At 64.3% G+C, this 57,311-nt stretch carries 53 protein-coding genes (2 of these 53 running past the window's edge); 26 read left to right on the top strand and 27 right to left on the bottom strand.

The window, feature by feature from the left end; genetic code table 11:
* The 7 genes from YUA_RS0125270 to YUA_RS0125240 all read right to left on the bottom strand — a co-directional run.
* A protein-coding gene (locus tag YUA_RS0125270; RefSeq protein ID WP_027533197.1) for a thioredoxin family protein crosses the window boundary here: on the bottom strand, positions 1-212 show its 5' end (the start). It extends 355 nt beyond the left edge of the window; only the first 212 of its 567 coding nucleotides appear in the window; the start codon lies at positions 210-212; the stop codon falls past the left edge of the window.
* A 30-nt stretch (positions 213-242) separates the two neighbouring features.
* Positions 243-941, bottom strand: a complete 699-nt coding sequence (locus YUA_RS0125265; protein ID WP_027533196.1) for a cytochrome c biogenesis CcdA family protein — start codon at positions 939-941, stop codon at positions 243-245.
* A gap of 318 nt (positions 942-1,259) precedes the next feature.
* A complete protein-coding gene (locus YUA_RS0125260; RefSeq protein ID WP_027533195.1) occupies positions 1,260-1,871 on the bottom strand; it encodes a sigma-70 family RNA polymerase sigma factor in 612 nt (203 codons plus the stop codon).
* A gap of 292 nt (positions 1,872-2,163) precedes the next feature.
* Positions 2,164-2,901: a response regulator gene (locus YUA_RS0125255; RefSeq protein WP_027533194.1), complete on the bottom strand. Its 738-nt coding sequence runs from the start codon at positions 2,899-2,901 to the stop codon at positions 2,164-2,166.
* Between the two features lie 35 nt (positions 2,902-2,936).
* A complete protein-coding gene (locus tag YUA_RS0125250) occupies positions 2,937-4,682 on the bottom strand; it encodes a DUF3369 domain-containing protein (RefSeq protein WP_027533193.1) in 1,746 nt (581 codons plus the stop codon).
* Complete coding sequence (locus YUA_RS0125245) at positions 4,652-6,730, bottom strand: sensor histidine kinase (RefSeq protein ID WP_027533192.1); 2,079 nt, start codon at positions 6,728-6,730, stop codon at positions 4,652-4,654. The genes YUA_RS0125250 and YUA_RS0125245 overlap by 31 nt, the downstream gene beginning before the upstream one ends.
* 6 nt (positions 6,731-6,736) lie before the next feature.
* Positions 6,737-7,732 carry a TRAP transporter substrate-binding protein gene (locus tag YUA_RS0125240; RefSeq protein WP_027533191.1) on the bottom strand — a complete coding sequence of 332 codons (996 nt, stop codon included), beginning with the start codon at positions 7,730-7,732 and terminating at the stop codon, positions 6,737-6,739.
* A 312-nt stretch (positions 7,733-8,044) separates the two neighbouring features.
* Between YUA_RS0125240 and ugpB the strand changes: the two genes are divergently transcribed.
* The 10 genes from ugpB to YUA_RS0125190 all read left to right on the top strand — a co-directional run bounded on the left by ugpB (position 8,045) and on the right by YUA_RS0125190 (position 19,372).
* Complete coding sequence (gene ugpB, locus YUA_RS0125235) at positions 8,045-9,349, top strand: sn-glycerol-3-phosphate ABC transporter substrate-binding protein UgpB (protein ID WP_198029504.1); 1,305 nt, start codon at positions 8,045-8,047, stop codon at positions 9,347-9,349.
* A 221-nt stretch (positions 9,350-9,570) separates the two neighbouring features.
* Positions 9,571-10,524: a phosphotransferase gene (locus YUA_RS0125230; RefSeq protein WP_027533189.1), complete on the top strand. Its 954-nt coding sequence runs from the start codon at positions 9,571-9,573 to the stop codon at positions 10,522-10,524.
* A gap of 398 nt (positions 10,525-10,922) precedes the next feature.
* Positions 10,923-12,545 carry an ABC transporter substrate-binding protein gene (locus tag YUA_RS0125225; protein WP_027533188.1) on the top strand — a complete coding sequence of 541 codons (1,623 nt, stop codon included), beginning with the start codon at positions 10,923-10,925 and terminating at the stop codon, positions 12,543-12,545.
* 206 nt (positions 12,546-12,751) lie between these two features.
* Positions 12,752-13,765: an ABC transporter permease gene (locus YUA_RS0125220; protein WP_027533187.1), complete on the top strand. Its 1,014-nt coding sequence runs from the start codon at positions 12,752-12,754 to the stop codon at positions 13,763-13,765.
* Between the two features lie 3 nt (positions 13,766-13,768).
* Positions 13,769-14,668, top strand: a complete 900-nt coding sequence (locus YUA_RS0125215) for an ABC transporter permease (protein ID WP_027533186.1) — start codon at positions 13,769-13,771, stop codon at positions 14,666-14,668.
* A 250-nt stretch (positions 14,669-14,918) separates the two neighbouring features.
* Positions 14,919-16,643 (top strand): ABC transporter ATP-binding protein, encoded by a 1,725-nt coding sequence (locus tag YUA_RS0125210; protein WP_027533185.1) that lies wholly within the window; start codon positions 14,919-14,921, stop codon positions 16,641-16,643.
* A gap of 26 nt (positions 16,644-16,669) precedes the next feature.
* Positions 16,670-16,849, top strand: a complete 180-nt coding sequence (locus YUA_RS0125205) for a DUF4089 domain-containing protein (RefSeq protein WP_027533184.1) — start codon at positions 16,670-16,672, stop codon at positions 16,847-16,849.
* 7 nt (positions 16,850-16,856) lie between these two features.
* The gene (locus YUA_RS0125200; RefSeq protein ID WP_027533183.1) at positions 16,857-18,251 is read left to right on the top strand and encodes an AtzE family amidohydrolase; all 1,395 of its coding nucleotides are present in this window, start codon (positions 16,857-16,859) and stop codon (positions 18,249-18,251) included.
* A 1-nt stretch (position 18,252) separates the two neighbouring features.
* Positions 18,253-18,645, top strand: coding sequence for an oxalurate catabolism protein HpxZ (gene hpxZ / locus YUA_RS0125195; protein WP_027533182.1), 393 nt, complete (start codon positions 18,253-18,255; stop codon positions 18,643-18,645).
* Positions 18,646-18,649: 4 nt separating this feature from the next.
* The gene (locus tag YUA_RS0125190) at positions 18,650-19,372 is read left to right on the top strand and encodes a GntR family transcriptional regulator (protein WP_027533181.1); all 723 of its coding nucleotides are present in this window, start codon (positions 18,650-18,652) and stop codon (positions 19,370-19,372) included.
* A gap of 172 nt (positions 19,373-19,544) precedes the next feature.
* On the opposite strand, the gene atzF is transcribed toward YUA_RS0125190, so the two are convergent.
* Both atzF and YUA_RS0125180 read right to left on the bottom strand, forming a co-directional pair.
* A complete protein-coding gene (gene atzF, locus YUA_RS0125185; protein WP_027533180.1) occupies positions 19,545-21,365 on the bottom strand; it encodes an allophanate hydrolase in 1,821 nt (606 codons plus the stop codon).
* A gap of 193 nt (positions 21,366-21,558) precedes the next feature.
* Positions 21,559-22,053, bottom strand: coding sequence for a MarR family winged helix-turn-helix transcriptional regulator (locus tag YUA_RS0125180; RefSeq protein WP_027533179.1), 495 nt, complete (start codon positions 22,051-22,053; stop codon positions 21,559-21,561).
* Between the two features lie 149 nt (positions 22,054-22,202).
* Between YUA_RS0125180 and YUA_RS0125175 the strand changes: the two genes are divergently transcribed.
* Positions 22,203-24,053, top strand: a complete 1,851-nt coding sequence (locus YUA_RS0125175; protein ID WP_027533178.1) for a feruloyl-CoA synthase — start codon at positions 22,203-22,205, stop codon at positions 24,051-24,053.
* A 380-nt stretch (positions 24,054-24,433) separates the two neighbouring features.
* Here YUA_RS0125175 and YUA_RS0125170 read toward each other — a convergent pair whose 3' ends face one another.
* Positions 24,434-24,937, bottom strand: coding sequence for a MarR family winged helix-turn-helix transcriptional regulator (locus tag YUA_RS0125170; RefSeq protein ID WP_027533177.1), 504 nt, complete (start codon positions 24,935-24,937; stop codon positions 24,434-24,436).
* A gap of 83 nt (positions 24,938-25,020) precedes the next feature.
* On the opposite strand from YUA_RS0125170, the gene YUA_RS0125165 reads away from it, so the two are divergent.
* Positions 25,021-26,229 (top strand): cytochrome P450, encoded by a 1,209-nt coding sequence (locus YUA_RS0125165; protein ID WP_027533176.1) that lies wholly within the window; start codon positions 25,021-25,023, stop codon positions 26,227-26,229.
* A gap of 259 nt (positions 26,230-26,488) precedes the next feature.
* Here the strand turns inward: YUA_RS0125165 and YUA_RS0125160 are convergent, their stop codons facing one another.
* The gene (locus YUA_RS0125160; protein WP_027533175.1) at positions 26,489-27,751 is read right to left on the bottom strand and encodes an NAD(P)/FAD-dependent oxidoreductase; all 1,263 of its coding nucleotides are present in this window, start codon (positions 27,749-27,751) and stop codon (positions 26,489-26,491) included.
* A 299-nt stretch (positions 27,752-28,050) separates the two neighbouring features.
* Here YUA_RS0125160 and YUA_RS0125155 point away from each other — a divergent pair, with 299 nt between their 5' ends.
* Positions 28,051-29,223, top strand: a complete 1,173-nt coding sequence (locus YUA_RS0125155; protein ID WP_027533174.1) for an ABC transporter substrate-binding protein — start codon at positions 28,051-28,053, stop codon at positions 29,221-29,223.
* A gap of 180 nt (positions 29,224-29,403) precedes the next feature.
* Here YUA_RS0125155 and YUA_RS0125150 read toward each other — a convergent pair whose 3' ends face one another.
* The 10 genes from YUA_RS0125150 to YUA_RS48675 all read right to left on the bottom strand — a co-directional run bounded on the left by YUA_RS0125150 (position 29,404) and on the right by YUA_RS48675 (position 39,372).
* Entirely contained in the window at positions 29,404-31,275 is a 1,872-nt protein-coding gene (locus YUA_RS0125150) for a bifunctional sugar phosphate isomerase/epimerase/4-hydroxyphenylpyruvate dioxygenase family protein (RefSeq protein WP_027533173.1), read from the bottom strand.
* Complete coding sequence (locus tag YUA_RS0125145; protein WP_027533172.1) at positions 31,272-32,330, bottom strand: Gfo/Idh/MocA family protein; 1,059 nt, start codon at positions 32,328-32,330, stop codon at positions 31,272-31,274. The genes YUA_RS0125150 and YUA_RS0125145 overlap by 4 nt, the downstream gene beginning before the upstream one ends.
* Positions 32,327-33,061, bottom strand: coding sequence for an ABC transporter ATP-binding protein (locus tag YUA_RS0125140; RefSeq protein WP_027533171.1), 735 nt, complete (start codon positions 33,059-33,061; stop codon positions 32,327-32,329). Before YUA_RS0125140 ends, YUA_RS0125145 begins: the two co-directional genes overlap by 4 nt.
* Positions 33,062-33,073: 12 nt before the next feature.
* Positions 33,074-33,817, bottom strand: a complete 744-nt coding sequence (locus tag YUA_RS0125135) for an ABC transporter ATP-binding protein (protein ID WP_027533170.1) — start codon at positions 33,815-33,817, stop codon at positions 33,074-33,076.
* Positions 33,814-34,812: a branched-chain amino acid ABC transporter permease gene (locus tag YUA_RS0125130; protein ID WP_027533169.1), complete on the bottom strand. Its 999-nt coding sequence runs from the start codon at positions 34,810-34,812 to the stop codon at positions 33,814-33,816. The genes YUA_RS0125135 and YUA_RS0125130 overlap by 4 nt, the downstream gene beginning before the upstream one ends.
* On the bottom strand, positions 34,809-35,684 hold the full coding sequence (locus YUA_RS0125125) for a branched-chain amino acid ABC transporter permease (RefSeq protein ID WP_027533168.1): 876 nt from the start codon (positions 35,682-35,684) through the stop codon (positions 34,809-34,811). The genes YUA_RS0125130 and YUA_RS0125125 overlap by 4 nt, the downstream gene beginning before the upstream one ends.
* Positions 35,685-35,850: 166 nt before the next feature.
* Entirely contained in the window at positions 35,851-36,981 is a 1,131-nt protein-coding gene (locus YUA_RS0125120; protein WP_027533167.1) for an ABC transporter substrate-binding protein, read from the bottom strand.
* A 55-nt stretch (positions 36,982-37,036) separates the two neighbouring features.
* Complete coding sequence (locus tag YUA_RS0125115) at positions 37,037-37,912, bottom strand: shikimate dehydrogenase (RefSeq protein WP_027533166.1); 876 nt, start codon at positions 37,910-37,912, stop codon at positions 37,037-37,039.
* Between the two features lie 136 nt (positions 37,913-38,048).
* A complete protein-coding gene (locus YUA_RS0125110) occupies positions 38,049-38,987 on the bottom strand; it encodes a LysR family transcriptional regulator (protein WP_027533165.1) in 939 nt (312 codons plus the stop codon).
* A gap of 208 nt (positions 38,988-39,195) precedes the next feature.
* Positions 39,196-39,372: a hypothetical protein gene (locus tag YUA_RS48675; RefSeq protein WP_084292852.1), complete on the bottom strand. Its 177-nt coding sequence runs from the start codon at positions 39,370-39,372 to the stop codon at positions 39,196-39,198.
* Positions 39,373-39,538: 166 nt separating this feature from the next.
* Here YUA_RS48675 and YUA_RS0125100 point away from each other — a divergent pair, with 166 nt between their 5' ends.
* The 7 genes from YUA_RS0125100 (at position 39,539) to YUA_RS0125070 (ending at position 44,864) form a co-directional block, all read left to right on the top strand.
* Positions 39,539-40,267, top strand: coding sequence for a LuxR family transcriptional regulator (locus YUA_RS0125100; protein ID WP_027533164.1), 729 nt, complete (start codon positions 39,539-39,541; stop codon positions 40,265-40,267).
* 85 nt (positions 40,268-40,352) lie between these two features.
* On the top strand, positions 40,353-41,012 hold the full coding sequence (locus YUA_RS0125095) for an acyl-homoserine-lactone synthase (protein WP_027533163.1): 660 nt from the start codon (positions 40,353-40,355) through the stop codon (positions 41,010-41,012).
* A gap of 1 nt (position 41,013) precedes the next feature.
* Positions 41,014-41,232, top strand: coding sequence for a hypothetical protein (locus YUA_RS0125090; RefSeq protein WP_027533162.1), 219 nt, complete (start codon positions 41,014-41,016; stop codon positions 41,230-41,232).
* Positions 41,233-41,539: 307 nt separating this feature from the next.
* On the top strand, positions 41,540-42,457 hold the full coding sequence (locus YUA_RS0125085) for a branched-chain amino acid ABC transporter permease (RefSeq protein WP_027533161.1): 918 nt from the start codon (positions 41,540-41,542) through the stop codon (positions 42,455-42,457).
* A complete protein-coding gene (locus YUA_RS0125080) occupies positions 42,454-43,398 on the top strand; it encodes a branched-chain amino acid ABC transporter permease (protein ID WP_027533160.1) in 945 nt (314 codons plus the stop codon). Before YUA_RS0125085 ends, YUA_RS0125080 begins: the two co-directional genes overlap by 4 nt.
* Positions 43,391-44,158 (top strand): ABC transporter ATP-binding protein, encoded by a 768-nt coding sequence (locus tag YUA_RS0125075; protein WP_027533159.1) that lies wholly within the window; start codon positions 43,391-43,393, stop codon positions 44,156-44,158. The genes YUA_RS0125080 and YUA_RS0125075 overlap by 8 nt, the downstream gene beginning before the upstream one ends.
* Entirely contained in the window at positions 44,151-44,864 is a 714-nt protein-coding gene (locus tag YUA_RS0125070; RefSeq protein WP_027533158.1) for an ABC transporter ATP-binding protein, read from the top strand. The genes YUA_RS0125075 and YUA_RS0125070 overlap by 8 nt, the downstream gene beginning before the upstream one ends.
* A 190-nt stretch (positions 44,865-45,054) precedes the next feature.
* On the opposite strand, the gene YUA_RS0125065 is transcribed toward YUA_RS0125070, so the two are convergent.
* The 3 genes from YUA_RS0125065 to YUA_RS0125050 form a co-directional block, all read right to left on the bottom strand.
* Entirely contained in the window at positions 45,055-45,399 is a 345-nt protein-coding gene (locus tag YUA_RS0125065; RefSeq protein WP_027533157.1) for a hypothetical protein, read from the bottom strand.
* Between the two features lie 291 nt (positions 45,400-45,690).
* A complete protein-coding gene (locus tag YUA_RS0125055; RefSeq protein ID WP_027533156.1) occupies positions 45,691-47,127 on the bottom strand; it encodes a glutamine synthetase family protein in 1,437 nt (478 codons plus the stop codon).
* Positions 47,128-47,257: 130 nt separating this feature from the next.
* Complete coding sequence (locus YUA_RS0125050; protein WP_027533155.1) at positions 47,258-48,616, bottom strand: aromatic ring-hydroxylating dioxygenase subunit alpha; 1,359 nt, start codon at positions 48,614-48,616, stop codon at positions 47,258-47,260.
* Positions 48,617-48,730: 114 nt separating this feature from the next.
* On the opposite strand from YUA_RS0125050, the gene YUA_RS0125045 reads away from it, so the two are divergent.
* Both YUA_RS0125045 and YUA_RS0125040 read left to right on the top strand, forming a co-directional pair.
* The gene (locus YUA_RS0125045; RefSeq protein ID WP_027533154.1) at positions 48,731-49,516 is read left to right on the top strand and encodes an IclR family transcriptional regulator C-terminal domain-containing protein; all 786 of its coding nucleotides are present in this window, start codon (positions 48,731-48,733) and stop codon (positions 49,514-49,516) included.
* A gap of 77 nt (positions 49,517-49,593) precedes the next feature.
* Positions 49,594-49,926: a PRC-barrel domain-containing protein gene (locus tag YUA_RS0125040; protein WP_027533153.1), complete on the top strand. Its 333-nt coding sequence runs from the start codon at positions 49,594-49,596 to the stop codon at positions 49,924-49,926.
* 13 nt (positions 49,927-49,939) lie between these two features.
* On the opposite strand, the gene YUA_RS0125035 is transcribed toward YUA_RS0125040, so the two are convergent.
* From YUA_RS0125035 to YUA_RS0125025, 3 genes are all read right to left on the bottom strand, one after another.
* Positions 49,940-50,374, bottom strand: coding sequence for a VOC family protein (locus YUA_RS0125035; protein WP_027533152.1), 435 nt, complete (start codon positions 50,372-50,374; stop codon positions 49,940-49,942).
* Between the two features lie 170 nt (positions 50,375-50,544).
* Positions 50,545-51,432: an AraC family transcriptional regulator gene (locus tag YUA_RS0125030; protein ID WP_245285255.1), complete on the bottom strand. Its 888-nt coding sequence runs from the start codon at positions 51,430-51,432 to the stop codon at positions 50,545-50,547.
* A gap of 54 nt (positions 51,433-51,486) precedes the next feature.
* Positions 51,487-52,395, bottom strand: coding sequence for a helix-turn-helix transcriptional regulator (locus tag YUA_RS0125025; protein WP_027533150.1), 909 nt, complete (start codon positions 52,393-52,395; stop codon positions 51,487-51,489).
* A gap of 122 nt (positions 52,396-52,517) precedes the next feature.
* Here YUA_RS0125025 and YUA_RS0125020 point away from each other — a divergent pair, with 122 nt between their 5' ends.
* From YUA_RS0125020 to boxB, 4 genes are all read left to right on the top strand, one after another.
* Entirely contained in the window at positions 52,518-54,059 is a 1,542-nt protein-coding gene (locus YUA_RS0125020; protein WP_027533149.1) for a benzoate-CoA ligase family protein, read from the top strand.
* Positions 54,060-54,136: 77 nt separating this feature from the next.
* Positions 54,137-54,952: an alpha/beta fold hydrolase gene (locus YUA_RS0125015; RefSeq protein ID WP_027533148.1), complete on the top strand. Its 816-nt coding sequence runs from the start codon at positions 54,137-54,139 to the stop codon at positions 54,950-54,952.
* A gap of 125 nt (positions 54,953-55,077) precedes the next feature.
* Positions 55,078-56,766, top strand: coding sequence for a 2,3-epoxybenzoyl-CoA dihydrolase (boxC, locus tag YUA_RS0125010; protein WP_027533147.1), 1,689 nt, complete (start codon positions 55,078-55,080; stop codon positions 56,764-56,766).
* Positions 56,767-56,912: 146 nt separating this feature from the next.
* On the top strand, positions 56,913-57,311 hold the beginning of the coding sequence (gene boxB / locus YUA_RS0125005; RefSeq protein WP_027533146.1) for a benzoyl-CoA 2,3-epoxidase subunit BoxB. 1,053 nt of this gene lie beyond the right edge of the window; only the first 399 of its 1,452 coding nucleotides appear in the window; its start codon is at positions 56,913-56,915; its stop codon lies off the right edge, out of view.

Raw genomic sequence — 57,311 nt, 5'->3', positions numbered from 1 at the left:
ACGACCTTGCCGCGCAAATCGGCGATGTTGAGCGGCTTCGAGTTGAACCAGTTGCTGATGCCGGCGAAGTCCGGCGCGGTCGCTGCTTGGCTCGCGGCTGCGACCTTGACCGGCGCCGCGGGCGTGGCCTCGTCGCAGATGCCGGGGATGACGGCACCGGTGACGGCGAAGCCGATCAATGCGGCGGCCACAGTGAGCAGTTTGAAAGTCATGGAAGCGTCCTCCGTTGAGATGTGAAGCGATCACAGGCCGATCTGGCCGGTGGGGTAGAAGCCGGTGAGCCACGCCACGATCAGCGTGTCGTATTGGAAGTAGGCGGCGAGCGCGAAGGCGATCACGACCACGCCAAAGCCCTGCTGCAGGCGCGGCGAGATGCGGGCGAGGCTTCGCACCCGCGTGGTCGCGGCCTGTCCGCCATAGGCGATCGCCAGCATCGGGATCGCAGCACCGATCGCGTAAGCAATCAGCAGTGTGCCGGCCCAGGCCAGGTTCTTCGAGGTCGCGACCAGCGTCAGGATCGAGCCGAGCACGGGTCCGGCACAGGGCGTCCAGACCAGGCCCAGCGTGGTGCCGAGCACGAGACCGCCAAGCGCGCCATCGCGCTGTGCTCCGCCGGCAGCGCCCAGATTGAGCCAGCCGTTGAGGCGGATCGACAGCCATTCGAACGGCGCCGGCCACAGCATCAACAGGCCAAAGCCGAGCAGCAGGATCGCCGCCGCCTCGCGCAGCGCATTCGGATCGAAATCGAACAGCCGCGTCAGCGCGCCGAGTAGCAGCGCGACCGCAGAGAAGGAGATGACGAAGCCGAGCGCGATCATCGCGGGACGCAAATGCGAAGAGCGCCCTATCGAGGCACCGAGCAGGATCGGCAACATCGGCAGCGTGCAAGGTGCTGCGATGGTGAGGATGCCGGCGAGGACAGCAAAGAGAAGTTCGAGCATGGGGCACTCGTGATGGAGGTCACGAGGGCAGTTCGGGAGGGAGGCGCCGGTCGTTACGCGGTGTCACGCGCTCGTGACAGGGGGGCGGGCAGGGACCCGCAGCTTCGCCCTCCCCAAATACAAAACGACCCGGAGGGGGGCATCCCGTCCGGGTCGTTGGAGGTCTTGGGAGGTTAACGAAACCGCATGCAACCTTTATATGGACGAAGTTTTTCCGCTCGATGTTGTGGTTTGTTTCATTTGTTTCGTCGGCGGTAACGCTTTCGTGTCCCGGGATCGGGTCGGAAATCCGGCCCTATCTCATTGAAATCCTTGGCTTTACGCGGCGAAACGATCGACGCCACAACCCTTAAGCAGATCGGCGAGCTGCTTGCGGGCGTAGAACATCCGGGTCTTCACCGTGCTCTGGGGGATGCCGATGATCTGCCCGACCTCCTCCACCGACTTCTCATGGTAGTAGACCAGGGTGATGATCTCGCGATGCGCGGGTGACAGTTTTTGCACGCAGGCGCGCAGGATGGCGCTGGTGTCGCTGCGGTCGAGCGAGGTCTCCGGCGTGTCGCGACCGTCCGGGATCTGGCGCACGTCTTCCTGGTCGATATCCTCGAACCGGCGCTGGCGCATCGCGGTCAGCGCCTTGAAGCGGGCGATCGACAGGAGCCAGGTCGAGACCTGCGAGCGGCCCTGGAACTGGCCGGCGGTCCGCCAGACATCAAGGAACACCTGGCTGACAAGGTCTTCCGCGGTGGTGGCGTCACGCACGATGCGCAGGATGAAGCGGTAGACCCGCACATTATGACGGCAATAGAGGATGTGCATGGACGTCCGATTGCCGTCGGCAATGCTTTCCAAAAGCATGTCGTCCGAAGTCGCCTGAGCGGCAATGATGCTCTGACTGGCCTGGGCGTTGATGGCGATGACGTTCGGCATTGACTTAGCTCCCCGTAGCGCCGCAACCGAGCGGCGTTTCCTTGGACCAAAGTGTTAATGAGCCAACGTTTCGGGACGTCTGCACGAAAAGCGGAAAATGGTTTCGTGCGCCGCAAAATTGTTTCTTCGGGCAAATCGTGACGGAACATTCGGGACAAAAAATCGTGGAATTTCAATGGTTGGAGAATACGGTATTGCGAAATTGGACTGGGAGGAACGAATTTTGGGGGCTTGCGTTCGGTGTCCCTGTCGTCCTGGCGAAAGCCAGGACGACAGGGAGGGGCCGCCGGTCCTACGCCTTCTCGCCCGCGGGCGAGAACAGATAGCCGCCGCCGCGAATGGTACGGATCACGGCGGGCTTTGTGGGATCGGGCTCGATCTTGCGGCGGATGCGCATGATGCGGAGGTCGACAGCGCGGTCGAAGGCTTCGGCGTCGCGCGCATTGGCCAGCTCCAGCAGGCGCTCCCGCGACAGCACGCGCTTCGGATTGGCCGCGAACACTTTGAGCAGCCCGAACTCGGACGCGGTCAGCGGATACTCGTTGCCTTCGTCGTCACGCAGAGCCTGGGCTTCGAGATCGAGCCATTTGGTGCCGAAGCGCACCAGCTGGTCCTTGTCGGATTTCTTAGGCGCCGCGTCAGCGCTAGCGGCCTTCACCGGCGCGCTCCGCCGCAGCACCGAGCGGATGCGGGCCATCAGCTCGCGCAACTCGCAGGGCTTTGCGACGTAATCGTCGGCGCCGAGCTCGAGGCCGACGACGCGGTCGATCGGGCTCGCGGTCGCCGTGAGCATGATGACAGGAACGTTGATGCGGCTCTTGAGGTCGCGGATGATCGAGAGACCGTCTTCCTCGGGCATGTTGAGGTCGAGCACGACGAGGTCGGGCATGCTGCCGTCGATCGCAGTGCGCAAGGACTTGCCGCCGTCGCACAGCGTCACGGTGAAGCCGTGCATCTTGAGGTAATCGCCGACCATCTCGCGGGCCGGGGCCTCGTCGTCGACGATCATGATGTGCTGGCTTTGTGTCATGTCACTTCGGAATCTTGCAGATCTCGGTGCTCAAATCATGGCATCTCGGTTGCGGGCAGGGTGATGGTGAAGGTCGAGCCCTTGCCCGGGCCGTCGCTCTCGGCGGTTACCTCGCCGCCATGCATGTCGATAATTCGCTTGACGATCGATAGCCCAAGCCCCGTCGAGCTCTCACCGGCGGTCGGTTTTGCGGATAGCCGCTGGAACCGGCCGAACAGGCGGCCGAGATCCTCCGGCGACAGGCCGGCACCCTCGTCGCTGACGCGGATGATGGTGTCGTGGCCCTCATGGCTGACCGCAACGGTGATCTTGCCGGCGATCGGCGAATATTTGATGGCGTTGCTGATGAGGTTGTCGATCGCCTCGCGGATGCGGTCGGTGTCGCACATGGTGACGATGTTGGCCGGTGCGGTGACGTGGATGGCCTGCTGCTTGTTGACGGCGAGCGGCTGGTTGGCCTCGGCGACCTCCTTCACCAGCGCTGCGACGTCGACCGGCTCGCGGCGGATGGTGATGTCGAAGGCATCCGCCATCGCGTCCGAGATCAGATGGTCGACCATCGTGGTCAGGCGTTTGGTGGCGTCGCGGATGTGATCGACCTGGGCGACCACGCCGTTCGACGAGGCGCCGGTCGAGATCAGCTCCTTCAGCATCTCGGTGCGGCCAAGGATGACGCCGAGCGGATTCTTCAGATCGTGCGCGACGGTGCCCAGAATCTCGTTCTTGAAGCCGTTGGCGCGCTGCAGCCGCAGCCACTGCGCCGACAGCCGCCGGTTGGCCTGCATCAGCGCGCGGGTGCGCTGGGCGACGCGGTCTTCCAGCTGCGTGTTGGCGTCCTGGAGCTGCTGGTAGAGGATGACGTTGTCGAACGCGATCGAGAGCCGGCTGGAGAAGATCTCGACCAGCGAGCGGTCGGTCTCCGACAGATCGCGCTCGGATTGGAGCAGCACCACGACCTCGCGGCCAGATCCGGTGCGCAAATAGATCACGCTGCGGTGGTCGGCGAATTCGTTCTTGCGGCGCTGGAAAGCGTCCTCCACCAGCTGGCGCAGATCAGGGTCGAGCGCCTTCGACGAGGTCGTGCCGATGAAGCGGCTGTAGCAGCCGCTGCCCGCGAGCACCGAGAGCTCGGGATCGACGCCGCCATTGTCGCGCAGAACCAGTATACCGGCGCAGTCGACATTGAGCAGCGAGGCGAGCTGGGTCAGCACACCCTCGGCGAGCCGCTGCATCGATTTGAAGTCGTACAGCGTCGAGGCGGCATCGATGATGATCTCGAGCCCGCGCCGCGTCTGCACCATGCGCTCGAGTTGCTGGTAGGAGCGCAGCGCCGCGGTCAGCGAGGTGAACAGCTTGTCGGCGGTGAGCTCGGTCTTGGCCTTATAGTCGTTGATGTCGTACTGCACGATCACGCGCCGCTCCGGCGCCTGGCCGGGCTGGCCGGTGCGCAGGATGATTCGCACGGTCTCGTTCTTGAGCTCATTGCGGATGTATTCGACCAGGTCGAGGCCGGCGACGTCGGTCTCCATGATGACGTCGAGCAGCACGGCGGCGATGTCGTTGTGCGCCGCCATCAGCTTGCGACCTTCCGCCGCGGAATGGGCGGAGAGGATTTCCAGCCCCTGGCCGTTCAGGCTGTAATCGGACAGCGCGAAGCGGGTGCCGTCATGCACGGCCGGATCGTCGTCGATGACGGCGATCTTCCATTTACGGGCGTCCATATCCTCCGACGCGGTACCGGTATCGTCGATCAGGTGGAGGACATCGTCCTGTTCGGCCATTGCGAAGTCCCGTCACTTTCTGTGCTTTGCGCGCCGCCCTTGGCGATCCGCGGCATGATAATCCGAAAAGTAGTGCCTTGTCCCAGCTTGGATTCCAGCATCATCCGCCCGCCGAGCTGCTGGGTGACGAGGTTATAGACGATGTGAAGCCCGAGTCCCGTGCCACCTTCATTGCGCCGGGTGGTAAAGAATGGGTCAAAGGCCTGGCGCTGCACGTCCGGGGTCATGCCGGCCCCGTCATCGGCGAAGATGATCTCGATATCGTCGGTGCCGCGCGGCCGCGCCGAGATCGTGATGGTGCCGGCGCGGCCGTCGGCGAAGGCGTGGTTGGCGGCGTTGAGGAACAGATTGGTCAGGATCTGGCCGTAGGAGCCGGGATAGCCATCGAGCAGCAGCCGCTCGGGCACGTCGACCTGGAGCGTGATCGGCGAGCGCTTCAGCACCGGGCGCAGGCTGGCGATGATCTGGTCGGTGGCCTCGCTCAATGAGAATTGCCGCCGCTCGACATGGGAGCGGTCGACCGCGACCTGCTTGAACGACTGGATCAGCTCGCCGGCGCGGGTGAGGTTGGCGACCAGCTGCTGCGAGGCGTCGCGTGAGGACTGCACGAATTCCTCCAGCTGCGAGCGGCGCAGGCCGCCGTCGCCCTTGAGCTGGGCCTCGAAGATCTCGCTGCGCCGGGCAAAGCTCGACGCAACGGTCAGGCTGATGCCGATGGGATTGTTGACCTCATGCGCGACGCCGGCGACGAGGCCGCCGAGCGCTGCGAGCCGTTCGGCGTCGATCAGGTTTTGCTGCGCGGCGTTGAGCTCGAGCAGCGCGCTCTCGGCCCTTTCCTTCGACGCGCGCAGCTCGTCCTCGGTCTCGCGCTTCGCGATCGCGTTCTCGCGGAACACCTCCACCGCGCGCGCCATCGCGCCGACCTCGTCGCGTGCCTTGGTGCCCTGCACCTCGCGGCCGAGATCGCCGAGCGTGATCGCGCGCATCGCCGCCATGATCTGCTGCAGCGGCAGCCGGATCGACAGCGCGATCAGCACGCCGGCGGTGAGGATGATGCCGAGGAAGATTACCGCGATCGAGAGCACACGGCGAGAAATGTTGGCCAGCGTGCGGTCAAACGTCTCCTGCGCCTTCTGCTCGCGCTGGCGCATTTTTGTCGAGAGGTCGTCGATGGCGCCGATCGCCTCGGCCTGGCTGGCGTCGATGGTGTTGCGCAAGAGTTCGGTGCGGTTGGTCAGCTGATCGGAGAGTTTTGCAAAGCCCTCGCGCAGCGCCATGGTGCGGGCGCCGAGCTTTTGCAGCGCCATGCGCTGGAGGTCGTTGTCGGCGAGATCGATCATGACCGGAATGGTCTTCTCGATCGTCTCGGTGTTGCGGCGCACATCGTCGGCGGCACCCGGCGACGGCGACAGATAATAGGAATTGGCCGCGACCAGCATCGCGGTGAAGGCCTCGCGCGACTTGCCGAGCGAGGGCCAGATCAGCGCGTCGCGATGGCCGGTGGCGCCCTCGATGATGGAGTACAGGCCCGCCATGTCCTTGGCCGGGCCCTGCACCTGCTCTTCATAGGTCCTGGCGATGGTCGCCTGCACGCTGCGCAGTTCGCCAAAGCCGTTGAGGAAGCGGTCGGTGGTGCGCTCCAGCTCCTCGACCGAGCCCGACAGCATCGGGTCCTTGGCGGCGCGGTCGGTCAGCGTGCCCAGCACGGCCTCGCGCAGCAGCAGTATTTCGGCGAACAGGTCCGGGCTCGGCTGGTTGATGTAGCGGTGGATCAGGTTCTGCAGCCGCCCGGTCTCGCTTTCGAGCAGCGCCAGGATCCGGTCGGATTCGCGCACCTGGCGCACGTCGTCCCAGGCCGAGGCCAGCACCTGCGCGCCGTTCCAGATCATCGCCACCAGCACGATCACCACGGCCGAGTTCAGCGCCGCGATCGACAGGATGCGCCAGCGGATCGGCACCGCCCGCAGCACACCGACGAGGCGCGCGCGCAGCCGCCCGATCGGGCCGGGCGGCTTGTCTACGTGCTCGCTGTGTCCAAGTGCAGCCAACCCGGCTCACTCCACCTTGCGAATGCGTTCGATCAGCGCGGCGGCGGCAGGATCTCGCGCCGCCTTGGCGTAGATCGGGGCCATCGCGTCCTCGAACGGCTTGCGATCGATGTCCTTGATCACGGTGATGCCGGCGGCCTGCGCTTTAAGCTGCGACTGCTCCTCGAGGTCGCGCCACTTCTCGCGCATGAACTGGCTGGAGCGCACCGCGGCCTCCCTGAAGATGATCTGGTCGTCGGCCGACAGGCTGCGCCAGGCCTTGAGCGAGATCACCAGCACCTCCGGGCTCATCGTGTGCTCGGTGAGGGTGTAATGGCCGGCATATTTGTAATGGTCTGTCGTCACGAAGGATGGCCAGTTGTTTTCCGCGCCGTCGATCAGATGGGTCGCGAGCCCCGTGAGCACCTGCCCATAGGGCAGCTCGACCGGCTCGGCGCCGAGCGAGCGGATCATCTCGCTCATCAACTCCGATTGCTGCACCCGGATCCGCAATCCCCTGAGATCCGCGATGCTCTTCACCGGGCGGACCGCATTGTAGATCGAACGTGCCCCGGAATCGTAGAAGGCGAGCCCGACGAAGCCGTAGGGCTCGAAGCTGCCGAGGATCTCGTTGCCGATCGGGCCGTCCAACACCTTCTGCATGTGTTCGATGGACCGGAACAGGAACGGCATCGCGAGCACGTTCATCGCCGGCACGAAATTGCCGATCAGGGCCACGTTGGTCCGGTTGAGGTCGATCGCGCCAGCGCGGGTCTGCTCGATCGTCTCCTTCTCCTCGCCGAGCTGGCGGGAGTGAAACACCTTGATCTCGTGGCGTCCGCCGGTGCGCTCCGCGATCAGGGCGCTCATGTAGCGCAGCGCCTGCACGGTCGGGTAATCCTCGGTCTGGGTGTCGGCGGCGCGGAATTCGCGCGCAGCGGCGCTCGTCGCGCAAATGGCGAATAGAAGCGCGACGAAGATCACCCCGGCCCGCGAGAGTTCGGCACGGCTCAACACTGGCACACTCAGCCCCTCAGTGGTGGAGTCTATGGCGGGAGCAAAAGGTTCAATGCAATCTAAAGCGTTTTCAAGCGAAGTGGATACCGGTCGCTTAAGAAAACGCGTTAAGTTAAGAACCAGAGCCCCGTTCCGATCGGAACGGGGCTCTAGCAGATGGTCAAGGGAAGGCCATCCCGCCGGGGCCCCCGGCCGATTGTGCGGCGCGGCCTGACTTCATTCCCGGTTGAAACCGATGGTCGCGCGCCTTAAGCAGGGTGCGGTCGCCTTTTGCCGCTTGATCCGGGAAGAGCCATCGTGACTTCAGCATCGCGCTTTTTGCAGGTCGCCGCCGCCACCCTGGCTCTCGCATGGAGCTGCGAGGCGCGCGCCACAACCGACATCGCGCTGTGGCACGCTATGTCGGGTGAGCTCGGCAAGCAGCTCGAAAAGCTCACCTCCGACTTCAACGCCTCGCAGTCGGACTACCGCATCGTGCCGAGCTACAAGGGCAGCTACACCGAGACGGTGACGGCCGCGATCTTCGCCTTCCGCTCGCGCAGCCAGCCCGCGATCGTCCAGGTCAACGAGGTCGCCACGGCGACCATGACCGCGGCCAAGGGCGCGATCTATCCGGTCTACAGTATGATGCGCGACATGGGCGAGCCGTTCTCGCTCAACGACTATCTTCCGGCGGTCTCCGGCTATTACACCGATGCGAGCGGCAATCTGTTGTCGTTCCCGTTCAACTCGTCGACGCCGATCCTCTATTACAACAAGACCATGTTCCGCGATGCCGGCCTCGATCCGGAGAAGCCGCCGAAGACCTGGCCCGAGCTCGGTGCCGCTGCAAAACGGCTGCGCGAGCGCGGTGCCGTCTGCGGCTTCACCACGTCGTGGCCGTCGTGGATTCATGTCGAGAATTTATCGGCTTTCCATAATCTGCCACTCGCGACCCGCGCCAATGGCTTTGCCGGCCTGGATGCCGAGCTGACCATCAACAATCCGGTCGTGGTCAAGCACGTCGCCCAACTCGCCGAGTGGCAAAAGACAAAACTGTTCGACTATAGCGGCCGCGGCCAGTCGGCCGAGCCGCGCTTCCAGAACGGCGAATGCGGCATCTTCCTCGGCTCCTCGGCGACGCGCGCCGACATCAAGGCCAATTCGAAGTTCGAGATCGGCTACGGCATGATGCCGTATTGGCCCGACGTGAAGGGCGCGCCGCAGAATTCCATCATCGGCGGCGCCACGCTGTGGGTGCTGCGCGACCGGCCGCGCGAGGAATACAAGGGCGTGGCGCGGTTCTTCGCCTATCTGTCGCAGCCCGGCGTGCAGGCCGCCTGGCACCAGAACACCGGTTATCTGCCGATCACCCGTGCCGCCTTCGAGCTGACGCGCGCGCAAGGTTTTTACGAGCGCAATCCGGGTTCGGCGATCTCGTTCGAGGAGATCACGCTGCATCCGCCGACAGAGAATTCGAAGGGCATAAGGCTCGGCTCCTTCAACCTGATCCGCGGCACGATCGAGGAGGAGCTGGAGCAGGCCTTTGCCGGCCAGAAGGGCGCGCAAGCCGCGCTCGATGCCGCGGTCGAGCGCGGCAACAAGCTCTTGCGCCAGTTCGAGCGCGCCAGCCCGGAGCGGTAGAATGTTGCGATTAGATCGCGCTGTAACCGCGAGCGAGGTGCGCCCCCTCCCCCGCTTGCGGGGGAGGGCTGGGGAGAGGGTATCGCGGCAATGGGATAATCCCCTAGAGGAGAGAACCCTCACCCGCGCCTTCGGCACGACCTCTCCCGCAAGCGGGAGAGGTGCACCGTCTGCTCGGCTTGCACCGAATCCACGAAGCTTATTCGGATGAGCCAGGGCGGATGATCAACGTTCCGTCGCTACCCGCGTTCGCCGACGCGAAAACCTTTCGCAGCTTTCGCTCCGATCCGCCGCAATGGCTGCCGATTGCGCTCGACATCGCGCGCAGCCACGGCATCGACATCGGCTCGCCACATGTGTTTTCGACCGGCACCAATCTCGTACTGGGCCTCGGCGAGAAGCTGATCCTGAAAATCTTCCCGCCGCTGCTGCGCGCGCAATTCGTCTCGGAACGCGGCTCGCTGATGCAGCTCAGGGGCTGCCTGCATCTGCCGATCCCCGAGATCGTCGCGGAAGGCGAGCGCGACGGCTGGCCTTATCTGATCATCACGCGCCTTGCCGGCACGCTCGGTTCGGAAGTATGGCCTCAACTCGCCGAAGCCCAGAAGGAGCGCGTGTTGCGCCAGATCGGCGAGACCATCGCCGCCGTGCAGCGCGCGCCGCTCGGCCCGCTCGCGCAAATCGAGCCGCGCTGGGACGCATTCATGCGCACGCAGATGCTGGGATGCAGGACGCGGCACACGCGTCTCGGTCTTGCGCCAAAATTCCTCGCCGGCCTCGACGATCTCCTGCGCGATGCGGCAATGCTGATTCCAATGGACGCGCCGCCTGTGATCCTGATCGGCGAATACATTCCGGAGAATTTTTTGCTCGCCTGCCGCGACGGCGACTGGTCGCTCGCCGGCCTGTTCGACTTCGGCGACGTCAGGGCGGGCTGGCGCGATTACGATCTGCTCGGCCCGAGCGCCTTCATGTCGGCGGGGCGGCCGGGGAGGGTGCGCGGCCTGCTCGAAGGTTTTGGCTACCCAAACCTCGATTTCGCGCTGAAGCGGCGCCTGATGGCGTTGATGCTGCTGCACTCTGCCAGCGACCTCAACAGCCACATCTGCATCGAGGGCTGGCAGGACAAGGCGGACGATCTGGTCGCGCTGCAGGATCTGATCTGGGCGGAGTGATGGCTCGCGCCAATCTCCATTGTCGTCCCGGCGAAGGCCGGGACCCATACCCCCAGGGAGGAGTTTGGCGAAGACCAGCAGTTACTCGTTCTCCCGTGGTACCACGAGCCTGCGTTGACCGATGGATCACGCGGTATGGATCCCGGCCTTCGCCGGGACGACGGTGGGTGGACAGGCGCCGCATAGCAAATAGGCCGCGACCAAAGTCAGTCTAATTAATGAGCAAATGCATTTCTTTGTATGCAATTCTTAAGGCCGGGGCGCTTAGTTCTCGTAGCCTAGAATAGAGTTTAATCAGTAATATCAAAGAATTATTCCGGTCTTCGGCTCTCCTTAAGTCTTGGCACGAACCTTGCGAATCCTGTTCCAACCAGAAACTTCCGTGTTGGAGCCGTCTCATGAAGCGTCGCGATTTCCTCAAGTCCGTGTCCGGATTGGCCGCCGGCGCGGCGCTTCCGGCGATGCCCCAGGTCATCTCCTCGGCCTATGCCGATGTGCGCTCGGAGACGCTGCTGATCGTCTCGGAGGGCGGCCCGAACAATCTCGACATCCACGGCGTCGGCACCAACGTGCCCGGCTATGAAGTGTCCTGGAATTGCTACGACCGCCTGATCAGCCACGAGATGAAGGTCGGCCCCGGCGGCGTGCCCTATTACGACCGCGACAAGTTCAAGGGCGAGCTCGCCGAGGAGTTCAAGATCGACGACATGTCGGTCACCTTCAAGCTGAAGAAGAACGCCAAATTCCATGACGGCGCGCCGGTCACGGCGAAAGACGTGAAGTGGTCGCTCGACCGCGCCGTCAGCGTCGGCGGCTTCCCGACCTTCCAGATGAGTGCGGGCTCGCTGACCAAGCCTGAGCAGTTCGTCGTGATCGACGACTATACCGTGCGCGTCGACTTCCTGAAGAAGGACAGGCTGACGATCCCCGATCTCGCGGTCATCGTGCCCTGCATCGTCAACTCTGAGCTGGTGAAGAAGAATTCGAGCGAGAAGGATCCGTGGGGCCTCGAATTCACCAAGCAGCAGACTGCGGGCTCCGGCGCCTACAGGGTGACGAAGTGGACGGCCGGCACCGAAGTCATCATGGAGCGCAACGAGGATTGGATCGGCGGTCCCTTGCCGAAGATCAAGCGCGTGATCTGGCGCATGGTGCCGCAGGCCGGCAACCGCCGTGCGCTCCTGGAGCGCGGCGACGCCGACATCTCCTACGAGCTCCCGAACAAGGATTTCCAGGAGATGAAGGCCAGCGGCAAGCTCAACGTGGTGTCGCTGCCATTCTCCAACGGCATCCAGTATATCGGCATGAACGTCACCAAGCCGCCGTTCGACAATCCAAAGGTTCGTCAGGCGGTGGCCTACGCGCTGCCCTATCAGAAGATCATGGATGCCGTGATGTTCGGGCTCGCGAACCCGATGTTCGGCGCGCCGAAGGACAAGCCGACCGAAGTGGCCTGGCCGCAGCCGCACAAATACAACACCGACATGGAGAAGGCGAAGGCGCTGATGGCGGAAGCCGGCCTCGCCAACGGCTTCGAGACCACGATCTCGTTCGACCTGAATTTCGCCGGCGTCAACGAGCCGCTCTGCGTGCTGGTGCAGGAGTCACTTGCGCAGATCGGCATCAAAACCACCATCAACAAGGTGCCCGGCGCCAACTGGCGCACCGAATTGAACAAGAAGGAGATGCCGCTCTTCACCAACGTGTTCTCGGGCTGGCTCGATTACCCCGAATACTTCTTCTACTGGTGCTATCACGGCAACAATTCCGTCTTCAACACCATGAGCTACAAGTCGGCGGAGATGGACAAGTTGATCGACGGCGCCCGCGTTGCTGCTGCGACCGGCGACATGGCGACCTACGACACCGACGTGAAGGGCTTTGTCGATCTCGCCTACACCGACATCCCGCGCATCCCGCTGTACCAGCCCTTCGTCAACGTCGCGATGCAGAAGAACATCAGCGGCTACCAATACTGGTTCCACCGCCGCCTGGATTATCGCGCGATGGCGAAGGGGTGAGGCGTCATGGGTGAGGTGAGCACGCTCTTCAGGCTCCCTCCCCCCTTGTGGGGAAGGGTTGGGGAGAGGGGTAGCCACGAACTCAGACCTCTCCCGGAGCCACCCCTCTCCCTAGCCCTCGCCCACAAGGGGGGAGGGAACGGAGCGGAGCGCGCGGCGACGTTCTCGCGAAACAGCACAAGCGATCTGTCATCGAGGAGCGCCCCATGCTCACCATGATCGGCAAGCGCCTGATGTTCGCGATTCCCTCGCTGATCGGCGTCGTCATCGTCACCTTCCTGCTGACGCGCGCGTTGCCGGGTGATCCCGCCGCGTATTTCGCCGGTCCGGCCGCGACCAAGGAAGCGGTCGAGCAGATCCGCAAGAAGCTCGGCCTCGACAAGCCGCTGATCGAGCAGTTCTTCCGCTACACCAACGATCTCGCGCATGGCGATTTCGGCAGCTCGCTCACGACAGGCCAGCCGGTTGCAGCGGAGATCCGCAGTCGCCTGCCGGCCTCCGCCGAGCTGACGCTGCTCGGCCTGATCGTCTCGATTGTCATCGCAATTCCGCTCGGCGTGCTCGCAGCGACGCGACCAGGATCATGGATCGACCATCTCTGTCGCATCACGACAACAGCGGGCGTCTCGCTGCCGGTGTTCTTCACGGGCCTGGTGCTGGTGTATTTCTTCTATTTCCGGCTCGGCTGGTCGCCCGCGCCGCTCGGCCGGCTGGATGTGTTCTACAGCGCGCCGCCGACGGTGACCGGCTTCTATCTGATCGACACGCTGATCGCGCGCGACTTCGAGGCGTTTCGTTCGGCGTTGAGCCAGCTCATCCTGCCGGCGACAACGCTTGCGATCTTCTCGCTGGCGCCGATCGCACGCATGACGCGTGCTTCGATGCTGGCAGTGCTGGCGTCCGAATTCGTCCGCACCGCCCGCGCCAGCGGCCTGTCGCCGACGACCGTCATCGTCACCTACGCGTTTCGCAACGCGATGCTGCCGGTAATCACCACGCTCAGCATGGTGTTCTCGTTCCTGCTCGGCGCCAACGTGCTGGTGGAGAAAGTGTTCGCCTGGCCCGGCATCGGCTCCTATGCGGTCGAAGCGCTGATCTCGTCGGACTTCGCACCGGTGCAGGGGTTCGTGCTGACCATGGCGGTGATGTACGTGCTTTTGAATCTCGTGATCGACATTCTCTACGGCGTGATCGATCCACGCGTCAGGCTTGAGGGCTGAACCATGAGCTCTGTTGCGCCCGCCGTTGAACCCGCCGGTCCCGCACGAACCTCGGGCCTTGTCGCGATCCTCGAACAGACCCGCTACGTTCTCGGTGAGAACAAGGTCACGGGCTTCTCCTTTGCCCTGCTGATCGTCATTCTCCTTGCCGCGGTCTTCGGCCCGTATGTCGTGCCGTACGATCCGCTCGCCTCGGATACCGCGGCGGCGCTGAAACCGCCGTCGGCGGTGCACTGGTTCGGCACCGATCAACTCGGCCGCGACATCTTCAGCCGCGTCGTGGTGGCGACGCGGCTCGATACGTTCATCGCGGTCGCCTCGGTCGTGCTGGTGTTTCTGATGGGCGGGCTCGCGGGCATCGCGGCCGGCTATTTCGGCGGCTGGACCGACCGCATCGTTGGCCGCATCGCCGACACCATCATGGCCTTCCCGCTGTTCGTACTGGCGATGGGCATCGTCGCAGCGCTCGGCAATACCGTGCAGAACATCATTCTGGCGACGGCCATCGTCAACTTCCCGCTCTATGCCCGCGTCGCGCGCGCCGAAGCGAACGTGCGTCGCAACGCCGGCTTCGTGCAGGCGGCGCGGCTCTCCGGCAACGACGAATTCCGCATCCTGCTGGTGCACATCCTGCCGAACATCATGCCGATCATGATCGTGCAGATGTCGCTGACCATGGGCTACGCCATCCTCAATGCCGCCGGCCTGTCATTCATCGGCCTCGGCGTCCGCCCGCCGACCGCCGAATGGGGCATCATGGTCGCCGAGGGCGCGGGCTTCATGGTCTCAGGCGAATGGTGGATCGCGTTGTTCCCGGGCCTCGCACTGATGATCGCGGTGTTCTGCTTCAACCTCCTCGGCGACGGTCTGCGCGACATCGTCGACCCCCAGCGCAGGACGTGATGGTGATTTTGAATTCCGCTGTATCGCTCCTTCCCCCCTTGCGGGGGAGGGTTGGGGAGGGGGGTAGCCCCGGGGGAGATGGGCGTTCGTGGCTACCCCCCTCCCTTCCCCTCCCCCGCAGGGGGGGAGGGAACGAGAGGGCGGTGCCCGCCTCACGTTCAAACTTCCCGCGAAAAGTCCCCGACGATTCCAACGTCGTTCTACTGTGCATGGGGTTGTTTTCGAGCGTTTTGACCGACGCGAGGCGTCCATGACCGCCCAACCGCTGCTCGACGTCCAGGACCTCACCGTCGAATTCACCACCCGCCGCGGCATCGTCAAAGCCGTGCAGCACGTCAACATCTCTGTCGCCAAGGGCGAGACGCTCGCCATCGTCGGCGAATCCGGCTCCGGCAAGTCGGTGACGTCCTATGCGGTGATGCGCATCCTCGACCGCGCCGGCAAGATCGCCGAGGGCTCGGTGATGTTTTCCGGCATCGATGTGAAAGCGGCGACCGAAGCCCAGATGCGCGATCTGCGCGGCCGCGAAGTCTCGATGATCTTCCAGAACCCGCGCGCCGCGCTCAACCCGATCCGCAAAGTCGGCGACCAGATCGAGGACGTGCTGCGCACCCATGTGCAGCAGGCCCAGGTCACAGATCGCGGCGAGAAGGCGATCGAGGCGCTGGAGCAGGTCAAGATCGCCCAGCCGCGCGAGCGCTATCACGCCTATCCGTTCGAGCTCTCCGGCGGCATGTGCCAGCGCGTCGTCATCGCGCTCGCGCTCGCCTGCAATCCGCAATTGCTGATCGCGGACGAGCCGACGACTGGGTTGGACGTCACCACCCAGAAGGCGGTGATGGACCTGATCGTCGAATTGACCAGGCGCAAGGCGATGTCGACCATCCTGATCACCCACGATCTCGGCCTCGCCGCCGCCTATTGCGACCGCGTCGTGGTGATGGAGAAGGGCCGGGTGGTCGAGACCGCCAAGGCCGCCGACATCTTCGCCAACCCGCAGCACCCCTACACCAAGAAGCTGATGCGCGCGACGCCGCGGCTCGGCGTGAGCTTGCGGGATCTGTTGCCGGAGGAGGAGGGTGCAGCCGCCGCGCCTGCGGAGGCAACCTCGGCGGCTGCAGCAAGCGCAGAGAGCCAGAAGCCTCTCCTCCTCATCGAAAAGCTGGTCAAGGAATATCCCCGCCAGGGCGCCACCGCCACGCTCGGAAAACTGTTCGGCCGCAAGCCGCCCGTGGAGCCCGATGTGTTCCGCGCGGTCGACGGCATCAACCTCTCGATCGGTCACGGCGAGAGCGTCGGCCTCGTCGGCGAATCCGGCTGCGGCAAATCGACCACGTCGATGATGGTGATGCGGCTCCTGGACCAGACCTCCGGCCTGATCCAGTTCGACGGCGAGGACATCGGCGGCATCGCGCCAGCTTCGTTTGCCCGGCTGCCGCAGCGCAGCCGCATCCAGATGGTGTTCCAGGATCCGACCGACAGCCTCAACCCGCGCTTCACCGCCGCGCGCGCCATTGCTGACCCGATCATGCAGCTTGGCGATATCAGGGGACGCGACGCGCTCCGCGCCCGCTGTGAGGAGCTGGCCACCATGGTTGGCCTGCCGCACAATCTGCTGGATCGCTTTCCGCACCAGCTCTCCGGCGGCCAGAAGGCCCGCGTCGGCATCGCCCGCGCCATCGCGCTGCATCCCAAACTCGTCATCCTGGACGAGCCAACCGCGGCGCTGGACGTCTCGGTGCAGGCTGTCGTCCTGAACCTGCTCCAGGACCTCAAGGCGCGGCTAGGTATGAGCTATCTGTTCGTCTCGCATGATTTGAATGTAGTGCGCTTGTTGTGCGATCGTGTCATTGTGATGCGGACGGGGCGGATCGTTGAGGAAGGTTCTTCCGAGAAGGTCCTGAGCGATCCGCAGGACGATTACACCAAGGAACTGCTGACGGCGATCCCGCATCCGCCGTTGCAGGTACACTGAGAGCGCACTGATTATTTGGGAGCGTGATGGCCGAGCCGCTGGACAATTATATCGACGCCGTATCGAAAGCGCTGGCGCTGCCGGTCGAGGAGGCCTGGCGGCCCGCGGTGCGCGCCAATCTCGAAGTCTCGTTGCGGCTTGGCCGCATGGTCGACGTATTCGCGCTGCCGGACGAGACCGAGCCGGCGCCGATCTTCACCGCCTGATGCTGCCATGACCACCAAGCCAGAGATGACGGCCGCCGGAATCGCGAGTGCGGTTGCGGGCGGCAAGATGTCCGCGCTCGATGCGACCGAAGCCGCGCTTGCGCGCGTCAAGCAGCACGACGGCGTTCTCAATTCCTTCACCGACGTCACCGCTGATCGCGCCCGCGCGAAAGCACGCGCGATCGATGCGGACATCGCGGCCGGCAAAAAGGTCGGCCCGCTCGCCGGCGTCCCCTTCGCGGTGAAGAACCTGTTCGACGTCGCGGGTCTGCCCACGCGAGCCGGCTCGAAGATCAACCGCGACCTCGCGCCTGCCAAGCGCGATGCCACGCTGATCGAACGAATGGAAGCCGCCGGCGCAGTGCTCGTCGGCGCGCTCAACATGGGCGAATACGCCTACGACTTCACCGGCGAGAACGTCCATGACGGTCCCTCGCGCAATCCGCATGACACGACGCGGATGAGCGGCGGTTCCTCCGGCGGCTCGGGGAGCGCCGTCGGCGGTGCGCTGGTGCCGATCGCGCTCGGATCGGACACCAACGGCTCGATCCGCGTGCCGTCCTCGTTCTGCGGCATCTTTGGCCTGAAGCCGACTTATGGCCGGCTGTCGCGGGCGCGCTCGTTTCCGTTCGTGGCGAGCCTCGATCATCTCGGCCCGTTCGCGCGCTCGGTCACCGATCTCGCGCTCGCCTATGACGCGATGCAGGGCCCGGACGCGGACGATTGCGCCTGCACGACACGTGGTCTGGAGCCCACGCTGCCGCTGCTCGCCAATCGGGTTTCGGATCTGCGCATCGCGATCGCCGGCGGACATTTTCAGAAGAACGTGTTTCCGGAAGCCGTCGAAGCCGTCAGCCGCGTCGCCAAGGCGCTTGGCGTGACGAAAGTGGTCGACGTCCCCGAAGCCGCGCGCGCCCGCGCGGCGGCCTATGTCATCACCACCACCGAGGGTGCTTCGCTGCATCTCGATCGCCTGCGCAAGCGGCCGAACGATTTCGATCCGGCCGTGCGCGATCGTCTGATCGCCGGCGCCATGGTGCCGGCGTCGCTGGTCGATCGCGCGCAGAAATTCCGGCACTGGTATCGCGCGCAACTCGCCGAGATTTTCAGGTCAGTCGACGTGCTGATCGCGCCGGCAACGCCTTGCACCGCGCCAAAGCTCGGCCAGGTGAATTTCAATCTCGACGGCGTCGAGCTGCCGGTGCGTGCCAATATCGGCATCCACACCCAGCCGATCTCCTTCATCGGCCTGCCGGTGGTCGCCGTGCCGGTGCCGCTCGAGCCGCTGCCGATCGGCGTGCAGATCATTGCTGCGCCCTGGCGCGAGGACATCGCGTTGCGCGTCGCGCACGTATTGGAGAAGATGGGCGTGGTGTCCGCGCCGTCGCCGAGAGGAATTTAGTATGGAGATCGATCTCCCCGACGTGATCGCGGAAGTCAAAGCCGCGTTCGAACGCTATGAGCAGGCCCTCGTCACCAACGACGTCGCCGTGCTCGGCGAGCTCTTCCGCAATGATCCGCGCACGCTGCGCTACGGCATCGGCGAGAACCTCTACGGCTATGAGGCGATCTCCGGCTTCCGCGCCGGCCGCTCGCCGGTCGGCCTCGGCCGCCGCACCGCCAAGACGGTGATCTCGAGCTATGGTTGCGACACGGCCGTGGCCTCCACTCTGTTCTATCGCGACACGGCTCCCGGCAAGGTCGGCCGGCAGATGCAGACCTGGATTCGCTTCCCGGAGGGCTGGCGCGTCGTCGCCGCCCATGTCAGCATCATCGACGAGTCGAAAGAGACCTGACCGTATGACGCTTGACGATTTTCCGCCCGGGACACTGCCGGCCGAACCGGTGGTGCCGCGCGTCGACCGTGCCTCGTCATCGGTGCAGAAGGTCACGCGCGCCGAGGAACTGCGGCTGCAGCTTGCCGACGAGATCGTGCGTGGAACTCTCGCGCCCGGCGCGCCGCTGGACGAGACCGACATCGCAAGGCGCTTCAGCGTCTCGCGCACGCCGGTGCGCGAAGCGCTGCGCCAGCTGGTGGCGAGCGGCTTGGTCGAGGCGCGGCCTCATCGCGGTGCGGTGGTGGCGCAGCCTTCATTCGAGCGACTAACGAGCATGTTCGAGGCGATGGCGGAACTGGAGGCGCTGTGCGCCGGCCTCGCCGCCGAGCGCATGTCGGCGGCCGAGCGTCACGGCTTGGAGGCCATCCACGAAGAGCTGCGCGTCCTGAGCTACGCCGGCAACCCCGACCGCTTTCACGAGGTCAACGAGCGCTTCCACAACGCGATCTATGCGGGATCGCAGAACGGCTACATCGCCGAGATTACGCTTGCCACCCGCGTGCGCGTGCAGCCGTTCCGCCGCGCCCAGTTCCGCAACCTCGGCCGATTGGCGAAGTCGCAAGCCGAGCACGACCGCGTCGTCGTCGCCATCATGCGCGGCGACAAGCAGGGCGCCGCCGCCGCGATGCGCGCGCATATCGAGCTGGTGCGCGGGGAGTATGAGATTTACGCGGTGTCGGTGTAGGTACGGAAGTCGCTGCACACTCACTGTCGTCCCGGCGAAGGCCGGGACCCATAACCCCAGGAGTAGTTGTGGCGCGCAGCTGATAGCTCCGGGCCTTCGTCAAACTCAATCCTGTGGCTATGGGTCCCGGCCTTCGCCGGGACGACAGCATTTGTTGGGTTAGCAGTGTTGCCTATACTTTCGCCGTTTCCGCCATAAACTTCCGCCAGCCGCCATACGCCGTAATATCGCGCGCCTCGCCGAGCACTTCCGGCTCCACGAGAAATCCCTTCACGCTGCGGCCGTCCGCAAGCCGGATCGTGCCGATCGCCATCGGCGCAGGAATCGCATTGACGAACTTGCCGAAAGCCGATGACGACAGCGACCAGATCTCCAGCTCGATCGACGCTCCCTTGCCGGCCTCGACGCGCAGCATGCCGGGCTTCGGCGGCGTGGTCCTGAGCGCGTAGAGCTTGTAGTTCGGCGCCGTCTGCGTCGCCTCGATCAGCTTTGCGTTCAGTGCCTTCAACTCGCCGTTGAGTGCCATGCCGGAGAGATGCGCCCCGACCACGGCGATCGGGATCTCGTCGGCGCTGTTTGCAGGAAGCGCCGCGAGCGGTGCTTGCGCTACGCCCTTCGCGCCAACCCCCAGCTTCGTATCCGCATGGAAGACGCGGCCGATGCTCGCAAGCAGCGCATCACGTCCTGCGGGCGCGAGCAGTGTGATGCCGAATGGAATGCCGTCCGCGCGCATCGCGGCCGGCACGGCGAGGCCGCAGAGATCGAGCAGATTCACAAAGTTCGTGTAGGTGCCGAGCCGGCTGTTGAGCTCGATCGGATTGGCGAGCACCTGCGCAGTCGTATACGCCGTCGGCGCCGTCGGCAGCACCAGCGCGTCGATATTGGCAAACGTCCGCTCGGCGATCTTGCGCAGGCCCTGCAAGCGGTAGAGTGCGGAGAAGGTCTCTGCCGCCGTCAGCCGTGCACCGGCCGCGGTGATCTCGCGCGTGACCGGATGGATCGAGTCGGGCGCGGACGCCAGCAGATTCTTGATCACGAGATAGCGCTCTGCGACCCAGGGACCTTCATAGAGCAGCCGCGCCGTCTCGTAGAACGGCTCGAGGTCGAACTCGACCAGCGTCGCGCCGAGCGCGGTCCAGCGCTTCAGGGCTTCGCCGTATGCGGCTTCCGCCTTCCTGTCGCCGAAGAAGATCAGTTGTCCGTTGCGCGGCACCCCGAGGCGCAAATTTGCCGGGAAAGGCGTGAGGGCGCCCAGCGGCCGGTCGAGCGAGAACGGATCGGCCTGATCGGGTCCTGCCATCACCGACAGCGCGAGCGCGGCATCATCCACCGTCAGCGCAAACACCGAGATGCAGTCGAGCGTGCGGCAGGCCGGCACGAGTCCCGCGGTCGAGATCATGCCAAGGCTCGGCTTCAGCCCGACGATGTTGTTGAGCATCGCCGGCACGCGCCCGCTGCCGGCTGTGTCGGTGCCGAGCGACAGCGGCACGAGGCCAGCGCCGACCGCCACAGCCGAGCCCGAGCTCGACCCGCCGGGAATGAGATCCTCGCGGATCGAATTCCTGGGAATGCCATAGGGCGATCGCACGCCGACCAGGCCGGTTGCGAACTGGTCGAGATTGGTCTTGCCGATGATGATCGCGCCGGCCGCGCGCAGCCGGTCGACCGCAGTCGAGTCATGCGTCGGCGCATAGGAGAAGGCCGGGCAGGCCGCCGTGGTCGGAAAGCCCAGCGCGTCGATATTGTCCTTCACCGCGACCGGCACGCCGTAGAGCGGCAGGCTGGCGGCATCCATGCGCGTGGCGAGCTTTTTGGCCTCCGTGATCGCGTCGTTCTCGTCGCGCAGGCCGATGAAGATGGCGGGATCGTTGCGGTCGCGGATGCGCTGATAGGTCCGCGCGACCGTCTGCGCCGGCGTCATCGTGCCCGCGCGATGCGCGGCCACAATCGCGGCGATCGTTTCAGGCTGCTCAGCCCCCATCTCAGCCTTCATGGCGATAAAACTCCGGCAACAGGTCCCACCCGGAATGAAGCAAGCGATGTGCCATTGTGTACATTATCCGGGCAGACGCGATGCCTCGGATATTATCGTGCAATCAGTGGGTTGAGTGATATTTCGATGATTGAACGGACCGCTGCGCCGGCGCCCTGTTATGGGCACTTGCCCAATTTATGTGCAGTCGGGATCAGGTGAAGCCAGCGAGGATCTGGAGCAGCCGCTCCCGGTTCGCCTTGCCGATCTTCTCCTCGACATGCCGTTCGTGCTCGGCGGCGAGGCGTTGGAATTTGGCCAGCGCCGTCTCGCCCTGGCCGGTGAGGTGCAGCGCGTGCGAGCGCCGGTCCGATTTCGACTTGATCCGCTTCACCAGCTTGCGCTGCTCGAGACTGTCGAGCAGATGCACCAACCGGGCACGCTCGATACCGAGGCGCTTTGCGACCACCATCTGAGAGAGCCCGGGGTTGGCGCCGATCACGGTCAGCACCGAATATTGCGTCGGCCGGATGTCGACGTCGCCGAGCGTCTTGATGAAGTCCTGAAAGATCCAGATCTGGAAGCGCCGCACCGCGTAGCCGGCGTGTCCGACCAGCGCATCGAGGCCGATCTCGTCCGCGTCGATCCGCGGCGCGGTGCCGTTGCCGGCGCGTTTGTTGGGGGAGGGGCGAGTAGCGCTGACTGTCACGTGGAGGTCTCCTGCTGTGTGACCTTAGCGTCTCGACGGCCCCAGCGGAAGATTGTTGTTGACGACAACAATTGTCCTCCCCAACATTATGGCTAAAGCAGCCCGGAACGAGGCGGCGGCCGATCCCGGATATGGGCGAGGAGGAAATTATGACAACCGCCACTCGTGGTGACGATTCGAGCCTGTTCGCAACGCCAAAAACCGTCGCGGAGCATCGCGCCGACGGCAGCATCGTGCTGCGCTCGCCGGAGCCGTTGCGCGACAGCGCGCGTTGCATCGGTGACTGGCTGGAACAATGGGCGCGGCAAACGCCGGACAAAGTCTTCCTCGCCGAGCGTGACAGCGCCGATACGCCCTGGGCTATCGTGACTTACGCGGGTGCCCTGCGGCGGGTACGCGCGGCAGCGTCGTGGATTCTGGCGCAAGGGCTCAGCGCGGAGCGCCCCGTTGTTATCCTCTCAGATAACAGCATCGATCATGCGCTGCTCGCGTTGGCGGCACAGCATGTCGGTGTGCCTTCGGCCGCGATCTCGCCGGCCTATTCGCAGATGTCAAAGGATTTCGACAAGCTGAAAAGCATGATTGCGCTGCTTGAGCCAGGCGCGATCTATGTTTCCGCCACTAAGCCGTTTGCGGCGGCGCTCGCCGCGATCAAGCCGCTGCACAAGGCGCAGATCATCAGTGGCAATGCCGGCGACGCCGATGCGCTCGCCTTCCGCGCCATCGCTGCAACGGCCGAGACGCCCGACGTCGCAAAGGCCTTCGCTACGGTCACCCCCGACACGATCGCAAAATTCCTGTTCACCTCGGGCTCGACCGGCACGCCCAAGGCGGTCATCAACACCCAGCGCATGCTGACCTCGAGCCAGCAGGCCAAGGCGCAGACCTGGACCTTTCTCGAGCAAGCCGGCAGCGATCTCGTCATTCTCGACTGGCTGCCCTGGAGCCACACGTTTGGCGCCAACCACAATTTCAATCTCGTGCTGCGCAATGGCGGCTCGCTCTACATCGACGGCGGCAAGCCCACGCCCGGACTGTTTGCGACGTCACTGGCCAATCTGAAAAGCGTGGTGCCGACGGTGTATTTCAACGTGCCGCGCGGCTTTGACATGCTGATCGCAGCGTTGCGTGCTGATGAGGAGCTGCGCCGGCGTTTCTTCAGCGAAGTAAAATTCGCCTTCTATGCCGGCGCCGCGCTGCCACAGAACCTCTGGGATGCGCTAGAGGAGCTGTCGATCAAGACCGTCGGCCATTTCATGCCGATGGTCTCGGCCTGGGGCTCGACCGAAACCTCACCGCTTGCGACAGACTGCCATTTCCTTGCCGAGCGCTCCGGCAATATCGGTGTGCCGGTTCCCGGCACCGAGCTGAAGCTCGTCACCTCGGGCGACAAGCTGGAGGTGCGCGTGCGCGGTCCTAATGTCACGCCAGGCTATTGGAAAGCGCCCGAGCTGACCAGGCTGGCCTTTGACGAGGAGGGCTTTTACCTGATCGGCGACGCCGTGAAGCTTGCCGATGCCGAGCGGCCTGAGCGTGGCCTGTTCTTCGACGGTCGCGTCGCGGAAGATTTCAAGCTCAATTCCGGCACCTGGGTCAGCGTCGGCACGCTGCGCGTCGCCGGCATCGCTGCGCTTGCGCCGCTGGCGCAGGACATCGTCGTCACTGGCCACGGCGGCGATGAGGTGCGTTTTCTGGTGTTTCCGAACATTGTCGCCTGTCGCGCCTACGCCGGTCTGTCCGAAACGGCGGGCGTCAATGATGTGCTGAGGCATGACAAGGTCAGGGCTGCGATCGCGCAGGGCCTTGCAAAACTTAAGCAGCAGGGCACCAATTCCTCCGGCCACGCCACGCGCGCACTGCTGCTTGCCGAACCGCCGTCGGTTGATGGGGGCGAAATCACCGACAAGGGCTACATCAACCAGCGCGCCGTGTTGACGCGGCGTGCGGATGCGGTGGCGCAGGTGAATGATGATGCGTCGGTGGAGTGGGTTGGGTTGTAGCGGCTGAGTTGGAAGAAACTGCATAGCAAGGCGGTGCAACTCATCTCGCTGTCATTCCGGGGCGCGCCTCTTGGCGCGAACCCGGAATCCATTTCACCGCTGAGGCTGCCGTACGATGGATTCCGGGTTCGCGCTACGCGCCCCGGAATGACGGGAGGGGTGCGAGACAACCGGCCAATACGCCAGCCATCCTGCCGCGATATCCTTCGATTCTTTTGTTGCCGAAGCAACTAATTTGTGCGAACCGTTTCGGACGAGGATGACGGCGGGGGAACCGCCGCGTCGGATCGGAGGAGACGATGCTCGGCAGAGAGGGTGCCGCGGGCAAACGCCAGCGCATGCCTGGGGGTGATACCAGATTGCGCGCAGCGCGTAGTCCGTCAGGCCTCAGCGCCGCCGGTCACCGCGCCGAGATTTTCGTGCAATCGGCGCAGCAGGTCGATCAGCACCTCGCGCTCGTCCTTGCTCAGGCAGGACAACAGACGCCGCTCGCGCTCGAACGCGGCGGCGATCACCTTGTCATGGGTGGTGCGGCCCTTCGCGGTCAGCGAGATCGAATGGGTGCGGCCGTCGTTCGGGTCGGTGCGGATCGACACATGCCCGCGCTTCTCGAGACGCGCGAGCGTCCGACTCACCGGGCCCTTGTCGAAGCCGATGACGTGACAGATGCGCGAGGCCGGAATGCCGGGCTCGATCGCCAGCAGCGACATGATCCGCCATTCCGTGACGTTGACGCCGAACTGCCGCTGATAGAACGCGGTCGCGCTGTTCGAGAGCTTGTTGGCGATGAAGGTGATGAACGCCGGGACGTAACGATCGAGATCGAGCGTCGGCCCGACGTCGGCGGGCGCAGGCTTTTGGCGGGATCTGGTCGAAGGCGGCATATCGGGTATCTGTCTCGCGGCGTGCCGAAAGACCTAAGGGCAAGCGCTGCCCTTTCACAAGATCAAAATGAGGGAGGATCTTTATGAGCACACCCGGCTCGGCCGTAGCAGGCGTCCCGCATCTCGACGTCGATCCCTTCGACATGAAGTTTTTTGCTGATCCCTATCCCACGCATGAGCTGCTGCGTGAGACGGGCCCGGTCGTCTGTCTCGACAAATGGAAGGTCTTTGGCGTGGCGCGCTATGCCGAGGTGCATGCCGTCCTGAACGATCCGGTGACGTTCTGCTCCAGCCGCGGCGTCGGCCTGTCCGACTTCAAGAAGGAGACGCCGTGGCGGCCGCCGAGCCTGATCCTCGAGGCCGATCCGCCCGAACACACCCGCACCCGTGCCGTGCTGTCAACGGTGCTGTCGCCGACGGTGATGAAGGGGCTGCGTGACCGCTTTGCCGCGGCGGCCGAGGCGCGAGTAGATGCGCTGCTGGAGCAGCGGAGCTTCGATGCGATCGCCGATCTCGCGGAAGCTTACCCGCTCTCGATCTTCCCGGATGCGCTCGGATTGAAGCCGGAGGGACGCGAGCATCTCATTCCCTATGCGAGCCTGGTGTTCAACGCCTTCGGCCCGCCAAACGAATTGCGCAAGGAGGCGATCGCGCGCTCGGCGCCGCATCAGGCCTATGTCACCGACCAGTGCCAGCGCGACAACCTGACGCCCGGCGGCATCGGCGCCTGCATTCATGCCCATGTCGACAAGGGCGCCATCACAGCGACTGAAGCACCGCTGCTGGTGCGCTCGCTGCTGTCGGCGGGCCTCGACACCACGGTCAATGGTATCGGTGCCGCTGTCTATTGCATGGTCCGCTTTCCCGATCAGTGGCAGCGCCTCCGCGGCGATCTCACGCTCGCGCGCAACGCCTTCGAGGAGGCCGTGCGCTTCGAAAGCCCGGTGCAAACCTTCTTCCGCACCACGACGCGGGAGGTCGAACTGTCAGGCGCGACCATCGGCGAGGGCGAGAAAGTGCTGATGTTCCTCGCTGCGGCCAATCGCGATCCGCGGCGCTGGGACAAGCCCGACAGCTACGACATCACTCGCCGCACCTCCGGCCATGTCGGCTACGGCTCGGGCATTCACATGTGCGTCGGCCAGCTCGTGGCGCGGCTCGAAGGTGAGACGATGCTCTCGGCCTTGGCCCGCCGGGTTGCCAGCATCGAGATCACCGGCGAGCCGAAGCGCCGTTTCAACAACACGCTGCGCGGGCTCGACAGCCTGCCGGTCACGATCACGCCAGCCTGACGCTGCCGGCGGCAACCGACCTGAACGAAACGAGAATTGTGTTATCCACGTCGTCGGTCTGAACTGTCACCTATGTCGGCTGTTGCTCAGCTTCGCGAAGCGAAGCCGGGTGAGCGTCCTCTCCTCACGAATGGTCTTGCTAGTGGAGAGAACCCCTCATCCGGCGCCATAGCCGAAGCTAAGCTTCGGCGTTCTTAAGGACGGCGGCCGAAGGCCGCCTATGCCACCTTCTCCCGCAAGGGGAGAAGGAAGAAAGAAGCTAGACCACCTTGCTGCTTCCCTGCGTGATCAGCCGCGCCGCTCGCTGATCGCGCGCATAGATCCAGAGCCAGCTGAGCGCGACGCTGAGGCGGTGGCGCAGGCCGATCAGGAAGTAGATGTGGGCAATGCCCCAGATCCACCACGCGATCGTGCCGCGCAGCTTGATGCGGCCGAAGTCGATCACCGCGAGCCGCTTGCCGATCTGGGCGAGGCTGCCGGCGTGCTTGTAGCGGAACGCGCCCTTGCTCTCGCCGCGCAGCCGCGCCTTGATGGTTTCGGCCACATGCTTTCCCTGCTGCTTCGCGGCCGGCGCGATGCCGGGCACCGGCTTGCCCTCCCAGGCGTTGATGTTGATGGTGTCGCCGATCGCAAAGATCTCGGGATGGCCGGGGATCGTCAGGTCGTCTTCGACCTGCACGCGCCCGGCGCGATCGGCCGGTGCGCCCAGCCATTCGGCAGCCGGAGAGGCGCGCACGCCGGCGGCCCAAATTCGTGTCTTTGCCTCGAGCAGCTTGCCGCCGAACACCACGCCCTCACGATTGATCTCGGTGACGGCTTGCCCCAACACGACCTCGACGCCGATCTTCTCCAGCGAGGCCTGCGCATAGGCCGAGAGCTCGTCGGGAAAGCCGGCAAGCACGCGCGGGCCGGCCTCGATCAGCACGACGCGCGCTTTCGTCGTGTCGATGTTGCGGAAATCGCCGGGCAAGGTGTGGTGCGCCATCTCGGCGATGGTGCCGGCGAGCTCGACGCCGGTCGGGCCGGCGCCGACGATCACGAAGGTCAGCCGCGCCGCGCGCTTGGCCGGATCGGTCTCGCGCTCGGCGCGTTCGAACGCCACCAGGATGTGACGGCGCAGCGTGGTCGCGTCTTCCAGTGTCTTCAGGCCCGGCGCCCATGTCTCCCACTCGTCATGGCCGAAATAGGCGTGACGTGCGCCGGTGGCGAGCACCAGCGTGTCGTAAGGTACCTCGCTGCCGTCGTCGATCAGCACGCAGCGCCTGCTGGCATCGACGCCGCTGACGGTCGCAAACAGCGTCGTCACCTCGCGACGATCACGCATGAGATGGCGCACCGGCCAGGCGATCTCGCTGGTCGCGAGCGAGGCGGTCGCGACCTGATAGAGCAGCGGCTGGAACAGATGATGGTTGCGGCGGTCGATCAGCGTGATCTCGACCGGCGCGCCCGCCAGCCGGTAGGTCGTCTCCAGCCCGCCGAAGCCGGCTCCGACGACGACGACGCGATGGGGAGTTGCGGCCATGATGTGCCCTCGAATCTAGCTGCTCTACATCTTCATTTAATTGCGAATTGGGCGCCGCGGTCCAATAGCCGTCATCAATCGGAGAATAGGCCTGATGTATCGATCCGCCGCGAAAAAGCGCCGCAGCCCTCACCGAAGTAAGTAGAATTATATTTCTTGCCATCCCCGATTGGGGCGAAATATGGTGCAGGGGCGGACGCTGAGCCATTGGCGGCGCGACAGATTTTGCGTTCAATAGAGACAGGCCCGGGGCGGCGATGAACCCGCTTCCGGGATCAATAATAAGGAGGGGAGTGGTTATGAGGACGGCATTCTGGCTGGCGGGCGCAGCGGCGCTGGTTCTGGCAAGCCCGGCTTTCGCCGGCGACACCATCAAGATCGGTTTCGTCTCGACCTTCAGCGGCCCGACCGCCGTGATCGGCAACGACATGCGCAACTCCTTCGAGCTCGCGCTCGACCACATGGGCCGCAAGATGGACGGCAAGCCGGTCGAAGTGATCTACGAGGACGACGGCCAGAAGCCGGACGTCGGCAAGCAGAAGACCGAGAAGCTGGTGCAGTCCGACAAGGTCGATTTCATCGTCGGCTATATCTGGTCGAACGTGCTGCTGGCCTCGCTCAAGACCGCGGTGGACTCGCAGACCATTCTGATCTCGGCCAATGCCGGCCCGTCGCAGCTCGCCGGCGAACTCTGTTCGCCCTACGTGTTCTCGACCTCCTGGCAGAACGACCAGACGCCGGCGGCCATGGGCCTCTACATGAACGCGAATGGCGTCAAGAGCGTGTTCCTGATCGGCCCGAACTACGCGGCGGGCAAGGACATGCTCGCCGGCGTGAAGAGCACCTTCAAGGGCGAGATAAAGGGCGAGGAGTACACGGTCTGGCCGAGCCAGCTCGATTTCTCGGCCGAGCTGGCGAAAGCTCGCGCTTCCGGCGCCGAATCGATCTTCGTGTTCTATCCCGGTGCGGCCGGTGCACAGTTCCTCAATCAATATGTCCAGGCCGGCATGAAGGGCACCATGCCACTCTACACCGCCTTCACCGTCGACGAGACGACGTTGCCATTGCAGAAGGAGAATGCGTTCGGGGTGCCCGGTGCGCAGGAGTGGGTGAACGACCTTCCGAACGAGCAGAACAAGAAGTTCGTCGCCGACTACCGCAAGAAATATCCGGGCGCACGACCGAGCTATTACGGTGCGCAGGCCTATGACGCGGCGCAGCTCATCAACAGCGCGGTGGTCGCCGTCGGCGGCGACACGTCCAAGAAGGATGCGATGAAGGCCGAGATGGAGAAGGCCAACTTCAAGTCGCTGCGCGGCTCGTTCAAATACGGCAACAACCATATCCCGATCCAGAATTTCTATTTGCAGGACGTGGTGAAGGGCGCCGGGGGCGAGCTTTCGCTGAAGACCGTTGCCACCATCGTCACGAACGATCAGGACCGCTTCCACGATAAGTGCCCGATGAAGTGAGGGGATAGAAACCGCGATGTCCGCTACCCCTTCTCCCCTTGTGGGAGAAGGTGGCGCGAAGCGCCGGATGAGGGGTGTGTCTCCGCGAGTGCGATCGAGAGACGTGTGCACGCGGAGAGAACCCGCCCGCCTCGCTTCGCGAGGCACCCTCTCCCACAAGGGGAGAAGGGAAAGGGGGTCCTACACCCGCGGCATGCTCGCGGGGCGCACTTCGCGGGCCTGCGCTGCGAGCCTGATTCCGGCGTTTGCGGCGCCAAATCCCTGATAGCTTCGCCGCTCCACGATCTCGAAGAAGAAGCGCTCATCAAAAATGTGGGTGTAGACTTGGAAGAACTCGCCGTCGCCCTCGCGATCGTAGAGGATGTGGTTGGCGCGGAGTTTTGCCATGATGTCAGGAGCAAGATCGTACTTGGCTTCGATGTCGTCGTAGTAATTGTCAGGGATATCGAGAAAATCCGCGCCGCAGGCGCGCATCGCGGCGACGGTGGCAAAGATATCCTCGCAGGCAAAGGCGACGTGCTGCACGCCTGAGCCGAAAAACTCGGAGATGAAGCGCGCCGGCAACGTGCGATTGGCCGAGGAGCCGTTGAGCACGAAACGCAGGCTCTGGTCGCCGTTGATGACGGCCTGGCTCTGCACGAGGCCTCTGGGGTCGGCGATCTCCATCTGCGGCAGGCGCTTGAGGTCGAGTATGCCGGTGTAGAACAGCAGCCAGGACAGCATCTCGTCATAAGGCATCGACTGCGCGATGTGGTCGATGGCGAGCAGCGCATCCACGCTTGCATCGCTCGCAACCGGCGCAAAATCCGTGTCCCAGTTCTTGCCGGCCTGGTCGAGGAAATAAAGAAGGCTGCCGCCGACGCCGTGGATCGCGGGGATCTCGAGCTCGCCCGGCCCGACCGGTTGGTAGAAGGTGCGCGCCTTCAGCGTCTCGGCGCGCTGCATTGCGAGGCCTGCATTGTCGACATCGAGCGCAATGGCACAGACGCCGGGGCCGTGCGTGACATAGTGTGAATGCGCAAAGCCGTCGGTCTCGCAGTTGATCACGAGCTCGACCTTGCCCTGCGACCAGCGCTCCACCGCCTTGCTGCGGTGCTTGCCGGTCTTGCGGAAGCCGAGCTGCGAGAACAAATGCGCAAGCTCGCCGGCCTTGGTCTCGTTGACGGCGAACTCGATGAAGCCCGTGCCACTGCTCTTGGCCTTCGGGGCCAAGGGCTCGCCGACAAGCTTTGGCCAATCCGGGGCGAGCTGGTCCTGCAACAGGATCAGCGAGCGCAGGCCGTCGACCGCGGTCTGCGCCGCCGAGCCGGCGCGGAACTGGTCGTTGAAAATCTCCAGCGACCACGGACCGGAATAGCCGGTCGCCGCGATCGCCTGCATGAACTCGACGACCGGCAGGTCGCCCTGGCCGGGGAAGGAGCGGAAGTGCCGGCTCCATGACAGGATGTCGAGCTCGAGCTTCGGCGCGTCGGCCAACTGCACCAGAAAGATCTTGTCTCCGGGGATCGACGCCATCGCGCGCACCGGGAAGCCGGGCGCCAGCGCGTGAAAACTGTCGAGAATGACGCCGATCGCGGCATGATCGGCGCGCCGTACGATCTCCCAGGCATCGCGATAGTCGTTGACATGCCGCCCCCAGGCCAGCGCTTCGTAGCCGACGTGCAAAGACCGCTTGGCGGCGCGATCGCCGAGCTCGCGAAAATCATCGGCGGCGCGATCGATGCCGCCGAGCGAGGCCGGCGAGACGTTGGAGCAGATCAGCAGCAAATCGGTGCCGAGCTCCTGCATCAGATCGAATTTGCGTTCGGCGCGGGCAAAGTTTCGCGTGCGCTGCGGCTCCGGCATGCCCTCGAAATCGCGGAAAGGCTGGAACGCGCAGATTTCGAGATTGAGGTCCTTGCAGAGATTTGCGATGTCGCGCGGGCCGGAGCCGAACGACAGCAAATCGTTCTCGAAGATCTCGACCGCCTCGAAGCCGGCGGATGCGATGGCGCGAAGTTTTTCATCGAGTGCGCCTGAGAGGGAAACGGTCGCGATCGAGCGCTTGTTCATGCTGCCTGCTCCATGATGTGGCCCGGCGATATTTTCTGGCCCGTGCGTGCCGCTTCACCGACGGCTTCGACGACCGCGAGCGTGCCCATCGCGTCTTCGACCGGGATCAGGGGTTGTTCACGGCCTGCGACCACGGCAAGAAAATGCCGGAGCTGCTCGGCCAGCGGATCGAATGCCGGCGGCGCGATCGTCTCGCGCGACAGCGGCGCATGCCAGCCGGGCTCTCGCTGGTAGGACCACAGCTCCATATTCGGCACGGACAGCGAGCCCGCGGTGCCGGAGAAGATGTAACAGGGCTGATTCTGCCGGGCGTAAACAGGGTTCTCGCCCGAGCCCAATTCCCAGCTCCACGGCGCCGGCGTCGCGTCCGACGCGGTTACTGTTCCCAGCGCGCCGCTGGCGAAGCGCAGCAGCAATGCGGCGGTGTCCTCGACAGCGAAGCCGCGAACTTTGTTCGACGTCAGCGCCTGCACCTCGGTGATCTCGCCACAGATGAAGCGGAGATTGTCGATGTCATGGATGAGGTTGATGAGCAGCGGCCCGCCGCCCTGCTCGCGTCGCCACGCCACATCAAAGTAGTCGTCGGGCTTCTTCAGGAGCCATAGTCCGACCACGGCCGTGAGGTGGCCGAGCCTGCCGGTCGCCACAGCCTCGCGCGCGGCCTTGATGATCGGATTGTGCCGGCGGTGATGGCCGACCAGCATCGGCACGCCGGTCCGCTCGATCGCGGCGCACAGGCGCTGTGCAGCCGCGACCGTGTCGGTCACCGGCTTCTCGATCAGCGCGGGCACGCCGGCTTGCGCACAGTCGAGCGCCATTTGGAAATGCTGCGCGTTCGGCGAGGCGATGATCAGGCCGTCCGGTTTTTCTTGCGCCAGCAGCGCGCGGTGATCCGCATGCCAGGGCGTGTTGCGCGCCTGCGCAAACTCTTTCGCGGCGGGGGAGGGATCGGCGATGCCGGCCAGAATGCAATCCGGCGAAGCGTCGATCAATTCGATATGGCGGCGGCCGATCAGGCCGGCGCCGGCAATTGCGATGCGCATTGGCGCGCTCATGCCGCGCTCTCCATGGCGCCGCCGAGGAAGAGCTGGCCGATCCTTGGATCGTTCAGAATGCGCTCCGCCTTGTCGACCATCCGGGTCTGGCCGAGCTCGAGCACGATGCCGATATCAGAGATCTCCAGCGCCGAACGCGCGTTCTGCTCGATCATCAGGATGGTGACCCCGCGGTCGCGCAGGCTCTTCAGAATATCGAAGGTCTGCTGCACCATCAGCGGCGACAGGCCAATCGAGGGCTCGTCGATCAGCACGAGCTTTGGCTCGAGCAGCAGCGAGCGGGCGATCTCGAGCTGCTTCTGCTCGCCGCCCGAGAGCGTCGAGGCCTGCTGCGTCGATTTGCGGCGCAGCGCGGGGAACAGGTCGAGTGCGGCCTCGATGCGCGTCGGCAGGTCGAGGCCTTTGCCGGCGGCGACGCCGCCGAGCTCGATGTTGTGACGCACCGACAGCTCGGGAAAGATGTTGCGGCCCTGCGGCACGTAGCAGATGCCCGCATTGAGCAGTGCGCGCTGGCTCAAATTGGTAACGTCGCGTCCTGCAAAGCTGATCTTGCCCTCGCGCAGCTTGAGCAGGCCAAAGATCGCCTTGAACACGGTGGACTTGCCGGCGCCGTTCGGGCCGATGATGGTGGTGATCGTCGCCGGCGGCACCGAAAATGTCGTGCCGTTCAGGATCGTCATCTTGCCGTAGCCGCCGACGAGATTTTGAACCGAGAGGATCGGATCGCTCATGGCTCGCGCTCCCTAATGTCCGAGATAGGCGTCGATCACGGCGGGGTTCTTGCGCACCTCGTCGGGCCGCCCCATCGCCAGAACCTTGCCTTCCGCCATCACCATCACGCGCGAGCACAGCGACATCACGAACTCCATGTTGTGCTCGATCACGACGAAGGTGGCGTTCTTCTCACGGTTGATCGCGACGAGGCGTTCCTTCAGATCGGACAACATCGTCGGATTGACGCCGCCGGCGGGCTCGTCAAGCAGCACCAGGCGCGGGCCGCCCATGAAGGCCATCGCAGCGTCGAGCAGCTTCTGCTGGCCGTAGGAGAGACCGCCGGCAGGTTCCGCGGCGAGATGATCGAGCTTGAAGAAGCCAATCATCTGGTTGGCGGTATCCGTCAGTCCGGCATCGGAGCGGCCGACCAGGCGCGAGGCCATGTTGCCCTGGTGCTCCTGGCCTGCGAGGATCAAATTCTCGCGCACCGAGAGTTTTGGAAACACCTGCAAGAGCTGGAAGGTGCGGCTGACGCCGAGCTTGTTCAGCTCGGAGGGGCGCAAGCCGGTGACGACCTTGCCGTCGAGTTTGACCTCGCCGCCTGATGGTGTGAGCTGGCCGAGGATGCAGTTGAACAAGGTCGACTTGCCACAGCCATTCGGGCCGATCAGGCCGAGGATCTCGCCTTCGCGGACGTCGAAGGAGACGCCGTCGACCGCGGTGATGCCGCCAAAGCTTTTCTTGATGTCTGTGACTTCGAGCACCGCACTCATTGCGCCGTCTCCAGCCAGGATTTTGCGACGGCGCGCAACGCTGAGGCCGCCCTGGTGCGGCGCTCGGCGAGATAGCGGTCGAGGATTCCCAGAATGCCGGTGGGCGACCAGATCAGAAGTGCCATCACCGCGATCGCGTAGAGCATCAGATAATAGCCCTCGGTGAAGCGCAGCCATTCCGGCAGCAGCACCGCGATCATCGCCCCCAGGAAAGGACCGAAGTAAAAGCCGGCGCCGCCGACGATCACCATCATCAGGAGATCGAGCGAGAGCGACAGGTTGAACGGAACTGGGTCGATATATTGCGTCAGCGGCGCATAGAGCGCACCGGCGACGCCGCCGAGTGCCGAGCCGAGCGCAAAGGCCATCAGCGTGTAGCGGCGGGTATCGATGCCGAGCGACTGGGCGCGCAGCGGATTTTCACGCAGCGCCATGAAGGCGCGGCCCCAGGGCGAGCGGATCAGCCACCAGACCGCGATGGACACGATCGCGAGCGAGCCGAGGCAGACATAGTAGAACGGCAGCGGCTTGTTGGTCGCGATCCCGAAGAAATGCGGCCTGGGAATGTTGGAGATGCCGTAGATGCCGCCGGTGAGCCAGCTCTCATTGCGGAACACCAGGAAGGCTAGCGTCGAGAAGGCGAGCGTGACGAAGGCAAGGTAATGGTGCTGCACGCGCAGCGCAGGATAGCCGAGTACCCGGCCGACCGCGAAGGCGAGCACGATCGCCACCACGATCGCGACTGGCAGCGGCCAGCCATGGGTCGTCATGATCGCGGAAGCATAGGCGCCGATGCCCACGAAGGCGCCTTGCGCCAGCGACACCTGGCCGGCATAGCCGAGTGTGAGGTTGAGGCCCATCGCGGCAATCGTCATCACTGCCCACTGGCTCAGGATGAACAGGCCGTAGCGGTTGAAGTTCATGGGAACGACGATCAGGCCAGCAATGACGATGAGGCCGAGCGCGATCTTCAGGGGTTTGGCAAAACCGCTCATACCGTGCGCTCCTCGGCGCGGCCGAGTAATCCCTGCGGCCGGAACAGGATGACGACGATCAGGAAGATCATCGGCACGGCGGCGCGGTACTGTGTCGAGACGTAGGCGGCCGCGAGATTGTCGAGCACGCCGATCAAGAGGCCGCCGGCAATGGCGCCGCGCACCTGGTTGAAGCCGCCGACGATCGCCGCGATGAAGGCGGCCTGGCCGAGCACCTCGCCGCTCGAGAATTTGGCCAGATAAATCGGCGTGATCAGCAGCGACGCCAGCGCGACCAGGAAGGCGTTGATCAGGAAGGTCAGCAGGATCATGCGCTCAACGGGCACGCCGATGATGCGCGCCACCGTCGGGTTTTGGGCTGCCGCCTGCATCTGGTGGCCGAGCGAAGTGCGGTTCAAGAGCGTCGTCAGGCCAAAGACGGCGAGAATGGCGACGAGAAGAACGCCGATGCTTTGCAGCGAGACGGCGTGGCCAAGGATGGAGATGTCGCCGGTCGGCACGACCGACGGGAAGGGCGAAGCCTCGGCGCTGAAGAATTGCTTGACAGCTTCCTTGATCCCGATCGCGAGCGCCATGGTCGCGATCGCAAGCGGCAGCACGCCATGGCGCATCATCGGATCGACCAGCAGAATCTTGAAGGCCAGCCCAAGCAAGATCATCGAGAGCAGGATGCCGAGGATGATCGCGAGCCAGAACGGCGCGCCGGCATGCATCGCCGCCAGCATCAAAAACGCCGGCAGCATCACGAACTCGCCTTGTGCGAAATTGATGGTCTGCGAGGTCTGCCACAGCAGCGTGAAGCCGACCGCGACCAGCGCATAGATCGCGCCGGTGGCCAGTCCCGCGACCAGAAGATCGAACAGATTGGACATTTTCCCCTCTCTATCTTCTCCCTCGCCCCGCTTGCGGGGAGAGGGTCGAGATGAGGGGGAGCCTCCGCGAGGGAGGTGACGGCTGGACTCGCGGAAGCTCCCCCTCACCCGGAATTTGCTGCGCAAATTCCGGCCTCTCCTCGCAGGCGGGGAGAGGCGAAGAACCTCACTTCAGCTTCGGCAGCACCTGCTTCACGACCTGCTTTCCTTCGACCACCTCGACCAGAAAACTCTGCCGGTCGATGTCGCCGTTTGCATCGAAGGTGACGTCCATCAGGATGCCCGGCTCCTCGGTGGCCTTGATGGTCAAGCCGTGGAGCGTGTCGGCGAACGCCCTGGAATCGACCTTGCCCATCTTCTCGGTGGTGGCCTTCACCATGTAGACGGCGAGGTATCCCTTCAGGCCGTTGTGGTCCGGCACGTAATTGTACTTCTTCGAGAAGCGGTCACGGAATCCCTTGATCAGCTCGACCGGGGCATCCGTGGTGAGGCCGACATGGCCGCGCGCGCCGTTGGCGGCATCGCCGGCGAGCTCGATCACCTTCTGGCCGATCAACGTGGTCTCGCCCATCAGCGGCGCGGTGACGCCCTGGCGCTTCAGCTCTTTCAGGATGCGCGCGCTCTCCTCCTCGTTGAGATAGATGAACACGGCGTCGGGATTGGCGGCCTTGATCTTGCCGACGTCGGCGGCGAAATCGGCTTGTCCCGCTTCGGTCGAGAGGTCGGCAACGACCTTGGAGCCAAGCCGCTCCAGCTCCTTGACCACGACGTCGCGTCCGCCGCGGCCAAAGTCATTGTTGACCCAGACCACCGCGACCGACTTCGCCTTCATGTCGTCGTGGATGTACTTTGCGACCTTCGGCATCGAGGACTGCTGGCCGAACGAGGTGCGGAACAGGAACTTGTTGCCGGCCTGGGTCAGTTCGGCGGCTTCACCGCCCATGATCTGCGCGATGCCGGCTTCGGCTGCGAGCGGGGCGGTGACCTTCACCGAACCGGAATAGCCGGGTCCGAGCAGCACATAGGGCTCGGCGTCGAGCGCCTTCTGCACCTGCGCGCGCGCCACGCCCGGGTTGGACTGCGAGTCGGCGTGGGTGACCTCGAGCTTGCGGCCGAGCACGCCGCCCTTGGCGTTGATCTCCTCGATCGCGAGGTCGATGCCGTTCTTCCAGTTGGTGCCGACGGTGGCGCCGCCACCCGAGAGTTCAGCGACGTCGGCAAGCTTGATCGCCTGTGCAAACGCGCCAGTGGTCGTGATTGCGGTGAGCAGCGCGCCCACCAGTAGCGTTGATTTCATCGTCCTCTCCTCCCGTTTCAATTTTGCAAGCGACCTTGTGTCCGGCCGCTTCGTCTCAAGCTGCCTGATAGGCGGCGCTACGCGCGGCCATCACGGCGTCAAAAGCCTCTCCCATGACTTCGGTCGACGGGGCAAGGCCTGTAAACAGTTCGAAGGCGTCGGCAGCCTGGTAGATCGCAAGCTCGCGGCCGGTCATGATCCGCGCGCCCTTTTCTTGCGCTGCGGCAAGGAGCGGCGTGATCAGCGGCGAATAGACGGCGTCGGCGACCCACAGGTCCGCCCGCAACAGTGCCGGCGGCACCGGCGTGTTGCGGTTCGGCAGCATGCCGACCGGCGTGCCGTTGATGAGGCCGGTGGCGCCATCGAGCGCGCCCTCGACGCTGGTGACGACTTTGGCGCCTGTCGTGTTCAGGAGCGAGGCAAGCTTTTCGGCCCGCGCCGGCTCACTGTCGAAGATGCGAATGTCGGAGACCTTTCGGTCCGCCAGCGCAAAGGCGATCGCCTTGCCGACGCCGCCCGCGCCGATCACCGCCACCGCGTTGCCGGTGGGCGCCAGCAGCGGTGATACTGCACGTGCAAAGCCCGTCGTATCGGTGTTGTGGCCGATCAGCCGGCCGTCCTTCACGACCACGGTATTGACCGCGCCCATAGCGGCCGCGCCCTGCGCCAGCTCATCGAGCAGCGGCACCACGGCCTCCTTGTAGGGAAAAGTGACGTTGACCCCGGCAAAGCCGAGCCGCCGCACGCCCTCGAGCATCATGCTGAGCCCGATCGCATCTGCGCCTGCGACTTCGATGAGCTGGTAATGGCCGCGCAGGCCGAGTGCCTCGGCGGCGCGCTCATGCATGGCGGGGGAGGCGGAATGGGCGATCGGCGCGCCGATCAGGCCGGTCAGGAGTTTTTTGGGGGCAGCAGGTCCGCGGCTAGACATGATCCACTATCGTCTCTTAGGGCGCGCGCGTTGAGGTCCGGCCATTAGCGGAGAAATCCGCGCAATTCCAAGAGGGACGATAGTCATTCCCCTGCCTAACACAATTACCCATTTATCCGACAAACCTAACATTATGTTATTTCTTCCGCCTGCGCCCTGAAGCCGCCCTGCCGTTGCCGCGGGACGGCTCGACCGCACGCATCTCGGCGCGTAGGGACTCGATGAAATGCTCGACATGGAGCGATAGCGCCGCGCCCCGCTTGACCGCGATGTAGGTGTCGAACCGCGTCGGCTCGGTGATCTTCAAAAGCTCGATGCCGGGATAGCCGCCATGGGCCACCGTGAACTGGTCGATGATGGCGATGCCGAGCCCCGCCTTCACCAGCGCGCAGACCGTGGTGCCGAACCGCGCGCGGATGGTGATGTTGTACTCGAGCCGGTTGCGCGCAAAGATCTCGGCCATGATCCGACCGTAAGGGTCGTTCGGATCGATGCCGATCAGCGGATAGCGAGTGATCTCGGCAGCCGAGACCTGCTTGCGGTCGGCAAGCGCGTGGCCCGACGGCACGATGCAATAGAGCTCGCCGGAGGCGAGCGGCATGAAGTCGAGGCCGGAATGCTCCAACCGGTAACTCATCGCCACGCACTCGCCGCGGCCGAGCATCAGATAGTCGATCGCTTCCTCGAGCTTGAGGATGTTGATGTCGATGCCGAGATCGGGATAACGGCGGCGGACGCGCTCGATCGCGCGCGGCACCATCACCTGCGAGATGCTCGGCACCGAGCCAATGCGCAGTTCCGACAATCCGCCGCGGCCGATCTTGGAGATGATCTCGGAGAGGTCGTCGACCTTCTTGTAGACGCCGTTGATCTGCTCGAAAATGTTCTCGGCTTCCGGTGTCGGGAAGTAGCGGCCGTTCTGGCGCTGGAAGAAGCGGATGCCGAGCGAGCGCTCGGTGTATTTGACCAGCCGGCTGATCCCCGGCGCCGATACGTTCAACAGCTTCGCCGCGCCGCCAATGGTGCCCGTCACCATCACGGCACGGATCACTTCAACCTGGCGCAGAGTCATCATGGTCTTGAATATCCCTGGCATCCGAAAGACGATCGTGGTGGCGATCATCTCACGAGAGCGGTGATGTCAGCCAGCAGCAAGTGGCTTCAGTGGGGAGAAGGGTAGATAACTTCGCGGTCAGGATGTCTGGACCAAAATCGGCGCGCTCAAATCGAAAGGCATCGTCGCGCGATCGGTTGCATCGGCGCCGTCTGCTGCGACCTGCGTGTTAGCTCGCAGGGTTTTCCGACGAGGCGCTGTCGACGAGCTTGGGACGCTCGCTTTGCAGCACGTCGCGCGCGAACTCGATGATCTTCTGCTTGTTTGCCGTATCGCGGACGGCGAAAAACACGCGGTTCAGTTCCAGGCCGAGCACGCTGTTGAGGGCGATGTTCTCGTCTTCCATCGTGGCTTCCCCGCTCTAGACGCCTCAGATGTAACTTGACCTCACTTCCTCCACAAGTAGATGAAATCTTCGGTGCAGTGCCACACCGGGAAATTACGGACGCGGTGAATTGAGGCAGTCCCCTAAGACGTGCTATACGGAGCGGCGAGGGTCGGGAAACGCACCGATGTCCGCCGTGGATTATGGCCGGGAAGCGCTGGACTTCATCGAAGGGCTGGGAGCCTATCGCAGGGTCCCGGACGCTATGGATGCGCTCGCGATGGCGTTCGGCCGCTACGGCTTCGAGCACATCATCGTCACCGGATTACCGAACCCAGATCAGCGCTTTTCCCAGATGGTGCTCGCCAAGAAATGGCCGGCGGAGTGGTTCAGCCTTTATACCGAGAAGAGTTACGACCGCGTCGATCCCGTGATCCGGAAGTGCCGCCATACGGTCAATCCGTTTGAATGGTCGGAGGCGCCTTATGACGCGGAACTCGAGCCGGGCGCGGTAGAGGTGATGCGGCGCGCCGCCGATTTCCGCATGTCGCGCGGTTTCGTCGTGCCGATCCACGGCTTGACCGGTTATGAGGCCGGCGTCTCGCTCGGCGGTGTTCATCTCGATCTCAATGCCCGCAGCAAGCCGGCACTGCATTTGATCGCGATGTACGGCTTCGACCATATTCGCCGCCTGCTCGCGCCGTCGGCGCATCCGTCGGCGCGCCTGACCCCGCGCGAGCGCGAAGTGATCACCTGGGCGTCGCAGGGCAAGTCCGCCTGGGAGATCGGTGAGATCCTGAACATCACACAGCGTACCGCGGAAGAGCATCTTGCAACCGCCGCGCGCAAGCTCGGTGCCGTCAACCGGACGCATGCGGTCGCGATCGCGATCCGCCAAAGAATCATCAATCCCTGAAATCTGCGCCTACTGGGAAATTTCCCAATAGTCGGTTTGGCCTTTTTCGCTGAGGCTGCCCCCATTTCAAGCCATGGGGGAATTCATGATTCATGTGATTTCTGCCGTCAACCGGCACCTCTACGAAGACGTTCTTGATCAGCATTTCCGGATCCGTCACGAGATTTTTGTTGAAGAGCGGAAATGGGAGGGGCTGCGCAAGCCCGACAGCCGCGAGATCGACGCCTACGACAACGAGGACGCGATCTATTTGCTGGCTCTCGAGAACCACCGCGTGCTCGGCGGCTCCCGCCTGTATCCGACCACCAAGCCGACCATGATGAGCGAGGTCTTCCCCCACCTCGCCGCGGTGCGCGGCTGCCCGGTCGATCCGCAGGTCTGGGAATGGTCGCGCTTCTTCGTGACGCGCGAGCGCCGCGACGGCGCGTTCAATCTGCAACTGATGGCGGCGGCGCAGGAGTTCTGTCTCGATCAGGGCATCGAGCGGCTGTGCCTCGTCATGGAGACATGGTGGCTGCCGCGCTTCCACGACATCGGCTTCGTCGTCACGGCGCTGGGATTGCCGGCGCTGGTCGACGATTCCTGGACGATGGCCGCGACTATCGAGATCCGCCAGGAGTCACTCAACGTCGTGCGCGACCGGATCGGGATGAAGAACCTCGTCCATCAGGACGGACCGCGTCTCGATTGCATTGCCCGTGCCAACCTTTGCGGCCGTATCGCCGCGCAACGAAAGAGCGCCTGAGATGTCGAACATGATGCGAGACAGCCAGATCATGGCGCAAACCAAGGACGAGAATCTCGGCTACATGTCCGACATGGCGCTCGAGCTGGCGCAGATGGCCGAAGACACCGGGCTGGCGACGCTGGCCTATTTGTTCCGCATGGCGGCGCTGGAGGCCTCGACGGCCAACAGCGAGCTCAACGACACGGACGATCTTCGCCGCCGGGTTACGTCGCACTAGACGTCACTCCCTTATTCCGACCTCAATCGCGCCCTCTCGCCGACAACGGGGGAGGGCGATCGTTTGGGTGCGGCAGGCTGACCCACCCAGCGCGGCAGCCTTTTTGCAGGGCCGATTTTGCAAGGTAGATTTTGATCGCATGCATCGGCATGCAACAAAGTGCATGTTTGGTGTCGAATCGCTCTTGCCTCGGAACGATACTGCCATTACCCATTTTTCCGCCTTGTAGAGGCAGGGGGAGCTCTTTCACTGATGGCGACTGTGTTCGAACATCGGCGCGCGTCCGTATGTGCCTGAAAGAGTTTTGATGCTGCTCGTCGTCGAACAGTTCTTGAACGGATTGCAGTTCGGCCTGCTGCTGTTCCTGCTCGCCGCCGGCCTGACGCTGGTGTTCGGGATCATGGATCTCGTCAACCTCGCGCACGGCTCGCTTTACATGATGGGCGCCTATTTCGCCGCGACCTTCGCGGCGTGGACCGGCAGCTTCCTGCTCGGCGCGTTGCTTGCGTTAGGTGCCACGTTGATCCTCGGCATCGTGCTGGAGATGAGCGCGTTGCGGCATCTCTACGGCCGCGACCATCTCGACCACGTGCTCGCGACCTTCGGCCTGATCCTGTTCTTCGACGAGGCCGTGCGGCTGATCTGGGGCCCCGCGGGGCTCGCGCTGCCGCTGCCGGCCTGGCTCACCGTGCCGGTGCCGATCCTGCACGGGATTCACTATCCTGCTTACCGCCTCGCCATCATCGTCGTCGCGCTGCTGGTGGCGCTGCTGCTCTATCTCGGCGTGATGCGAACCCGCGTCGGCATGCTGATCCGCGCCGGCGCCTCCAACCGCGAGATGATCGGCGCGCTCGGCATCAACATCAAGCTGCTCTACACGCTGGTGTTCGGCCTCGGAGCGGCGCTCGCAGGGTTGGCCGGCATGATGCAGGCGCCGATCCTCACCGTGCAGATCGGCATGGGTGAGAACATTTTGATCCTCGCCTTCGTCATCATCGTGATCGGCGGCATCGGCTCGATCCGCGGCGCGTTCCTCGCCGCGATCTTTGTCGGCATGATCGACACGCTCGGCCGCGCCTTCCTTCCCAATCTCTTGCGGCAGGTGCTGAGTGGCGCCGCGGCCTCCACCGCCGCGCCCGCGCTCTCGTCCATGCTGATCTACCTGCTGATGGCGATCGTGCTGGTGGTGCGGCCGGAGGGGCTGTTTCCGGCCAACCGTCGATGAAAGCTCTCTCGGTGAGCAAGGCCGTCACGGCCCTGATGCTGGCGGGCCTCGTGGTACTGCCGCTCTATTCGCATCTGTCCGGTAACATCTTCATCCTGACGCTGTTCACCCGCGTCATCATCCTGGCCCTCGCCGCCGCCAGCCTCAACCTCATCATGGGGTTTGGCGGCATGATGAGCTTTGGCCACGCCGCCTATCTCGGCATCGGTGGCTATGCCGTCGGCATGCTTGCGCAGGAAGGTGTCGGAAGCGGCTTCATCCAGTTTCCGGTCGCGCTCGCGGCCTCCGCGATCTATGCGCTCGTGATCGGCGCGCTGTCTCTGCGTACCCGCGGCGTCTATTTCATCATGATCACGCTCGCCTTCGCGCAGATGGCCTATTACGTCGCCTCGGGCCTCGCACGTTACGGCGGCGATGACGGCCTGACTGTCTACAAGCGGAGCGACTTCTCCGGCCTGGTCAACCTGTCGAACCGCACGCAGTTCTATTATCTCTGCCTGGCCTGTCTGTTCGGCGTCATCTTGCTGATCTGGCGCATCGTCAATTCGCGCTTCGGTCTCGTCCTGCAGGGCCTGCGCTCCAACGAGCAGCGCATGCAGGCGATCGGCTTTCCCGCCAAGCGCTATCGGCTCGTCTGTTTCGTCATCTCGGGCACCATGTGCGGGCTTGCCGGCGCGCTGCTCGCCAACAACACCGATTTCGTCAGCCCGGCCGTGATGTACTGGACCCGCTCCGGGGATCTCATGGTGATGGTGATCCTCGGCGGCATGGGCACGCTGTTCGGCCCGGTCATGGGCGCGGTGGTCTACCTGCTGCTGGAAGAGTTTCTGTCGCAGATCACCGAATATTGGGCGCTGATCATGGGCCCGCTGTTGCTGCTGATCGTGCTGTTCGGCCGCGGCGGCATCATGGGCCTGCTCGGGAGGCTCAATCGTGGCTGAACCCTTGCTCCGCGTTGAAAAGCTGGTGCGCCGTTTCGGCGGCATCACCGCGACGGATAACGTCTCGCTCGACGTCGCGGCCGGCGAGCTGCACGCCATCATCGGCCCGAACGGCGCCGGCAAGACCACGCTGATCAGCCAGCTCACTGGCCACCTCGAGCCGCATTCCGGCAGCGTCTCGCTCGGCGGCCGCGACATCACTTACCTGCCGGCCTACCGCCGCTGCGCGCTGGGTCTCGCACGTTCGTTCCAGATCACCTCGCTGCTGCTCGACTTCACCGCCGCCGACAATGTCGCACTGGCGGCGCAGGCGCAGGCTGGCCATTCGTTCCGCTTCTTCGCCAATGCGCGCAAAGAGAAGGGCCTGCGCGATGCGGCGCATGCCGCGCTCGACCGCGTCGGCCTGTTGCATCGCGCCGATGTCGTGGTGTCCAGGCTCAGCCATGGCGAGCGGCGCCAGATCGAGCTTGCAGTCGCACTTGCGAGCAAGCCAAAGCTTTTGCTGCTCGATGAGCCGATGGCAGGTCTTGGCGTTACCGAATCCCAGCGCATGGTGCAGCTGCTCCAGGAGTTGCGCAAAGAGGTCTCGATCGTGCTGGTCGAGCACGACATGCCGGCGGTGTTCGCGCTTGCCGACCGCATCTCGGTGCTGGTCTATGGCCGCGTCATCGCCTCCGGCGATCCCGCCGCGATCCGCGCCAACGAGGACGTCAAGCGCGCCTATCTCGGCGACCAGCACGTGGTGACGCACCATGGCTGACCGGCTACTCGACGTCGACGGCATCGAGACCTGCTACGGCCTCAGCCAAGTGCTGTTCGGCCTGTCGCTGTCGATCAAGCCGGGAGAGATGGTCTCGCTGATGGGCCGCAACGGCATGGGCAAGACCACGACGATCCGCTCCATCATGGGCCTGACACCGGCCCGCGCAGGGAGCATTCGGTTTGCGGGCACTGAAGCCCGGCAGCTGCCGTCGTACCGGATCGCCAAGCTCGGTATCGGCCTCGTGCCGGAGGGACGCCAGATCTTCCCGAACCTCACCGTGCGCGAAAATCTCGTCGCGGCCGCCGCCGACCGCTTCAACAGCGCCAATCCCTGGACGCTCGCCGCGATCTACGTGCTGTTCCCGCGGCTCGCCGAGCGCGCCGCCAACATGGGTAACCAGCTCTCCGGCGGCGAGCAGCAGATGCTCGCCATCGGCCGCGCGCTGATGACGAACCCGAAGCTCCTGATCCTGGATGAAGCGACCGAGGGGCTGGCGCCGCTGATCCGCGAAGAGATCTGGAACTGCCTGTCGCTGCTGAAGCGCCGGGGACAGTCGATCCTGGTCGTCGACAAGAACGTTGACCACCTCGCCCGCATCTGCGACCGCCACTTCATCATCGAGCGCGGCAAGACCGTGTGGAGCGGGACGTCCGACGAACTGATGGCCGAGCCGGATCTGCAACACAAGTATTTGGGGATTTGAGGGGGGGCGTGAGCTACGGCAGGCCCGGCCACATACTCAGCGTCGTCCCGGCGAAGGCCGGGACCCATACCGCGAGGTCTATCGATCGCAGGCGGTATTAGTCCTGAACGACCGGTCTTCGCCAAACTCCTCCCTATGGTTATGGGTCCCGGCCTTCGCCGGGACGACGCCGGGGAGTTTAGCCAAACAACTACCAATAGATCCCGTGCCGGTGCAGCTCGCGGATCACGCGTGCCTCGGTGGATGGCTGGCGGTGCTTCGGCTTGGCCGTTTCGGTGGTCGGCTGAGCGGGCATTGCGGCCGGCGCTGTCGCGGTTTGCGCTGGCGTGGTTGATGCTTGTGTCGTGGTCGCCGTCTGCGCATTCGCCGGTGGCGTTGCCGTCGGGGCCTCTGCGGCCTGCGACGGAGCCGTCGCGGCCGGCTGCTCGGTCGCTTGGCTTGCATTGGTCGCCGCCAGGCTCAGGCTACGCGAGCCGCCGGCATAGGCTTGGCTGGCCAGCAGCGACATCGTAACGATCAGGATCAGCTTGCGCACAGACACCTCCATCATTCGGTCGACCACTCTGGCCTGACTTGCGCGCGGTCAGCGGGCGAGGCGATGCACGCCGATCTCGATCAGGGTGGTCCGGCAGGACAAGCGATAGATCATGCTCAACAATTGACCCAACATGATCGAACTCCATCGTTGATCATTCCCGAACGATAGACCTCGCATTTTTCACGCGATTTTCGCGGTACAGGGAAAATGGCTTCGTCGCAGCACGGAGTGATGTCGTCGGAACAGACGGGATGAAGCCGCCTCACGCGGCCGTGAGGCGGTTCTCCCTCAGAACATCTCGAAATATTCGCGATGTTCCCAATCGGTCACCTCCGACAGGAAGCGGTCGATCTCGGCGTTCTTGATGTGGATGTAATAATCTACGAACTCCGCGCCGAATTTTTCGCGGAAGAACGGATCGTCCTTCAGCGCGGAGACCGCATCGCGCAGGCTCTTCGGCAGCAGCGGCGCCTTTGTCTCATAGGGCGTATCGGCGGACGGGCCGGGATCGAGCTTGCGATCGACGCCGTCGAGGCCCGACAGGATCTGCGCGGCCATATAGAGATAGGGATTGGCGGCCGGCTCGCCGACGCGGTTTTCCAGGCGTGTGGCGGCGTCGCCCGCGCCGCCGAGCACGCGGATCATCACGCCGCGATTGTCGCGGCCCCAGATCGCGCGATCCGGCGCCAGCGAATAGGCGCGGTAGCGCTTGTAGCCGTTGATGGTCGGTGTGGTGAACACGGTGGCCGCACGGGCGTGATCGAGCAGGCCGGCGAGATAGGCGCGACCGAATGCGCTGAGCGGCTCGCCGCCCTCTTTCGCCATGAACTGGTTCTCGCCGCTCGCGCGCGAAACGATGGACTGATGCAGGTGCCAGCCGCTTGCGAACAAATTCGGCAGTTTGGGCCGGCACATGAAGGTGGCGTGATAGCCGTGGCGGCGCGCGATCTGCTTCACCGCAGAGCGAAACAGCACCATGTTGTCGGCGGGCTCCAGGCCCTTCTTCGGCGCGAAGGTGAATTCGCACTGGCTCGGCCCGAACTCGACCTCGACGGAGCGCAGGGGCAAACCGAGTGCGACGACGTCACGCCGCAAAATCTCCAGCACCGGCTCCATCTGGTCGAAACGCTGCTCGGTGAGGTATTGATAGCCGTGAGAGAGCAGGCTCACCGACGGCGGCGTGCCCGGCTGGCCCGCGTCTTCCGGGCGCATATGCGGGTCGTCGAGCTTGAAAATGTGGAATTCGACCTCGAGGCCCGCGACGAAATCGTGGCCGCGGCGGCCGAGCTCGTCGAGCGCCTTGCGATAAAGGCCGCGCGTCGCGAACGGCACCGGGCGGCCGTCATTGAAATAGAGATCGCAGAGCACCGAGCCCGTGGCGGGCGCCCAGGGCAGCACGCGAAAGGTGGAGGGATCGGCGACCATCAGCACGTCGGCCGCGCCCTCCATCTCCTTCATGCCGAAGCCGCCCCCTGCAGTGAACACGGGAAACACCGTGCGGTGCGAGGTGTCCTTGGCGAGCATGGTCGTGGTGATGGAGCAGCCGCTCTCCAGCGACGCGATGGCTTCCGAGGCGATGATGGTTTTGCCGCGCAAGATGCCGTGCTGGTCGGGGAAGGCGAGGCGGATGACCTCGAGGTTCTTTTCTTCGACGACACGGCGCATGCGCGCTGCGGCGTCCTGCTGCTCATCCGACCACAGCGCATGACGCGCGACGAAAGTCACAGTGCTACTCCCTCAACTGCCGTAGGGTGGGCAAAGCGAAGCGTGCCCACCTCATCTGCCGACCAAACGGAAACATGGTGGGCACGGCGCCTTGCGCCTTTGCCCACCCTACGGGAGCCGCGCAAAGTCGTCACTCCGCCGCCGTCAGCCGGTGCACGTTGTCGGCGATCTCCTTCGGCACCGGCGCGGTCCACGGCGCGCCGCGGCGGCGCTTGACGTCGACTTCCATCCAATAGGTTTCCCAGCCGCGCGTCGGGCCGATGCCGTCCATGGTTGCCGGGCCCTGGATCGAGCGTGCGTTGGCCTCATCCAGGAACAGCATCGGCTTCTCGCCGCCGCCGACCTTCTCGATCTCCTGCCGCAGCAGCCGGCGATATTGCACGATTGCCTTATCGCTCGTGCCGAGATGCTCCTTGGTGCGGTCCTGGATCGCGCCCATCGATTCCACCGCCCACTGGTCGTGGACGTTGATGTCGTTACCCATGCCGGTATAGGTCGCGGTCTGCTGCTCGTGCGGATCGAAGCCGTAATCGTTGCTGCGGTTCTTGCGCGAGACGTAGTCGGGCAGCTCGTAGAGCTCGAGCCGCTGGTCGCGCATTTTCTTCTTGTCGACCGGGTTCGAATAGCTGGTGAAGATTGCGTACCAGTAGCAGCTCTCGTCGTCGACCGGCACGTGCCACTGTGTGATCGTCATCTCCGTGCTCATGGGAATGACGAAGCCGTGGGGGAAGAGCTGGTTGGTGACGCGCACATGGGTGCGCTCCTCGTCGATCTCGCGCAGCGCGATCAGCCGCAGGCCGTATTCGGTGTGCTCGACATTGATGATCGGGCGGTCGTATTCGCGCAGGATCTTTGTCATCGGCAGGTCGCTTCCTGCGGAAGCGCCGCGGAACTGCTTGCCGTAGGCCGTCGACGTGTCCTCGTCCTCGAAGAAGCGGTGCAGATAGGAGGCGTGCGCGGGATCGATTCCGACCTCCAGCGCCTGCAGCCAGTTGCAGGCCATGTGGCCCTTGAAGGCAAAGGTGTGCGTGCCCGGCGCGACGAAGCAGTCGAGTTCCGGAAAGGCCGGCGGCTCACCCTCGCCCAGATAGGCCCAGAGGATGCCGCTCTTCTCCACCACCGGATAGGAGCGCTGGCGGATGTTCTGGCAAAGCTTCGAGTCATTCGGCTCGGCCGGCGTCTCGATGCACTGGCCGGTGGCGTCGAACAGCCAGCCATGGAAGGCGCAGCGCAGGCCGCCGTGTTCGAGGCGACCGAAGGCAAGGTCGGCGCCGCGATGGGCGCAGTGGCGATCGATCAGGCCGTAGCGTCCGGTCTCGTCGCGAAACAACACCAGGTTTTCGCCAAGCAGCTTGACCGGACGGATCGGCCGCTCGCCCTCGAGTTCGTCGACCAGGGCTGCCGGCTGCCAGTAGCTCCGCATCAGCTTGCCGCACGGATCTTTCGGCCCGGTGCGGGTGATGAGGTCGTTCTGCTCCTGGCTCATCATGGCGGTCGCGTCCTTTTTCGGGAGGGGCGTTGTGTTCGCCTATTGAACGGATGGGCGAATTATGACATGCCTTGGACCGTCAGCAAGCACTATTTTGCAGGACCATCCCGACCCATGCCGAAGCCCAGGCGGAGCGAGACTGACGAGCGCGCGACGGATTTTGTCGAAGCCCTCGATCGCGGCCTGCGCCTGCTGCAATGCTTCGGCACCAATGCGGGCCCGATGACGTTGAGCGATCTCGCCCGCGCCGCCGAGCTGCCGCGCGCCACCGCGCGACGCATGCTGTTCACGCTCCAGCGCGGCGGTTTTGTCAGTGGCGATGGCAAGCTGTTCTCGCTGACGCCGCATGTGCTGACACTGGCGGCGTCCTATCTGCGCTCCAACCAGCTCGTCACGGTGCTGCAGCCTGTGCTCGATCGCATCGCAACGGCGGCGCAGGAGATCTCCTCGCTCGCGGTGCTCGACGGCGACGACGTCGTGTTCATCGCCCGCAGCAGCCCGGCACGGATGTTCTCCGGCGGATTGGAAATCGGCTATCGGCTGCCGGCGTTCTGCACCTCGGTCGGCCGCGCCATGCTCGGCCAGCTCGATGACGCCGATTGTCTCGCGCGCGTGAAGAAGATGAAGCGCGAGGCGCTGACGCCAGAGACCGTGACCGATCCCAAGACGCTGCTCGCGCACATCGCCGCCGACCGCGCGCAGGGCTATTCGCTGGTCGACCGCGAGGCTGAGCCGCATTTCCGCTCGATCTCGGTGCCGGTGCGCCGCTATGACGACGTGATCGTCGCCGCCATCAACATGGGCGCCCATGTGGATCGGGTGCCGGCGCAGGAATTGATCGACCGCTTCCTGCCGCTGTTGCGGGAGGGCGCAGAGTCGGCGCGGTCGCAATTGTTGTAGCTCACCCTACAACCGGCTTCGCTCATCCAAGCGAAAGCGCTATAATGCGGAAAACACCAGAAATCGAGGAGGACGCCATGCAACACACCATGGTTCCCAGTGATCGCGTCGAGCGCGTCGCCGTTTACGGACGCGACGGCAGCAAGCTCGGCACGATCGAGCGATTGATGCTCGACAAGGTGAGCGGAACGGTCACTTACGCGGTCATCAAGACCGGCGGGCTGCTCGGCACTCGCCATCATTATCCGGTGCAGTGGGGTGCGCTGAAATACGACCCCAGCCATCAGGCCTTCCAGGTCGCGCTGACGCTGGAGGAACTCAGCAGCGGCCCGTGCGAGTTCGACGGTGACGCGTTCGACTGGGGCGACCGCTCGCAGCCCTACCCGCATCCGAACTACTGGTCGGTCTAGTCGGGGGTGCGGCTCAGCCCGGCAGCGGTTCTTCGGCGACCTTGGGCCAATAGGTGCCAAAACTCCAAAGTCCGCCCTCGGGATCGCGGGCCGCGAAATCGCGGCTGCCATACTCGGTGTTGCGCAACTCCATCTCGATTCGAGCGCCGGAGGCTTTGACCTTGTCGTGGAGCGCGTCGGGATCGTCGACCGCAAGATAGACCGCATCGGTCCGTCGCCCGCCGAGATCGCCCACGAGCTTGGTGTACTCGTTGTCCCGATCCTGGCCGAGCATGAGGATCGACGAGCCGAACATCAGCTCGCCGTGGATGACCTTGCCGTCCCTCCGATAGATCACACGTTCGGTGAAGCCGAGCACGTCCTTCAGCCAGGTGATCATGGCCTCGGCGTCCTTGCAACGCATGGTGTGGTAGAGGCGCGGCGCTTCGTTGCCATTCTGCTGGTTCATGAAACTCTCCAGATCGTTTGCGCGACCAAGCTAGCCCAGTTCGCATCGACCGGCTTGAACAAATGGGACCTAGAGCTTCGGTTCTGATTGAATCAGAACCGAAGCTCCAGATTCTTATTTTGACGCGTTTTCTTCACGCGAACCGGCGTCCCACTTCGCTCGAAACCGCTCTATCCGCCGGCGTCGCGCAGCAGGCGTGGGTCTGCGCGTTCCAGCCGCGCAGCCCATCCGGTCGGGGATTCGCCACAAAACACCCGGAAGTCGCGGGCAAGATGCGCCTGGTCGGCATAGCCTGCGTCCGCGGCGATGGCGGCCCAGCCGTCCACGGCCTCGGAGCGGGCGAGCCGGCAGGCGCGGTGAAAGCGCAGCATCTGCGCCAGCATCTTGGGCGCCACGCCGATCTCGTTGTGAAAGCGGCGGGTGAAATGCTTGCGGCTCCAGCCGATGTCGGCGGCGATGTCAGCGATCCGCGCCGAGCCCGCGCTCCGCCACAACATGTCGAGCGCCGAGGCAATTGCCGGCGACGGCTCATGCACGGCCCGACGCAGCACGAAATCTTCCACGATCTCGAATCGCTGCTGCCATCCCGCGGCCTCGGCCACCTGGGCGGCGAGGCTTTCTCCAGCATGCCCCAGAACGTCGTCGAGGCCGACAATGCGCGCGGTCAGATCGGGCACCGCTCCGCCATAGAAGCGGTAGGCCCCGAGCGGGGTGAAATCAACCTGGACGCACTCGGCGCGGCCATCCGACTCGATCAGGACGGGTCCGGGAAAAAGCCCGGCCGCAAAGCTCGGTCGATCGTCTTCACTCTTCGGACGGCGGCCAAGCGCGATGCGGAATGGTGTTCCCAGGTTCACGAGTAAGGGCAACGCGAGCGGCGCCGCGTGCCGGAAGCCGGCCAAGCCAAGTCCGCGTTCGCGGTAGAACGATATGCTGGACACCAGATGCGCAAGGTCCGGCGTGGCCGGCCGGCGGATGACATCGGGAACTACGCTTGCGTCCATCGCATGTCTCACTGCTTCGGCGCGTAACATAGCGATGCGGGCGCGCGTGACCAAGGGCACGCAGCGCAACGCCGCTTCAGCGATCCCGACGAGGCGAGAGCAATTGCCCTACAACGCCACGCTGCGCAAGCCGAAGCTGCGGGCTTCGTTTTGCAGCACCGGGCGCACCGCGTCGATCAGCCGGGCTGCTGCTGCGTCGACCGAAAGTCCCGCGGTATCCACCACCGCTGTCGCGCGCGAATACAGCGGCTCGCGGCTCAAGAGGATGTTGCGCAGCTCGGCCATTGCGGAGCGGTCATCCGCCATCGGGCGGAGGTCGCCCTGGCGGCGGACGCGGGCCATGTGCTCCTCGGGCTCGGCCTTGAGCCAGATCGTGTAGAACGACGACAGAATCTGGTCGAAGGTCAGCGGTTCCGAGACGATGCCGCCGCCGGTTGCCAGCACCATCAGCTCGTTGCGCGCGAGCAGCTGCTGCAGGGCCGCCTGCTCCATGCGGCGGAAGCCTTCCTGGCCGTAGAGTGCGATGATCTCGGCGACCGAGAGGCCGTTCTGCTGCTCGACCTCCTTGTTAAGCTCGACAAAGCTCCAGCCGATCTTCTTCGCCAGCATCCGCCCAAGCGTGGATTTGCCGGCGCCGCGCAGGCCGATCAGCGCGATGCCGCAGAACGGCGCGCGCCGTGGCGCGGATGCGCTGCCGCCGGCGAGCAGATCTTTGGCTTGCGCGATCTGCGCCGGCGTCGCCTTGCGCAGCAAGTCGCGAAACATCTGCCATTCCGGCGTCGGCTCGGCCGAGGGCAACAGGTCTTCCAGATGCGCGCCCATCGCATCGGAGACGCGGCGCAGCAGCACGATCGAGACATTGCCCTTGCCGCTCTCGAGCTGTGCGATGTAGCGCTCCGAAATTCCTGATACCTTGGCGAGCACTTTGCGCGACATGCCGCGCAGCGCGCGCATGGTGCGCACGCGTTGGCCGAGCTGTTCGAGAAAGCGGGATTCGGCGTCGGGACTGTCGGTCATGAGCCTTCTTTAAACGAGGTCCTGCGGCGCGTTTTAATGAAACATAATGCCTGCTGGCATTGACAGCAAGCTGCCGCAGTGTCTTTCTATGAATTATAATTCTAAATTCAGGGGAGACGACCGTGAGCGAGGGATCCTACAACGCGGTGACCTGGCTGCTCGACCGTAACGTCGAGGAAGGCCGTGGCAACAAGCTCGTCTTCGACGACACCGTCTCGCGCCTGACGTATGGCGAGCTCCAGCAACAGACCTGCCGCGCCGCCAACATGCTGCGCCGGCTCGGCGTCCGTCGCGAGGAGCGCGTCGCGATGATCATGCTGGATACGGTCGATTTTCCGATCGTGTTCCTGGGAGCGATCCGCGCCGGCATCTTGCCGGTGCCGCTCAACACGCTGCTGACCGCGGACCAATACGCCTACATTCTTGCCGACTGCCGCGCCCGCGTGCTCTTCGTGTCCGAGGCGCTCTATCCCGTCATCAGGGACGTCGTCGGCCGCATGCCGGATCTCGAGCATGTCGTTGTCTCCGGCGCCAAGCAGAACGGCCACAAGCAGCTCGCGGAGGAGATCGCGGGCGAGAGCGATCAGTTTATGACCGCCGCGACGCATCCCGACGAGCCGGCATTTTGGCTCTATTCGTCAGGCTCGACCGGTATGCCCAAGGGCGTGCGCCACATCCATTCAAATTTGCAGGCGACCGCCGACACCTATGCGAGCCAGGTGCTCGGCATCCACGAGAACGACGTCGGTCTCTCCGCGGCCAAGCTGTTCTTCGCCTATGGCCTCGGCAACGCGCTGACCTTCCCGATGTCGGTCGGCGCGACGACCATTCTGAACAGTGAGCGACCGACACCGGCGCGCATGTTCGATCTCATGAACCGCTACAATCCGTCGATCTTCTACGGCGTGCCGACGCTGTTCGCGGCGATGCTCAACGACGAGACGATGAAGAGCGAGCGCGGCGGCAAGTCGTTGCGCATCTGCACCTCGGCCGGCGAGGCGCTGCCGGAATCCGTCGGCAATAGCTGGAAATCGCGCTTCGGCGTCGACATTCTCGACGGCGTGGGCTCGACTGAGCTCCTGCACATCTTCCTGTCGAATGCGCCCGGCGACATCAAGTACGGCTCGTCCGGCAAGCCGGTGCCGGGCTATGCGGTGCGGCTCGTTAACGAGGCCGGACAGGATGTGGCTGACGGCGAGGTCGGCGAACTCCTGGTCGATGCGCCCTCGGCCGGCGAGGGCTACTGGAACCAGCGTCACAAGAGCCGCCGCACGTTCGAGGGCCCGTGGACCCGCACCGGTGACAAATATGTTCGCGACGCCGACGGCCGTTACACCTTCTGCGGCCGCGCCGACGACATGTTCAAGGTCTCCGGCATCTGGGTCTCGCCGTTCGAGGTCGAGAGCGCGCTGATCACGCATCCGGCCGTGCTGGAAGCCGCCGTTGTGCCCGAAGCCGATCCGGAAGGGCTGCTGAAGCCAAAGGCCTTCGTCGTGTTGCGCCCGGGCGCGAAGACGACGGACTTGCAGGAGATGCTGAAGGAGCACGTCAAGCAGAAGATCGGCCCGTGGAAATATCCACGCTGGATCGACGTGGTCGATTCGCTGCCGAAGACGGCGACGGGAAAAATCCAGCGCTTCAAATTGCGCGAGGGCGCGAACTGAGAATGCCGGCGGTGGACTCGCTTGCTTATCCTCCCCTGGAGGGGGAGGGTGCAGACGGAGCGACCAGGAATTCGAGCATGACCCTCACCCCCACCGGCTTTCTCAACATCGACTCAGCCAGCCTCGAATACAAATGGCTCGCGCCGTTAGTCCCCGACGCGTCGACCATCGTCATGCTGCATGAAGGCCTCGGCTCCGTCGGCCTGTGGAACGACTTTCCGGAAAAGCTCCAGCAGGCAACCGGCGCCGGCATCTTCGTCTATTCGCGCGCGGGCTATGGCCAGTCGAGCCCGGCGACGCTGCCGCGGCCGTTCGACTACATGCAGCGCGAGGCGCTCGACGTGCTGCCGAAAGTGTTGAATGTGATTGGCTTCAGGCGCGGCCTGTTGCTCGGCCATTCCGACGGCGGCTCGATCGCGGCGATCTATGCCGGCGCGCATCAGGATCATCGCCTGCAAGGCATCGCGCTGATCGCGCCGCATTTCGTCGTCGAGGACATCTCGGTGACATCGATCGCCGCGATCAAGACGACCTATGAGACCACCGACCTCAAGGCAAAGCTCGCGCGCTGGCACAAGGATGTCGATAACGCCTTCTACGGCTGGAACGGTGCCTGGCTCGATCCGAAATTCCGCGACTGGGACATCTCGGAATACCTCGCCTATATCCGCGTCCCCGTCATGGTCGTGCAAGGCGTGGACGACCAATATGGCACACTGCGTCAGGTCGAGATTGCGCAGGAAGAATGTTACTGCCCGGTCGACGTGAAAGTCATTTCAGGCGCGGGGCATTCCCCGCACCGTGACGCGCCCGCGGCGACGCTTGACGCGATCGAACAATTCGCAAGGGCAGCCCTGCGCGACGATCGGGGACTGCAGGGACGCGCCACGTGAGCTTGCGGCCGTCCCAATCTTCATGAAACAAAGTGCATATCGTATCTGGTAATGACTAGACGCGCTCAAAAATATGCACTATTGTGCATCTAACGGTAAAACCAAGACAAGCTCAAGGGTGGCCCATGGCCGGCGAAGATCGGCGCCTCGCAGGCGGCGCGACATTCATCGATTTCCAGACTGAACCGTCCCGCTACAAGCACTGGAAGCTGGCGGTCGACGGTGACGTCGCGACGCTGACCATGGACGTCGACGAGAACGGCGGCCTGTTCGAGGGCTATCTGCTCAAGCTCAATTCCTACGATCTCGGCGTCGACATCGAGCTTGCGGACGTGGTCCAGCGCCTGCGCTTCGAGCACCCCGAGGTGAAGGTCGTGGTGATGCGCTCGGCCAAGAACCGTGTGTTCTGCGCCGGCGCCAACATCCGCATGCTCGCGGGCTCGACCCATGCCCACAAGGTCAACTTCTGCAAGTTCACTAACGAGACCCGCAACGGCATGGAGGATTCTAGCGAGAATTCCGGCCAGCGCTTCATCACGGTCGTGAACGGCTCCGCCGCCGGCGGTGGCTATGAGCTGGCGCTCGCGACCGACCACATCATCCTCGCTGACGACGGCGCGTCGGCTGTCGCGCTGCCCGAAGTGCCGCTGCTCGCAGTGCTGCCGGGCACCGGCGGTCTCACCCGCGTCGTCGACAAGCGCAAAGTGCGCCGCGACCACGCCGATTTCTTCTGCACCATCGAGGAAGGCGTCAAGGGCAAGCGCGCCGTCCAGTGGCGTCTCGTTGACGAGATCGCGCCGAACTCCAAGCTGGAAGCCAGGATCGTCGAGCGTGCCAAGGAGTTCGCGGCGGCGTCGAAGCGCAAGGGCAGCGGCAAGGGCATCGCGCTGACGCCGCTCAAGCGGATGATCGACGAGACCAGCATTCGCTACGGCTTCGTCACCGTCGATCTCGACCGCACTGCGCGTATCGCTACTATCTCGATCAAGGCGCCGGAGACGGCGCCACCCGCCGACATCGACGGCATGATGACCCAGGGCGCATCGTTCTGGCCACTGCAGGTCGCGCGCGAGCTCGACGACGCCATCCTGCATCTGCGCATAAACGAACTCGAGATCGCGATGCTGGTGTTCAAGAGCCATGGTGATCGCGCCCATGTGCTCGCCAGCGACGCCTTCCTCGAAGCCAACAAGGCGCACTGGCTGGTCAACGAAATCCGCCACTACTGGAAGCGTGTGCTCAAGCGCATCGACGTCACCTCGCGCACGCTGGTGACACTGGTCGAGCCCGGCTCCTGCTTCGCAGGCACGCTCGCCGAGCTCGTCTTCGCCGCCGACCGCTCCTACATGCTGATCGGCACGCGGCAGGGCGACAATCAGCCGCCGCCGTCGATCGAATTGTCGGCGATGAATTTCGGCCCGTATCCGATGAGCCATGGTCTGACGCGGCTTCAGTCGCGCTTCCAGGCTGATCCGGCGGATGTCGAGCGCGCGGAAGCCACCCTCGGCACCGCGCTCGACGCCGAGCAGGCCGAAGAGCTCGGCCTCGTCACCTTCGCGCTCGACGACATCGATTGGGATGACGAGGTCCGCGTGTTCCTCGAGGAGCGTGCCAGCTTCTCGCCCGACAGCCTCACCGGCATGGAAGCGAGCCTCCGCTTCGTCGGTCCCGAGACGATGGAATCAAAAATCTTCTCGCGTCTGACTGCGTGGCAGAACTGGATCTTCCAGCGCCCGAACGCCGTCGGCGAGGAAGGCGCGCTGCGCCGCTACGGCAGCGGGCAGAAGCCGAAATTCGATATGACGCGAGTGTAGCTATCGTGTCCCGGGCGCGGCGCAGCACGAAGTGATGCGACGCAGAACCGGGACCCACAAAGACCGAGCAATAGGTCCCAGCTCAGCAGTGCAGCACTTCGCGCCGCACTGCGTCCGGGACACGAGACGGAGCAAGGAGCACGGCCATGAACATGAACATCATGAACGTCGACTACTCGACCAAGATTCCGAACAACGTGAATCTCGCCGAAGACCGCCAGGTGCTGAAGGCGCTGGAGGGCTGGCATCCCGGCTACATGGATTGGTGGAGCGACATGGGACCAGAAGGTTTCCAGGAATCGCTGGTCTATCTGCGCACCGCTTACTCGGTCGATCCGCGCGGCTGGGCCAAGTTCGACTATGTCCGCATGCCCGATTATCGCTGGGGCATTCTGCTTGCGCCGCAGGAAGAAAATCGCGTCGTTCCCTTCGGTGAGCATTTTGGCGAGCCGGCCTGGCAGGAAGTCCCGGGCGAGTACCGCGCCATGCTGCGCCGCCTGATCGTGATCCAGGGCGACACCGAGCCGGCCTCGGTCGAGCAGCAG

Source organism: Bradyrhizobium sp. WSM3983, from assembly GCF_000473045.1.
GTDB lineage: Bacteria > Pseudomonadota > Alphaproteobacteria > Rhizobiales > Xanthobacteraceae > Bradyrhizobium.
This window is presented reverse-complemented; position numbering and strand designations above follow the sequence as displayed.

Coding starts and splice junctions, on each gene's coding strand:
- YUA_RS0125265 (WP_027533196.1), bottom strand. CDS start 941: ATGCTCGAACTTCTCTTTGCTGTCCTCGCCGGCATCCTCACCATCGCA.
- YUA_RS0125260 (WP_027533195.1), bottom strand. CDS start 1,871: ATGCCGAACGTCATCGCCATCAACGCCCAGGCCAGTCAGAGCATCATT.
- YUA_RS0125255 (WP_027533194.1), bottom strand. CDS start 2,901: ATGACACAAAGCCAGCACATCATGATCGTCGACGACGAGGCCCCGGCC.
- YUA_RS0125250 (WP_027533193.1), bottom strand. CDS start 4,682: ATGGCCGAACAGGACGATGTCCTCCACCTGATCGACGATACCGGTACC.
- YUA_RS0125230 (WP_027533189.1), top strand. CDS start 9,571: ATGATCAACGTTCCGTCGCTACCCGCGTTCGCCGACGCGAAAACCTTT.
- YUA_RS0125225 (WP_027533188.1), top strand. CDS start 10,923: ATGAAGCGTCGCGATTTCCTCAAGTCCGTGTCCGGATTGGCCGCCGGC.
- YUA_RS0125220 (WP_027533187.1), top strand. CDS start 12,752: ATGCTCACCATGATCGGCAAGCGCCTGATGTTCGCGATTCCCTCGCTG.
- YUA_RS0125215 (WP_027533186.1), top strand. CDS start 13,769: ATGAGCTCTGTTGCGCCCGCCGTTGAACCCGCCGGTCCCGCACGAACC.
- YUA_RS0125210 (WP_027533185.1), top strand. CDS start 14,919: ATGACCGCCCAACCGCTGCTCGACGTCCAGGACCTCACCGTCGAATTC.
- YUA_RS0125205 (WP_027533184.1), top strand. CDS start 16,670: ATGGCCGAGCCGCTGGACAATTATATCGACGCCGTATCGAAAGCGCTG.
- YUA_RS0125200 (WP_027533183.1), top strand. CDS start 16,857: ATGACCACCAAGCCAGAGATGACGGCCGCCGGAATCGCGAGTGCGGTT.
- hpxZ (WP_027533182.1), top strand. CDS start 18,253: ATGGAGATCGATCTCCCCGACGTGATCGCGGAAGTCAAAGCCGCGTTC.
- YUA_RS0125190 (WP_027533181.1), top strand. CDS start 18,650: ATGACGCTTGACGATTTTCCGCCCGGGACACTGCCGGCCGAACCGGTG.
- atzF (WP_027533180.1), bottom strand. CDS start 21,365: ATGAAGGCTGAGATGGGGGCTGAGCAGCCTGAAACGATCGCCGCGATT.
- YUA_RS0125175 (WP_027533178.1), top strand. CDS start 22,203: ATGACAACCGCCACTCGTGGTGACGATTCGAGCCTGTTCGCAACGCCA.
- YUA_RS0125170 (WP_027533177.1), bottom strand. CDS start 24,937: ATGCCGCCTTCGACCAGATCCCGCCAAAAGCCTGCGCCCGCCGACGTC.
- YUA_RS0125165 (WP_027533176.1), top strand. CDS start 25,021: ATGAGCACACCCGGCTCGGCCGTAGCAGGCGTCCCGCATCTCGACGTC.
- YUA_RS0125160 (WP_027533175.1), bottom strand. CDS start 27,751: ATGGCCGCAACTCCCCATCGCGTCGTCGTCGTCGGAGCCGGCTTCGGC.
- YUA_RS0125155 (WP_027533174.1), top strand. CDS start 28,051: ATGAGGACGGCATTCTGGCTGGCGGGCGCAGCGGCGCTGGTTCTGGCA.
- YUA_RS0125150 (WP_027533173.1), bottom strand. CDS start 31,275: ATGAACAAGCGCTCGATCGCGACCGTTTCCCTCTCAGGCGCACTCGAT.
- YUA_RS0125145 (WP_027533172.1), bottom strand. CDS start 32,330: ATGAGCGCGCCAATGCGCATCGCAATTGCCGGCGCCGGCCTGATCGGC.
- YUA_RS0125140 (WP_027533171.1), bottom strand. CDS start 33,061: ATGAGCGATCCGATCCTCTCGGTTCAAAATCTCGTCGGCGGCTACGGC.
- YUA_RS0125135 (WP_027533170.1), bottom strand. CDS start 33,817: ATGAGTGCGGTGCTCGAAGTCACAGACATCAAGAAAAGCTTTGGCGGC.
- YUA_RS0125130 (WP_027533169.1), bottom strand. CDS start 34,812: ATGAGCGGTTTTGCCAAACCCCTGAAGATCGCGCTCGGCCTCATCGTC.
- YUA_RS0125125 (WP_027533168.1), bottom strand. CDS start 35,684: ATGTCCAATCTGTTCGATCTTCTGGTCGCGGGACTGGCCACCGGCGCG.
- YUA_RS0125120 (WP_027533167.1), bottom strand. CDS start 36,981: ATGAAATCAACGCTACTGGTGGGCGCGCTGCTCACCGCAATCACGACC.
- YUA_RS0125115 (WP_027533166.1), bottom strand. CDS start 37,912: ATGTCTAGCCGCGGACCTGCTGCCCCCAAAAAACTCCTGACCGGCCTG.
- YUA_RS0125110 (WP_027533165.1), bottom strand. CDS start 38,987: ATGATGACTCTGCGCCAGGTTGAAGTGATCCGTGCCGTGATGGTGACG.
- YUA_RS48675 (WP_084292852.1), bottom strand. CDS start 39,372: ATGGAAGACGAGAACATCGCCCTCAACAGCGTGCTCGGCCTGGAACTG.
- YUA_RS0125100 (WP_027533164.1), top strand. CDS start 39,539: ATGTCCGCCGTGGATTATGGCCGGGAAGCGCTGGACTTCATCGAAGGG.
- YUA_RS0125095 (WP_027533163.1), top strand. CDS start 40,353: ATGATTCATGTGATTTCTGCCGTCAACCGGCACCTCTACGAAGACGTT.
- YUA_RS0125090 (WP_027533162.1), top strand. CDS start 41,014: ATGTCGAACATGATGCGAGACAGCCAGATCATGGCGCAAACCAAGGAC.
- YUA_RS0125085 (WP_027533161.1), top strand. CDS start 41,540: ATGCTGCTCGTCGTCGAACAGTTCTTGAACGGATTGCAGTTCGGCCTG.
- YUA_RS0125080 (WP_027533160.1), top strand. CDS start 42,454: ATGAAAGCTCTCTCGGTGAGCAAGGCCGTCACGGCCCTGATGCTGGCG.
- YUA_RS0125070 (WP_027533158.1), top strand. CDS start 44,151: ATGGCTGACCGGCTACTCGACGTCGACGGCATCGAGACCTGCTACGGC.
- YUA_RS0125050 (WP_027533155.1), bottom strand. CDS start 48,616: ATGATGAGCCAGGAGCAGAACGACCTCATCACCCGCACCGGGCCGAAA.
- YUA_RS0125045 (WP_027533154.1), top strand. CDS start 48,731: ATGCCGAAGCCCAGGCGGAGCGAGACTGACGAGCGCGCGACGGATTTT.
- YUA_RS0125040 (WP_027533153.1), top strand. CDS start 49,594: ATGCAACACACCATGGTTCCCAGTGATCGCGTCGAGCGCGTCGCCGTT.
- YUA_RS0125035 (WP_027533152.1), bottom strand. CDS start 50,374: ATGAACCAGCAGAATGGCAACGAAGCGCCGCGCCTCTACCACACCATG.
- YUA_RS0125025 (WP_027533150.1), bottom strand. CDS start 52,395: ATGACCGACAGTCCCGACGCCGAATCCCGCTTTCTCGAACAGCTCGGC.
- YUA_RS0125015 (WP_027533148.1), top strand. CDS start 54,137: ATGACCCTCACCCCCACCGGCTTTCTCAACATCGACTCAGCCAGCCTC.
- boxC (WP_027533147.1), top strand. CDS start 55,078: ATGGCCGGCGAAGATCGGCGCCTCGCAGGCGGCGCGACATTCATCGAT.